Source organism: Kitasatospora sp. NBC_00240 (assembly GCF_026342405.1).
In the GTDB taxonomy this organism is placed as follows: Bacteria; Actinomycetota; Actinomycetes; order Streptomycetales; family Streptomycetaceae; genus Kitasatospora.
The window spans coordinates 1,375,489-1,431,309 of record NZ_JAPEMU010000001.1 but is presented as its reverse complement, the minus strand read 5'-3'; the positions used below and the strand labels follow the sequence as shown (position 1 = coordinate 1,431,309).

Annotated in this window: 49 protein-coding genes and 3 pseudogenes (1 of these 52 only partly in view); 25 read left to right on the top strand and 27 right to left on the bottom strand. The window is 74.2% G+C overall.

The window, feature by feature from the left end:
* Window positions 1–61: 61 nt before the first annotated feature.
* Both OG689_RS05945 and OG689_RS05940 read right to left on the bottom strand, forming a co-directional pair.
* A pseudogene (locus OG689_RS05945) lies at window positions 62–856 on the bottom strand (alkaline phosphatase family protein); the annotation flags it as partial.
* 490 nt (window positions 857–1,346) lie between these two features.
* Window positions 1,347–1,955: a TetR/AcrR family transcriptional regulator gene (locus OG689_RS05940; protein ID WP_266318375.1), complete on the bottom strand. Its 609-nt coding sequence runs from the start codon at window positions 1,953–1,955 to the stop codon at window positions 1,347–1,349.
* A gap of 110 nt (window positions 1,956–2,065) precedes the next feature.
* Between OG689_RS05940 and OG689_RS05935 the strand changes: the two genes are divergently transcribed.
* The 3 genes from OG689_RS05935 to OG689_RS05925 all read left to right on the top strand — a co-directional run bounded on the left by OG689_RS05935 (window position 2,066) and on the right by OG689_RS05925 (window position 7,339).
* Complete coding sequence (locus OG689_RS05935) at window positions 2,066–3,649, top strand: MFS transporter (protein ID WP_266318373.1); 1,584 nt, start codon at window positions 2,066–2,068, stop codon at window positions 3,647–3,649.
* A 248-nt stretch (window positions 3,650–3,897) separates the two neighbouring features.
* Complete coding sequence (locus OG689_RS05930; RefSeq protein WP_266318371.1) at window positions 3,898–4,863, top strand: formylglycine-generating enzyme family protein; 966 nt, start codon at window positions 3,898–3,900, stop codon at window positions 4,861–4,863.
* Between the two features lie 118 nt (window positions 4,864–4,981).
* Window positions 4,982–7,339 (top strand): arylsulfatase, encoded by a 2,358-nt coding sequence (locus tag OG689_RS05925; RefSeq protein ID WP_266318369.1) that lies wholly within the window; start codon window positions 4,982–4,984, stop codon window positions 7,337–7,339.
* A 149-nt stretch (window positions 7,340–7,488) separates the two neighbouring features.
* On the opposite strand, the gene OG689_RS05920 is transcribed toward OG689_RS05925, so the two are convergent.
* On the bottom strand, window positions 7,489–8,055 hold the full coding sequence (locus OG689_RS05920; protein ID WP_266318367.1) for a hypothetical protein: 567 nt from the start codon (window positions 8,053–8,055) through the stop codon (window positions 7,489–7,491).
* 515 nt (window positions 8,056–8,570) lie between these two features.
* Here OG689_RS05920 and OG689_RS05915 point away from each other — a divergent pair.
* The 5 genes from OG689_RS05915 (at window position 8,571) to OG689_RS05895 (ending at window position 12,199) form a co-directional block, all read left to right on the top strand.
* Window positions 8,571–10,064 (top strand): transferase, encoded by a 1,494-nt coding sequence (locus OG689_RS05915; RefSeq protein ID WP_266318365.1) that lies wholly within the window; start codon window positions 8,571–8,573, stop codon window positions 10,062–10,064.
* An 80-nt stretch (window positions 10,065–10,144) separates the two neighbouring features.
* On the top strand, window positions 10,145–10,855 hold the full coding sequence (locus OG689_RS05910) for a DUF4328 domain-containing protein (protein WP_266318363.1): 711 nt from the start codon (window positions 10,145–10,147) through the stop codon (window positions 10,853–10,855).
* Between the two features lie 152 nt (window positions 10,856–11,007).
* The gene (locus OG689_RS05905; protein WP_266318361.1) at window positions 11,008–11,415 is read left to right on the top strand and encodes a hypothetical protein; all 408 of its coding nucleotides are present in this window, start codon (window positions 11,008–11,010) and stop codon (window positions 11,413–11,415) included.
* Complete coding sequence (locus OG689_RS05900) at window positions 11,412–11,705, top strand: hypothetical protein (protein ID WP_266318359.1); 294 nt, start codon at window positions 11,412–11,414, stop codon at window positions 11,703–11,705. Before OG689_RS05905 ends, OG689_RS05900 begins: the two co-directional genes overlap by 4 nt.
* A 179-nt stretch (window positions 11,706–11,884) precedes the next feature.
* A complete protein-coding gene (locus OG689_RS05895; RefSeq protein ID WP_266318358.1) occupies window positions 11,885–12,199 on the top strand; it encodes a hypothetical protein in 315 nt (104 codons plus the stop codon).
* Window positions 12,200–12,484: 285 nt separating this feature from the next.
* On the opposite strand, the gene OG689_RS05890 is transcribed toward OG689_RS05895, so the two are convergent.
* Window positions 12,485–12,862 (bottom strand): helix-turn-helix domain-containing protein, encoded by a 378-nt coding sequence (locus tag OG689_RS05890; protein ID WP_266318356.1) that lies wholly within the window; start codon window positions 12,860–12,862, stop codon window positions 12,485–12,487.
* A gap of 106 nt (window positions 12,863–12,968) precedes the next feature.
* Between OG689_RS05890 and OG689_RS05885 the strand changes: the two genes are divergently transcribed.
* Window positions 12,969–13,334, top strand: coding sequence for a DoxX family protein (locus OG689_RS05885; RefSeq protein WP_266318354.1), 366 nt, complete (start codon window positions 12,969–12,971; stop codon window positions 13,332–13,334).
* An 84-nt stretch (window positions 13,335–13,418) separates the two neighbouring features.
* Window positions 13,419–14,036 (top strand): hypothetical protein, encoded by a 618-nt coding sequence (locus OG689_RS05880; RefSeq protein WP_266318352.1) that lies wholly within the window; start codon window positions 13,419–13,421, stop codon window positions 14,034–14,036.
* An 80-nt stretch (window positions 14,037–14,116) separates the two neighbouring features.
* Here the strand turns inward: OG689_RS05880 and OG689_RS05875 are convergent, their stop codons facing one another.
* A complete protein-coding gene (locus tag OG689_RS05875; protein ID WP_266318350.1) occupies window positions 14,117–15,031 on the bottom strand; it encodes a LysR family transcriptional regulator in 915 nt (304 codons plus the stop codon).
* A gap of 103 nt (window positions 15,032–15,134) precedes the next feature.
* Between OG689_RS05875 and OG689_RS05870 the strand changes: the two genes are divergently transcribed.
* Window positions 15,135–15,938: an SDR family oxidoreductase gene (locus OG689_RS05870; protein ID WP_266318349.1), complete on the top strand. Its 804-nt coding sequence runs from the start codon at window positions 15,135–15,137 to the stop codon at window positions 15,936–15,938.
* Window positions 15,939–16,086: 148 nt separating this feature from the next.
* On the opposite strand, the gene OG689_RS05865 is transcribed toward OG689_RS05870, so the two are convergent.
* Both OG689_RS05865 and OG689_RS05860 read right to left on the bottom strand, forming a co-directional pair.
* Window positions 16,087–16,944 (bottom strand): universal stress protein, encoded by an 858-nt coding sequence (locus OG689_RS05865; RefSeq protein WP_266318347.1) that lies wholly within the window; start codon window positions 16,942–16,944, stop codon window positions 16,087–16,089.
* Window positions 16,945–17,457: 513 nt separating this feature from the next.
* Window positions 17,458–18,450: a helix-turn-helix domain-containing protein gene (locus OG689_RS05860; protein WP_266318345.1), complete on the bottom strand. Its 993-nt coding sequence runs from the start codon at window positions 18,448–18,450 to the stop codon at window positions 17,458–17,460.
* Window positions 18,451–18,502: 52 nt separating this feature from the next.
* On the opposite strand from OG689_RS05860, the gene OG689_RS05855 reads away from it, so the two are divergent.
* Complete coding sequence (locus OG689_RS05855) at window positions 18,503–18,898, top strand: cupin domain-containing protein (protein WP_266318343.1); 396 nt, start codon at window positions 18,503–18,505, stop codon at window positions 18,896–18,898.
* Between the two features lie 147 nt (window positions 18,899–19,045).
* On the opposite strand, the gene OG689_RS05850 is transcribed toward OG689_RS05855, so the two are convergent.
* Window positions 19,046–19,732, bottom strand: a complete 687-nt coding sequence (locus tag OG689_RS05850; RefSeq protein ID WP_266318342.1) for a TetR/AcrR family transcriptional regulator C-terminal domain-containing protein — start codon at window positions 19,730–19,732, stop codon at window positions 19,046–19,048.
* Between the two features lie 106 nt (window positions 19,733–19,838).
* On the opposite strand from OG689_RS05850, the gene OG689_RS05845 reads away from it, so the two are divergent.
* Both OG689_RS05845 and OG689_RS05840 read left to right on the top strand, forming a co-directional pair.
* Window positions 19,839–21,215 carry a serine hydrolase domain-containing protein gene (locus OG689_RS05845; RefSeq protein WP_266318341.1) on the top strand — a complete coding sequence of 459 codons (1,377 nt, stop codon included), beginning with the start codon at window positions 19,839–19,841 and terminating at the stop codon, window positions 21,213–21,215.
* An 843-nt stretch (window positions 21,216–22,058) separates the two neighbouring features.
* Window positions 22,059–24,824 carry a LuxR family transcriptional regulator gene (locus tag OG689_RS05840; RefSeq protein ID WP_266318340.1) on the top strand — a complete coding sequence of 922 codons (2,766 nt, stop codon included), beginning with the start codon at window positions 22,059–22,061 and terminating at the stop codon, window positions 24,822–24,824.
* Window positions 24,825–24,951: 127 nt separating this feature from the next.
* On the opposite strand, the gene OG689_RS05835 is transcribed toward OG689_RS05840, so the two are convergent.
* Both OG689_RS05835 and OG689_RS05830 read right to left on the bottom strand, forming a co-directional pair.
* Entirely contained in the window at window positions 24,952–25,281 is a 330-nt protein-coding gene (locus OG689_RS05835) for a hypothetical protein (RefSeq protein WP_266318338.1), read from the bottom strand.
* A 424-nt stretch (window positions 25,282–25,705) separates the two neighbouring features.
* Window positions 25,706–26,626, bottom strand: a complete 921-nt coding sequence (locus OG689_RS05830) for a hypothetical protein (RefSeq protein ID WP_266318337.1) — start codon at window positions 26,624–26,626, stop codon at window positions 25,706–25,708.
* A 654-nt stretch (window positions 26,627–27,280) separates the two neighbouring features.
* Between OG689_RS05830 and OG689_RS05825 the strand changes: the two genes are divergently transcribed.
* Window positions 27,281–28,045 carry a DUF1775 domain-containing protein gene (locus tag OG689_RS05825; RefSeq protein WP_266318335.1) on the top strand — a complete coding sequence of 255 codons (765 nt, stop codon included), beginning with the start codon at window positions 27,281–27,283 and terminating at the stop codon, window positions 28,043–28,045.
* Window positions 28,046–28,120: 75 nt separating this feature from the next.
* Here OG689_RS05825 and OG689_RS05820 read toward each other — a convergent pair whose 3' ends face one another.
* Both OG689_RS05820 and OG689_RS05815 read right to left on the bottom strand, forming a co-directional pair.
* Window positions 28,121–28,579: a hypothetical protein gene (locus OG689_RS05820; RefSeq protein ID WP_266318333.1), complete on the bottom strand. Its 459-nt coding sequence runs from the start codon at window positions 28,577–28,579 to the stop codon at window positions 28,121–28,123.
* The gene (locus OG689_RS05815) at window positions 28,576–28,911 is read right to left on the bottom strand and encodes an SAV_915 family protein (RefSeq protein WP_266318331.1); all 336 of its coding nucleotides are present in this window, start codon (window positions 28,909–28,911) and stop codon (window positions 28,576–28,578) included. Before OG689_RS05815 ends, OG689_RS05820 begins: the two co-directional genes overlap by 4 nt.
* Before the next feature lie 327 nt (window positions 28,912–29,238).
* On the opposite strand from OG689_RS05815, the gene OG689_RS05810 reads away from it, so the two are divergent.
* Complete coding sequence (locus OG689_RS05810; RefSeq protein ID WP_266318330.1) at window positions 29,239–29,778, top strand: universal stress protein; 540 nt, start codon at window positions 29,239–29,241, stop codon at window positions 29,776–29,778.
* 14 nt (window positions 29,779–29,792) lie between these two features.
* Window positions 29,793–30,503, top strand: a complete 711-nt coding sequence (locus tag OG689_RS05805; protein ID WP_266318328.1) for a hypothetical protein — start codon at window positions 29,793–29,795, stop codon at window positions 30,501–30,503.
* Between the two features lie 180 nt (window positions 30,504–30,683).
* Here the strand turns inward: OG689_RS05805 and OG689_RS05800 are convergent, their stop codons facing one another.
* Window positions 30,684–31,475, bottom strand: coding sequence for a VOC family protein (locus tag OG689_RS05800; RefSeq protein ID WP_266318326.1), 792 nt, complete (start codon window positions 31,473–31,475; stop codon window positions 30,684–30,686).
* A gap of 650 nt (window positions 31,476–32,125) precedes the next feature.
* Here OG689_RS05800 and OG689_RS05795 point away from each other — a divergent pair.
* Window positions 32,126–34,231, top strand: a complete 2,106-nt coding sequence (locus OG689_RS05795) for a SpoIIE family protein phosphatase (protein ID WP_266318325.1) — start codon at window positions 32,126–32,128, stop codon at window positions 34,229–34,231.
* A 251-nt stretch (window positions 34,232–34,482) separates the two neighbouring features.
* Here OG689_RS05795 and OG689_RS05790 read toward each other — a convergent pair whose 3' ends face one another.
* The 3 genes from OG689_RS05790 to OG689_RS05780 are packed head-to-tail and all read right to left on the bottom strand — an operon-like array spanning window position 34,483 to window position 35,697.
* Entirely contained in the window at window positions 34,483–34,758 is a 276-nt protein-coding gene (locus OG689_RS05790; protein ID WP_266318323.1) for a hypothetical protein, read from the bottom strand.
* Window positions 34,759–34,799: 41 nt separating this feature from the next.
* The gene (locus tag OG689_RS05785; protein ID WP_266318322.1) at window positions 34,800–35,306 is read right to left on the bottom strand and encodes a hypothetical protein; all 507 of its coding nucleotides are present in this window, start codon (window positions 35,304–35,306) and stop codon (window positions 34,800–34,802) included.
* A 16-nt stretch (window positions 35,307–35,322) separates the two neighbouring features.
* Window positions 35,323–35,697: a DoxX family protein gene (locus tag OG689_RS05780; RefSeq protein WP_266318321.1), complete on the bottom strand. Its 375-nt coding sequence runs from the start codon at window positions 35,695–35,697 to the stop codon at window positions 35,323–35,325.
* 152 nt (window positions 35,698–35,849) lie between these two features.
* On the opposite strand from OG689_RS05780, the gene OG689_RS05775 reads away from it, so the two are divergent.
* Window positions 35,850–36,341, top strand: a complete 492-nt coding sequence (locus OG689_RS05775) for a MarR family winged helix-turn-helix transcriptional regulator (protein ID WP_266318319.1) — start codon at window positions 35,850–35,852, stop codon at window positions 36,339–36,341.
* Window positions 36,342–36,533: 192 nt separating this feature from the next.
* Here the strand turns inward: OG689_RS05775 and OG689_RS05770 are convergent, their stop codons facing one another.
* Complete coding sequence (locus OG689_RS05770) at window positions 36,534–37,472, bottom strand: hypothetical protein (RefSeq protein WP_266318317.1); 939 nt, start codon at window positions 37,470–37,472, stop codon at window positions 36,534–36,536.
* A gap of 341 nt (window positions 37,473–37,813) precedes the next feature.
* On the opposite strand from OG689_RS05770, the pseudogene OG689_RS44745 reads away from it, so the two are divergent.
* Window positions 37,814–38,227 (top strand): annotated as a pseudogene (locus tag OG689_RS44745) (hypothetical protein); the annotation flags it as partial.
* Window positions 38,228–38,547: 320 nt separating this feature from the next.
* On the opposite strand, the gene OG689_RS05760 reads toward OG689_RS44745, so the two are convergent.
* A complete protein-coding gene (locus OG689_RS05760; protein ID WP_323189252.1) occupies window positions 38,548–38,973 on the bottom strand; it encodes a BrxA/BrxB family bacilliredoxin in 426 nt (141 codons plus the stop codon).
* Window positions 38,974–39,382: 409 nt separating this feature from the next.
* On the opposite strand from OG689_RS05760, the gene OG689_RS05755 reads away from it, so the two are divergent.
* Together OG689_RS05755 and OG689_RS05750 are read left to right on the top strand one after the other, a co-directional pair.
* Complete coding sequence (locus tag OG689_RS05755; RefSeq protein ID WP_266318316.1) at window positions 39,383–39,538, top strand: hypothetical protein; 156 nt, start codon at window positions 39,383–39,385, stop codon at window positions 39,536–39,538.
* 378 nt (window positions 39,539–39,916) lie between these two features.
* Window positions 39,917–40,924 (top strand): hypothetical protein, encoded by a 1,008-nt coding sequence (locus OG689_RS05750; RefSeq protein WP_266318315.1) that lies wholly within the window; start codon window positions 39,917–39,919, stop codon window positions 40,922–40,924.
* 141 nt (window positions 40,925–41,065) lie between these two features.
* Here OG689_RS05750 and OG689_RS05745 read toward each other — a convergent pair whose 3' ends face one another.
* On the bottom strand, window positions 41,066–42,079 hold the full coding sequence (locus OG689_RS05745; RefSeq protein ID WP_266318313.1) for an NAD(P)/FAD-dependent oxidoreductase: 1,014 nt from the start codon (window positions 42,077–42,079) through the stop codon (window positions 41,066–41,068).
* A 156-nt stretch (window positions 42,080–42,235) separates the two neighbouring features.
* On the opposite strand from OG689_RS05745, the gene OG689_RS05740 reads away from it, so the two are divergent.
* Entirely contained in the window at window positions 42,236–42,829 is a 594-nt protein-coding gene (locus OG689_RS05740; RefSeq protein ID WP_266318312.1) for an XRE family transcriptional regulator, read from the top strand.
* A 97-nt stretch (window positions 42,830–42,926) separates the two neighbouring features.
* Window positions 42,927–43,901 (top strand): class I SAM-dependent methyltransferase, encoded by a 975-nt coding sequence (locus tag OG689_RS05735; RefSeq protein ID WP_266318310.1) that lies wholly within the window; start codon window positions 42,927–42,929, stop codon window positions 43,899–43,901.
* A gap of 101 nt (window positions 43,902–44,002) precedes the next feature.
* On the opposite strand, the gene OG689_RS05730 is transcribed toward OG689_RS05735, so the two are convergent.
* From OG689_RS05730 to OG689_RS05700, 7 genes and pseudogenes are all read right to left on the bottom strand, one after another.
* The gene (locus tag OG689_RS05730) at window positions 44,003–44,755 is read right to left on the bottom strand and encodes a hypothetical protein (protein WP_266318308.1); all 753 of its coding nucleotides are present in this window, start codon (window positions 44,753–44,755) and stop codon (window positions 44,003–44,005) included.
* 235 nt (window positions 44,756–44,990) lie between these two features.
* Window positions 44,991–45,551 (bottom strand): annotated as a pseudogene (locus OG689_RS05725) (acyl-CoA dehydrogenase family protein); the annotation flags it as partial.
* Between the two features lie 113 nt (window positions 45,552–45,664).
* Window positions 45,665–48,556 (bottom strand): LuxR family transcriptional regulator, encoded by a 2,892-nt coding sequence (locus tag OG689_RS05720; RefSeq protein WP_266318307.1) that lies wholly within the window; start codon window positions 48,554–48,556, stop codon window positions 45,665–45,667.
* Window positions 48,557–48,655: 99 nt separating this feature from the next.
* Entirely contained in the window at window positions 48,656–51,544 is a 2,889-nt protein-coding gene (locus tag OG689_RS05715) for a LuxR family transcriptional regulator (protein ID WP_266318305.1), read from the bottom strand.
* A 128-nt stretch (window positions 51,545–51,672) separates the two neighbouring features.
* On the bottom strand, window positions 51,673–52,053 hold the full coding sequence (locus OG689_RS05710; RefSeq protein ID WP_266318303.1) for a CBS domain-containing protein: 381 nt from the start codon (window positions 52,051–52,053) through the stop codon (window positions 51,673–51,675).
* Between the two features lie 176 nt (window positions 52,054–52,229).
* Window positions 52,230–53,783, bottom strand: a complete 1,554-nt coding sequence (locus OG689_RS05705) for a DEAD/DEAH box helicase (protein ID WP_266318302.1) — start codon at window positions 53,781–53,783, stop codon at window positions 52,230–52,232.
* A 368-nt stretch (window positions 53,784–54,151) separates the two neighbouring features.
* Window positions 54,152–54,355 carry a cold-shock protein gene (locus OG689_RS05700; protein ID WP_030918248.1) on the bottom strand — a complete coding sequence of 68 codons (204 nt, stop codon included), beginning with the start codon at window positions 54,353–54,355 and terminating at the stop codon, window positions 54,152–54,154.
* Window positions 54,356–54,789: 434 nt separating this feature from the next.
* Here OG689_RS05700 and OG689_RS05695 point away from each other — a divergent pair, with 434 nt between their 5' ends.
* The gene (locus OG689_RS05695) at window positions 54,790–55,011 is read left to right on the top strand and encodes a hypothetical protein (protein ID WP_266318299.1); all 222 of its coding nucleotides are present in this window, start codon (window positions 54,790–54,792) and stop codon (window positions 55,009–55,011) included.
* 151 nt (window positions 55,012–55,162) lie between these two features.
* Here the strand turns inward: OG689_RS05695 and OG689_RS05690 are convergent, their stop codons facing one another.
* Window positions 55,163–55,821 carry the final stretch of an alpha-galactosidase gene (locus OG689_RS05690; RefSeq protein ID WP_266318297.1) on the bottom strand. 1,069 nt of this gene lie beyond the right edge of the window, so the window shows 659 of its 1,728 coding nt (coding positions 1,070–1,728); its start codon lies beyond the right edge, outside the window; its stop codon occupies window positions 55,163–55,165.

The window sequence follows — 55,821 nt, the reverse complement described above, 5'->3', positions numbered from 1 at the left end:
CGGCCTGGGTGTCCGGCGGACGCCGGTTCGTACGGGGGTGGGTGAAGTCCCGGGCCGGGCCTCAGCGGGATCGGGTTGCCCGGCCCGGGACGGCTCGATCGGCCTGTGCCAGCCGGAGCAGCACGGCCTTGACGTCGACGGCGGCGAGCGGCGTGCTCAGTGCGCGTGGGTCGGAGCAGATCGCCAGCGGTCCGTCGTCGGGGTCGTCGGGCAGCCGGCCGTGACTGCCCCGCACACAGCCGGGATCGAGCGGCACCACGCTCATCCGGTAGCGCATGCCGATCTTCCTGCGGGCCAGCGCCGTGGCCGCGCGCAGCCGCACCAGCGGGCCGCCGAGGTCGAGGAAGAGTTCGGCGGGGTCGTAGCCGGGCTTGCGGTGGATGTCGACCAGCCGGGCGAAGTCGGGGGCCCGCGCGTCGTCCAGCCAGTAGCAGTAGGTGAACCAGGAGTCGGGCTCGGCGACGGCCACCAGCTCGCCGGCCCGCGAGTGGTCCAGCCCGCACGCCGCCTTGCCCCTGTCGTCGAGGACCTCGGCCACCCCGGGTACGGCCGCCAGCACCTCCCGGGCCCGGGGCAGGTCCTCCGGTCGGCGTACGTAGACATGGGCGAGCTGGTGGTCGGCGACGGCGAAGGCCCGGGAGGTCCAGGGGTCGAGGTACTCCATGCCCGCCTGGGCGTGGACCTCCAGCATTCCGGCGCGGCGCAGCGCGCGGTTGAGGTGGACGGGGCGGGAGACCGGGGTGATGCCGTACTCGGAGAGCATCAGGACGGTGGCGCCGGCGGCGGCGCAGTCGTCGAGCAGCGGCCCGAGCACCGCGTCGAGATCGGCGCGGACGGCTGCCGGCGTCGCCCGGGGCAAGGTCCTCGGTCGTCCACGGGAAAGGTCTCCGTCCGGGGGGATCGGATTCGGTACGGCGGGAGGTGGGGCGGCCCGGCGCAGACCTGTGACGGGTCGTCCGCCGGCCGGCGAAGGCGGTGGCGGTGCAGGTGGACGGCGATGCCGGGGCATGTCACCCCGTCGTTCGTAGGCACTGTTTCCTCCTGGCGGGAGCGTCGGTCCGCGGGCCGGGGCCGCAGTCCCTGCGGTTCCCCGCGGCCCTCCTCCGGCAAAGGGAATTCCGCGGTTCCGGGCGAGGGCGGAAGGGTGCCTTCTTCGGCAACGGATCAGGCTGCTGTGGGGGTTCTCTGGGTATCGGGGTGCGGGCCGGGGTCCGGCGACCAGGTAGTGCCCGGGTGGGGTTGCCGCCCGGGCGGGCCGGCAGGCCGACTCCCGGACGACCGCGAACCACCGGCCCGTACGCCCGGGTAGGTGGTCCGCCGGCCCGGCCGCGGGCCGGCGGCGGCCGTCACAGCCCCCGGGCGATCACCGAGAGGACGGTCGTCACCGCGAGGTGGATCTCCGCGTCGGGCAGGTCGCGCAGCGGCCCGTCCAGCAGGAGGGTCGACAGCCCGTGCACCGCGGACCAGGCCGCGTACTCGGCGCCGGGACGGCGATCCGCGGGGAGGGCGCCGACCTCGACCAGTTCGTCGAGGCGGGCGGCCAGCAGCAGGTAGGGATCGACGGCCGGGGTCGGCCCGGCCTGCTCCGGTGTGCGGTGCGCGCCGGCGCCGGAGAACGCGGTGCGGAACCAGCCGGGTTCGGTGCGGGCGAAGTCGACGTAGGCGCGGCCGATCGCCTCCAGCCTGGACCATGCGCGGGGCAGGGGTTCGCCGGCGGCCGCCGCGGCGGTGCGGGTGGCCATCAACTGCCCCAGTTGCTCGGTGCATCGGGCCGCGACGGCCGCCAGCAGATCCTGGTGGTCGGTGAAGTGGCGGTAGGCGGCGTTGTGCGAGACGCCGGCCTGGCGGCTGACGGACCGCAGCACGACGGCGGAGGGGCCCCCGGTGCGTGCGAGGGCGACGCCGGCGTCCACCAGGGCCGCGCGGAGATTTCCGTGGTGGTAGGACCGGGTCACGTCGATGGCTCCTGTATCGCCGACATGTTGACAGTGTCCACTTTGAGTGGAAATGTGGCAATAAGGCCATGTTGTCACCGTCAACATCAAGAAACGGGCCGGAGGACCTCATGCCTCATCTCTCCGTACACCGGCGGTACCTCGTCCTCGCGGCGGTCTGCCTGTCCGCGTTCGCGATCAACCTCGACACGACGATCGTCAACGTCGCACTGCCGGACCTGAGCCGCGAGCTGCACGCGACCACCCGCGACCTGCAGTGGATCGTCGACGGCTACAACCTGGCGTTCGCCGCGCTGGTACTCACCGCCGGCTCCCTCGGCGACCGCTTCGGACGCCGGCCCGCCCTGCTCCTCGGCCTGGCGGGCTTCGCCGTCACCAGCACGCTCGGCGGCGCGGCAGGATCCCCCGGGGTACTGATCGCCGTGCGCTTCGCCATGGGGGCCTGCGCGGCGGTCATCTTCCCGACCACCCTGTCGATCATCACCAACGCATTCCCCGAGCGACGCGAACGGGCGAAGGCGATCGGGCTCTGGGGCGCGGTCACCGGCCTCGGCGTGGCGGTCGGCCCGGTGGTCGGAGGCCTGCTGCTGACCCGCTTCGGCTGGCCCTCGGTCTTCCTCGCCCTGGTGCCCGTCGCCCTCGTCGCCCTGGCGGCGACCTGGGCCTGGGTGCCCGAGTCCAGCGCCCCGGCCGAGGCCCGCCTCGACCCGCCCGGCCTGCTCACCTCCTCGGGTGCCGTCGGTGTCCTGGTCTACACGGTCATCGAGGCCCCGACCCGTGGCTGGAGCGCCCCCGCCACCACGGCCGGCTTCGCCGCCGCGGGAGTCCTCACCGTCGCCTTCGTCCTGGTCGAACGGCGCCGCAGGCAGCCGATGATCGACCTCACCCTGTTCCGGACCCCCGCGTTCTCCGCGGCGAGCGGCTCGGTCACGGTGGCGTTCTTCGCCCTCTTCGGCTTCATCTTCCTGGTGACGCAGTACTTCCAGTTCATCCGCGGCTACGGCACGCTCGCCACGGGCGTGCGAATCCTTCCGGTAGCCCTGACCATCGCGCTCGGCTCGCTCGGCGGCGTCGCCCTGGTCGCCCGGGCCGGCACCCGTGCCGTGGTCACCACCGGGCTGCTCCTGCTCGGCACCTCGTTCGCCTGGATCGCCGTCTCGCCGGTCTTCACCTCCTACGGCCAGATCGTCGGCCAGATGGTGCTGCTCGGCCTCGGCCTCGGCCTCACCACGGCGCCTGCCACCGAGTCCATCCTCAGCGTGCTCCCGCCGGCCAAGGCCGGGGTCGGTTCGGCCGTGAACGACGCCACCCGAGAAGCCGGCGGCACCCTCGGCGTCGCCGTCCTCGGCAGCGTCTTCACCTCCCTCTACGCCACCCACCTGGCAGGGACGTCCTTCGCGGCCCTGCCCCCGCAGGCGGCCGGCGCCGCCCAGGGATCGGTCGCCGCCGCGCTCGGCACCGCCCGCACCACCCCGGGCCCGGCCGGGCAGGACCTGCTGAGCGCCGTGCAGGAGTCCTTCATGCACGGCTTCCACGTCGCCTGCCTCACCGCGGCCGGTATCTGCCTCCTGGGCGCCGCGGGAGCCCTCGCCCTGCCGGGCCGCACCCGGCACCCCGCGGCGCCGGCCGAGGCCACCCGGCCGGGGCTGCCGGCCTCGCCGGGCGCCAGGACCCGAACCCCCCAGCGCCGCTGACCGTCCGCCCGACACCCCGACCACAGGCGGGGGAGCCCTCACCCCCGCCGCCCCGCACGAGGCCCTCCCGGTCTGGCGGACGTCGGCCCCCACCCGGGGCCCCACCGGACGGGGAAGGCGCGCGCGGCCCCACCCCACCCGACCCGGCGTGGGCGCTGCGGCGGGTCGGTCGCCCCCGGTGGCAGCGGGAGCGGTCACCGGCGTGTCGGAGGGGCGGCCCGGGGTGCGGGCGGTGCACGGTCGGTGTCATGACGACGACTGAACAGCGCCCGTCCGCCGCGCCGGCCCGGGGGATGGTGCGGGTCCCGGGCGGTTCCTTCCTGATGGGCTCGGAGAGCTTCTACCCGGAGGAGCGGCCGGTGCACCCGGTGGCGGTGGACGGCTTCTGGATGGACGAGCACCCGGTCACGGTGGCCGCGTTCCGCCGGTTCGTGAAGGCGACCGGCTACGTCACCCTGGCGGAGCGTCCGCTCGATCCGGCCGACTACCCGGGCGCGGATCCGGCCGACCTCGTCCCCGGGGCGCTGGTCTTCCGGACGACCCCCGGCCCCGTCGACCTGGACGACTGGCGCCGTTGGTGGAGCTACCTCCCGGGGGCGTCCTGGCACCACCCGCACGGCACGGGCAGCACCCTGAACGGGCGCGAACGCCATCCGGTCACCCAGATCGCCCACGAGGACGCCCGCGCCTACGCGCACTGGGCCGGCAAGGACCTGCCGACCGAGGCGGAGTGGGAGTTCGCCGCCCGGGGCGGTCTCGCCGCCGCCGTCTTCCCCTGGGGCGACGAATTCACGCCCCGGGGCCGCCGGATGGCGAACACCTGGCACGGCCGCTTCCCGTGGGAGTACCTGCCCGCGGGGAAGACCGCCCCCGCCGCCGGCACCACGCCGGTCGGCTGCTACCCGCCCAACGGCTACGGCCTGTACGACATGGCCGGCAACGTCTGGGAATGGACCACCGACCACTACACCACCCGCCATCCCGACCCCGCGCCCGCCGCCTGCTGCGCGCCGCGCAACCCCCGGGTCGACGCACCACCCGCGGAAGGCACCGACGGCAGCGCGTCCGCCGAGCGGTTCCCGCGGCGGGTGATCAAGGGCGGTTCGCACCTGTGCGCGCCGAACTACTGCCTGCGCTACCGGCCCGCGGCCCGGCAGGGACAGAGCGAGGACACCGCGACCTGCCACCTCGGGTTCCGCTGTGTGATCCGCTGACGCCCGCTCACCCGAACGGCCCGCCCGGACGGCATCGGGCCGGCCGCACCGTGAGCATGGGGGGTTGGTGGCCTGGCCCGTCCCGGTGGCACGGGCCCGTTGTGGAGGGCGGTGTGCGGTGGCAGGTGTGTTTCGCGGTGTGGTGAACCTGGACGTGCGGGACTCGGTGCCGGACTGGTCGGCCTACGAGCAGCCGAAGGCACCCGAGGGGGCGCCGAACGTGGTGTACGTCGTGCTGGACGACGTCGGCTTCGGCGCGATGAGCTGCTACGGCGGCCCGATCGAGACCCCCAACATCGACCGGCTGGCCGCGGAGGGCCTGCGCTACTCGCAGTGGCACACCACCGCGCTGTGCTCCCCGACCCGCTCCGCGCTGCTGACCGGCCGCAACCACACCACCAACGGCATGGCGTGCATCAGCGAGGCCGCGATCGGCTTCCCGAACGCCAACAGCCACATCCCGCCCGAGTGCGCGACCCTCGCCGAGGTCCTGGTCGAGCGCGGCTGGAGCACCGCGATCACCGGTAAGTGGCACCTCTGCCCGGAGGACGAGATGAACCTCGCCTCCACCCGTCGCGACTGGCCGCTCGGCCGGGGGTTCGAACGGTTCTACGGCTTCCTCGGCGCCGAGACCAGCCAGTGGTACCCGGACCTGGTCCACGACAACCACCCCGTCGAGCAGTCCGCCACTCCCGCGGAGGGCTACCACTTCGGCGTCGACATCACCGACAAGGCGATCCAGTACTTCGACGACGTCAAGGCCGTCGCCCCGGAGCGGCCGGTCTTCCTCTACTACGCACCCGGCTGCGCGCACGCCCCGCACCAGGCACCGAAGGAGTGGATCGACCGGTACCGCGGTCGCTTCGACGCGGGCTACGAGGCGATGCGCGAGGAGATCCTGGCCCGGCAGAAGGAGATCGGCCTGGTCCCGGCGAACACGCAGCTGCCACCGCTGAACCCGATCGGCACCCCGGACACCCGCACCGGGCCGGGCGGGGAGCCCTTCCCCGCACTGGACTTCACCCGCCCCTGGGCGGAGCTGAGCGCGGACGAGCGCCGCCTGTTCGCCCGGATGGCCGAGGCCTACGCCGGATTCCTCTCGCACTGCGACGACCAGGTCGGCCGGCTGATGGCCTACCTGGAGGACATCGGCCAGCTCCACAACACGATCTTCGTGGTGGTGTCCGACAACGGGGCGTCCGGCGAGGGCGGCCCGAACGGCTCGGTCAACGAGAACAAGTTCTTCAACAACGTCGCCGACGACATCGACGACAACATGGCCATGATCGACAAGATCGGCGGCACCGAGACGTACGGCCACTACCCCAACGGCTGGGCGATGGCCTTCAACACCCCGTTCAAGATGTGGAAGCGGTACTCCTTCAACGGCGGCACCTGCGACCCGTGCATCGTCTCCTGGCCGGCCGGCATCGCCTCCCGGGGCGAGGTCCGCACCCAGTACCACCACGCCGTCGACATCGTCCCCACCGTCCTGGACTGCATCGGCGTCGAGATGCCCGAGGCCGTCCGCGGGCACGTCCAGACCCCCTTGCAGGGCGTCAGCATGCGCTACTCCTTCGACGCGCCGACCGTGCCGTCCGCGCGCTCGACGCAGTTCTACTCGATGCTCGGCACCCGCGGCATCTGGCACCAGGGCTGGAAGGCCGTCACCACCCACCCGGCGATCAGCGGTTGGGGTCACTACAGCCAGGACACCTGGGAGCTGTACCACACCGACGAGGACCGTTCCGAGCTCCATGACCTCGCCGGGCAGGAACCGCAGCGCCTCACCGAACTGATCGGCCTGTGGTTCTACGAGGCCGGCGTCAACCAGGCGCTGCCGCTGGACGACCGCTCCGCGCTGGAGATCCTGTCCACCCCCCGCCCGCAGCTCACCCCGCCCCGCAACCGCTACACCTACCGGCCCGGCGGCTCCGAAGTCCCCGAGGCGGTCGCGGTCAACATCCGCAACCGCTCCTACACCGTGGGCGCCCTCGTGGACATCCCCGGCCCCGGTGCCTCGGGCGTGCTGTTCGCCCACGGCGGCCGCTTCGGCGGACACGCCCTGTTCGTCCGCGACAACCGCCTGCACTACGTTTACAACTTCCTCGGCATCGACCACCAGCTGATCACCGCCACCGAGGAGCTCCCGACCGGCGAGAAGCTCATCCTCGCCGCGAGCTTCGAGAAGGACGGCGAGACCTCGCCCGGCGTCGCCACCGGCATCCTCAGCCTCTACCACGGCGACCACAAGGTCGGCGAGGACCGCATCAAGACCCAGCCCGGCCGATTCACCCTCGCCGGCGAAGGCCTCGTCGTCGGCCGCGACTCCGGCGAAGCCGTCACCGACCATTACCCCGGTACGGCCCCCTGGGCATTCACCGGCGCCACCCTCCACCGCGTCGCCGTCGATGTCAGCGGCGACCCGTACATCGACCTCGAAACCGAGGCGCAGGCCATGCTCGCCCGGGAATGACCCCCTCCCGAGCGGGCCGCCGGCCCCGGCGGTGAGCCCCGAGGGAACGCGGGACCTCGACGATCGAGTGTTCCCTCAGGGCCGCCGTCACGAACGGCTTCGCCGGCCCGGCGCCGGCGCCGTTGCGGACCGTGGTGCGGTCGGAACGGTTACCGGCATTGCCGGAAGCGGGGGTCGTCGTCCTTGACGCCGGTGGTCGCGCCGAGGGTCAGCGTGTCGGTGGCCGGGGCGCCGTCGCGCAGGACTTCGGCGGTCAGGGTGCCGGAGACCGACCAGGGGGTTACCACCGTGTAGAACGTCCGGGTCCCGGTGGAGGTGCGCAGGGTGCCCGCCTCGGTCAGGGTGAGGGCCGAGCCGTTGCAGGTGAGTGTGCCGACCTTCTGCTGGTCCGCGAGGAACACCGTCGCCCATTGCCCGCCGGTGACGATCCCCGGGCCGAGTACGGGGCTGAGAGTCGGGGCGCTGCCCGTCGGCAGGGTGGCCTGCGCGTAGCAGCTGCGGGAGAGGGCCAGCGACATGTGCCGTCCCCAGCAGAGCGCGCCGTCGCTCTTCGGCCACACGAACCAGTAGTCCTCCTCGTCCGGGTCCTGGAACACCGGGATCAGCCGCTCGACGGCGGGGATGTCGCCGCCCTGCTCGGCCAGCTCCCGGATCTGCTGCTCCGCCTGCTCCCGTGTCACGGGCGGGTGGGCGGCCCGGGAGGGCCAGATCGTCATGGTGGGGATCGCGGTCGGTCCGGGCGTGCCCGACCGGCCGGCACTCGTCGCCGCGGGCGCCGGGGGCGTGGACGACAGGGCCGGCGCCGGGACGGGCACCACGTCCGACGACTCCTCGGGTACTTCCGTGCATCCCGTGGCCAGCAGAATCGCTGTGCCCAGCATGGCAAGACTGATGTGACGGACCTGGCCCATATCTCCCCCTGGATCGACCTGGGTCGAGCCTATTAGCCGGTGCTGTCCGTGACGACCCGATGGTTCTCATGACGGCAGCGAGCGACGCGTGCGAGGGCCGGTCCTCCGCTGCCGCGCCCTCGCCGGGCCCGCCGCGCCCTCGCCGGAGCGTCCCGATGAGCGGGGGCACTCCGCGGTCGCTCGGTCGAACGCCCGCGGCAGTTCAGCACGGTTCTGTCAAGGGTTGCCCGTCACTGCCGGGATCTGGCCGCGCACTGTCAACCGGCGTGGTAGTACTGATGGGCCGCACCGGGGGGTGTTCCGGCACTGGGGGTGTTGAAGTGTCGTCCAGTTCAAGGGCGTTGGCCCGGCTGATCACGGTGACGGCGGTGGTCGCCGCCTACATCGCCCTGCACCTGGCGATCACCGCCGGCCAGGACCTGCAGGCCCGGGATCGTTTCCGGGACGGCCCGGCCCGGGCCGCCGCCTTCACCGCCGTCCTGGACCGCTACGCGAACGGTGACGAATCCGCACGTACCGAGATCGCCGCCGCGAAGCGGTGGTTCGAGGAGAACGCACCGGCCGGACGGGCCCGCACCTCGGTCGCCGCCACGGCCGGCCTCGTGGAGAAGGGCGAGGCATCCGCCGCTCGGGAGCGCGCACGGACCCTGGTGGTGGAGGCCGGACAGGACCGTACCGCGCTCGACCGGGACCTCGGTTCGTGGGGCCGGGCCGCCCTGTGGTTCACGGCGGCGGCCGGGGCGCTCGCCGTACCGGCCCTGTGGCTGCGCCGCCGGCGCAGGGCGGCTTCGGCCGAGGTCGTGCAGGCGATCGGCCGCTTCGCCGCACGGCGGCCGAGGTGGCGTCGCCCGCTCTTCCTGGCCGCCGGCAGCGTCGGCTACACCCTGTTCATCGGTGGGTTCATGGCCGTCTCCATGGTCCAACGCAACGGCCGTGAGCTCCCGCCGGCCACCCAGATTCTGATGCTGCCGTTGGGCTTGGCCGCGCTCGGTGCGGGTTTCCTGATCCTGCGGTACACGCGTCCCCGCTCGACGCGCGGCGCGGCCCGGGCCCTGCAGGCCGACGGCCGCCGGCCCGTGCTGTACCTGCGCAGCTTCGCCGACGACCACACCGCCGCCCAGGTCGACGACGGGACAGCTCTCAACATCCACTCGCGGGAGGAACAACTCGCCGCCGCGCTGGGGGCCTTCGGGCCCGTGATCGCGGTGGGCCGGCCGGGGGAGCCGCTGCCGCTCCTGGGCGCGGCACGGTTCTACCTGCCGCTGGACGACTGGAAGCCGACCATCCTGCGGCTGATGGAACTGTCCCAGCTGATCGTGCTGCGCGTGGGGTCGGGCGCGGGACTGCGGTGGGAGATCGAGCAGGCCGTCGCCACCCAGCCCGGCCGCAAGCTGCTCCTGCTGACGCCGGGCCGAGTGGCGGACGCGGTCGAGGGCCTGGACGGGCAGCTGCCGAAGCCGCTCCACCTGGAAGAGGTGGCGGCGGACACCACCTGGATCTCGGCCGCCGTCGCCTTCGGCGCCGACTGGACACCGCACGTGCGGGCGGTGGAGCCCGCTCCCGGCACCGCCGCCCCGCGCGGCGGGCCCGTGCGCCGCTCCTACCAAGCCGTCAAGGCCGTCTTCTGGGAGCCCTCGCCCGCGCGCCGTACGGTCGGCGCGATGAAGGCCGCACTGGCGTCCGTGGGGGTCCGCCGCCGGATGGTCGTGCTGCGGAGCGACAGCAACATGCTCAGCACCTTGGGCAAGGGCTACCTGGCGATCGCGGCCTTGGCCCTGCCCTACCGATTGCTCGAACTCGTCGGCGTTCGGTAGCGCCGTCGCCCGGTGACGCCGTCGGCGGGCCGCGGGCCCCGGTACGAGCTCTGAGACCCGGACTTCAACGGAGGGGAACCATGGACAGCACACAGCAGAGCAACCCCGACAAGGCAACCGGTGCGGGTGCGGGGGTGGGTCGACGCAGGCCGGTCACCGGCTGGGCCGCCGCGGTCACGCTGCTCGTCTCGCTCGCAATCGTCCGGGAGGTGGTGGTCTCGGCGGGCAACTGGCGCAACTACCAGCTCGTCCACGACTACCTCAACGGGGCAGCCACCGACGCGGACCTCGTGGCCGCCGACGGTGACGCCCTCACGGCGCTGACAACGTCCTCGCTGCTGTCCTTCCTGGTCTGGGGCGCGGCCGGAGTGGCGTTCATCGTCTGGCTGTGGCGGGTGCGGACCAACGCCGAGTCGGTCAGCGGCCGCGACGCGCACCGCCGCTCCCGGATCTGGGTGATCGGGTCATGGATCACCCCCGTGGTCAGTTTCTGGTACCCCTACCAGATCGTCGCGGACATCTGGCGGGTCAGCACACCCCGGCGGCCCGTCTCGCACGCCCTGGTCAAAGCCTGGTGGGCGTTCTTCCTGCTCGCCGAATTCGTCAAGCCGATCCAGTGGCGGGCGGCCGAGGCGGAGTGGGAGACCGAGGGGGACCTGCTGACCAACGCGAACATGTCCGTCCTGCTCACGCTGCTGTTCCTGGTGGCCGGGGTGCTGCTGATACTGATCGTCAGGCGAGTGACCGCATGGCAGAACCAGGCGTGGGACCTCGCCGGCGGTGCTCGGTGACCACAGCACCCGTACCGGCACCCGTACCTGCGCCCGCACCGGCTCCCGCGCCCGCGCCCGAGCCCGCACCTGCACCGGCTCCCGCGCCCGCACCTGCACCAGCTCCCGAGCCTGTCCGGCCGTCCGAACTGCTGGAGCTGTACACGCTCGCCGTGGAGATGGCCGACCGGGTTTCCGCGCGCCGCGGCACGGCCAACGCCTTCTTCCTCTCGGTGCAGACCGCACTGGTCACCGTGGTCGGCTTCGGGATCCCGAGGCTGGAGGAGTCCGCCTGGTGGGCGGCGCCCGCCGTCACCATGGCCGGTCTCACCCTGTCGGTGGCCTGGTGGCTCCAGCTGCGCAGTTACCGGGACCTCAACACCGCGAAGTTCAAAGTCATCAACGAGCTGGAGAACCGCCTGCCCGTCAAGATCTTCGCCGACGAGTGGAACTACCTCAAGGAGAACCCGATCCCGGCGGGACGCAAGCGCTACGCCGAACTCGGGTCCTCCGAACGCCTCGTTCCCTGGGTCTTCGCGGGGGTCTATCTGCTCATCCTCGCGGGCACACTGGTCAGGTGACCTACCTCGACCACCTCGCGGACCTGATCCGCTCCTGCCTGCCGTCGACCGCCACACCGCCGGCCGACTCCGACGACCTGTTCCGCATCTACGCGGTCCTGTTGCGGGCGAAGGGGGAGCACGTCACCGACGAAGACGTCCACGACGCCTGGTCCGCGTGGATGCTGTCGGTGGACGCCACCCACCGCGCACTGGTCCCCTTCCAGGAGCTCTCCGCCGAGATCCGCGCCTACGACACCCCGTACGCGGAGGCGATCCGCACAGCGGCCCGCAAGGCGGACAGCGCCTGAGACCGTCCGGCGGGCGGCACCTCAAGTGACGGGTACCTTCGCCGAGTTCCTGCGCCGCGGGTGTGGGCGAGGCCACGGCGGCGGCCGGGTTCGACCGGGCCGCCAGGGGTACGTTCCGAGCCGGAGCGTACGGGGGTGCGCCGGCTCGGCGGCCCCCTGGGGGAGGGGGTGTACCGGTCATGGGCGTGGTGATCCTGCTGGTTCTGCTCGGCGCCGGCGCGGGTCTGATCCTGACCGGCGTCGGCAAGCTGCAGACCGAGGTGCCCACCTGCTACGGCCGGCCGATGGCGCCGGGCGACACCTGCGTGGCGCACTCGACCGGACCGGTCACCGACGGCATGCCCACGCCCCAGGACGCCACCTACCAGGAGCAGTTGGACAGCCTCACCAGCGGCGGCTGGACCTCGATCGGCCTCGGCCTGGTACTGCTGGCCCTCTGTGTGGTGATCGGTCTCACCTGGGCGACCGGGGCCGGCCGCGACCGGCCGCGCTGAACCGGCCCGGGCGCTCCGGCCCGGGCGCGCCGACGCGCACCGGACGGCCTCGTCCGGCTCCGCCGGTGACGCGGAGTGGTCCAGGAGGACGCCGACGGTCCATGTGTCGGCCCAGGCACACACGGGTACGTCCAGCGGCCGGTCCGTGGTGCGCGGGGTCAGCGCGGCGCCGCGCAGGACGGTCCGGGATCGTCGGAGGGGGTCGGTCCCGGGTGCGGAGGCTGTGGGGCGTCCGGGTTCAGGATGAGCACAACAGCGGGCGACCGGCCTGCCCCGACGTCGGCTTCATTCGGCCTGCGGGCCGTACGTGGCCCGGCTGGCCTGGATCCCCGCATTGTGTTCGACGGCCCAGCTCGCGAGCGCCAGCGCGGGCGGGATCAGGCTCTTCCCCCTGGGCGTGAGCGCGTACTCGACCCTTGGCGGCACCTCCGCGTAGGCGGTCCTGGAGACCAGCCCGTCCCGCTGGAGGTTGCGCAGAGTGAGTGTCAGCATCCGCTGCGAGATCCCGGGGACGTGCCGGTGCAGCTCGGTGAAGCGCATCCGTCCCTCGTCGAGGGTGGCCACGACGAGGAGCGTCCACTTGTCGCAGATCCGGTCCAGGACGGCGCGGATCGTCCGGCCGCCGTCCCCGCGGATCATGCAGGTGTGCTCGTACTGCGACATGACAGCTCCTTGTGCCTTGCGCACATCCGTGTGCCTTTTGTACGCGATCGGACAGTGACCCATCATGAGGCCACTCACGCTCCGTCATTCGCACGAGGGGTCTTTCATGCAGGTCGCATACTGGATCGTCGCCGGTCTCCTTGCCCTGTTCTACGTCTACGCGGGAGGCAAGAAGCTGCTCCAGGACCAGGAGCGGCTCCGGCCGATGATGGGCTGGGTCGATCGCGTGCCGATGCCGCTGGTCAGGCTCATAGGCGGCCTTGAGCTCCTCGGCGCGCTCGGCCTCGTCCTCCCGCCCCTGACCGGGACGGTCCCCGGGCTCGCCGTCGCGGCGGCGATCGGCCTGGCGCTGGTGCAGGTCGGTGGCACCGCCCTGCACCTCTCCCGGGGGGAGGTGCGGGAGATCGGCCTCAACATCACCCTTCTGCTGGCCGCCGTCGCGGTGGCCTGGCTGGGGGCCGGCCTGTTCTGACCGGGCCACCAGGTCTCTGCTCAGCTTGCCGCTCGGTCGGGCGTCACGGTGGGCGTGAGGTCGGGCGGCGTCAGGGCGGAGGGCGTGGCGTTCCTCTGGGACGACTGGCTGCGCGGACAGGGCATCGCCCTGCCCGGCTCGTACGACCCGGCCGACCCGGCGTCCTACCTGGCGGCGGTCCGGACGGCCTCGCAGGCCATGTCCGCCGTGCCCGGCGACACGGTGATCGCCGACGGGCGGACCGCGGACCAGCTGGGCCGGCTGCCCCCGTGGAACGCCGGGAAGAAGCCCACCGGCGGCGAGTTCGGCAAGCTGAGCGCCCCGATCACGGACGCCAAGCCCGGCAAGATCGCCTACGCCCTGGACTTCCGCGCCGAGGTCCCGACCGGACCGGCCTGCACGACCACCGTGACCGGCCGTCACACCGGCCCGCTGGTGGTCGCCACCGGCACCACCTGCCTGACCGCCGCCCGGCAGACCGGCCCGATCGTGGTCCGCGCCGGCGCGAGCCTGGTGGTCCGCGGCTCGGACCTCACCGGCCCGGTGCAGGCGGTCGGCGCGGGCACCGTCCAGCTCTGCGGCACCGTCCTCAACGGCCCGCTGAGCGTGGTCAACACCCGCGACCACCTGACCCTGACCGGCCCGGGCTGCACCCCGAAGACCCTGAACGGCCCGCTCCAGCTGGTCGGCAACCCGTCCTGAGCCCGCCGTCACACCTGCCCGACGGCCGCCTCCGCACGGGGGCGGCCGTCAGGTGTTCCCGGCCCGGCCCGTGGCCCGGTTCAGGAGTCGACGGTCAGGCGTCCGCGCAGCCGGTCGGTGAGCTCCTCCACCAGGGCCTGGACGAGGGCGGGCCGGGGGCCCGGGCGGGTGGCGCAGTACCAGGTCCTGGTCATCGGCTCGGCGCCGATCCGGACCAGGGCCAGGCCGTGCGAGGTGACGTACGGGGCGGCGACCCAGCCGGGCAGGACGGTGGCGCCCTGGCCGCCGGCCACCATCTCGATCACCAGGTCGGTGATGACCGGCATGGTGGTGATCCGGCCGGGCCGGGCGCCGTGCGGGAGGGGGAGCGGGGTGGCGGGGACCCGGCTCTGGTCGTAGAGGTCGTAGAGGATCAGCCGGGAGTCGTCGAAGTCCCGTGCGGTGAGGTGGGAGAGGGCCGCCCAGGGGTGGGCGGCCGGCACCACGGCGACCATCTCGTCCTCGAACAGCCGGACCAGGTCGATCCGGTCCATGTCGGGGTCCGCCTTGGTGATCAGGGCGACGTCGAGCCGGTCCTCCAGCAGGGCGGTGATCAGGGTGTCGCCGGGCAGCGTCTCGATCCGGACCTCGGCGTCGGGGCACCGGTCGCGGAAGCCGTGGATGACGGGCGGCAGCCACTGGAAGGTGGTGCTGCACTGGACGGCGAGCCGGACCCGGCGGTCCCGGCCGTCGCGCATCTCCCGTACGTCGCGGGTGGCCGAGGCCAGCTCGGCGATGACCTGACGGGCCGCCAGCAGCATCCGCCGGCCGGCCGCGTTGGGTACCAGCCGGCGTCCCTGGCGGTCGAAGAGCTGGACGCCGAGCCGCTCCTCCATCCTGGTCAGCCGCTGGCTCAGGGCGGGCTGGCTGACGTAGAGGCGTTCGGCGGCGGCGGTGAGCGAGCCGGTGTCGGCCACCGTGTCGAGCAGTTCGAGGTCGCGCAGATCGACATCCATAATGCCAGGTTATCTCAGGCTCCATTATGCGACGTGGTCTTATGAGTCGGCCGAGCCTACGGTTTCACCAACACCCCACGTACGTATCGACGGAGGCTCCACCATGACCATGTCCGCACCCGCCACCAGCACCACGGCCAGCACCACTGCCGCCACCCCCGCCGGCGCCTCGAAGGCCACGCCCACCGTCATCGTCACCGGCTCGTCCAGCGGCATCGGCCTGGACATCGCCCGCGGATTCCTGGAGCAGGGCGCCAACGTGGTGCTCAACGGCCGCGACCCCGAGCGGCTCGCCAAGGCCGCCGCCCTGCTCGGGCAGCCGGACCGGGTCGCCCAGGTCACCGGCGGCATCGGCGCCGCGGCGACCGGCGAGGCCCTGGTCCGTACGGCGGTCGAGCGGTTCGGCCGGGTCGACGTGCTGGTCAACAACGCCGGCACCTTCGCCGCCAAGCCGTTCACCGACGTCACCGAGGAGGAGCTGGACGGGTTCCTGAACGGCAACCTCAAGGGCACCTACCTGACCACCCAGGCCGTGGTGCGCCGGCTGCGCAGCCAGGGCGAGGGCGGCAGCATCGTCAACATCGGCACCGTCCTGGTGGAGCACGCGGTCGGCGGATTCCCGGCCTCGGCGCCGGTGGTCAGCAAGGGCGGCGTGCACGCCCTGACGGTCAGTCTCGCCGCCGAGCTCGCCGCCGACGGCATCCGGGTCAACCTGGTGGCACCGGGCATCGTCCGGACCCCGCTGCACACGGGCGCCGATGTGGACGCCTACGGGGGCCTCGCGCTGCTCGACCGGGTCGGCGAGGTCTCCGAGGTCACCGACGCGGTGCTGTACCTGGCGGGCGCGGCCTTCACCACCGGGCACGTGCTGCGGGCTGACGGCGGATACGTCACCGGCCGGCCGTGATCCGGCGCTGTACCGCCGGATGAGGTTCCGGACGACCTGATCCGGCGTACCGGCGGGGTTCCCGACGCCACCGGTCGGGCCGTCGGCGTGGCATTCGGCTTCCGCCCGTGGCGCGCCCGGTGTGACGGGGCGACCGGACCCCGCCGCTTCAGTCGGCCGGCACCACGGCCACCGGGCACTCGGCGTGCTGGACGACGGCCTGGCTGGTGGACCCGAGGCGGCCCAGCGGGCCACGCGGCTCGCCCCGGCGCCCCACCACGACCAGCTGGTGCTCCCGCGACGCCGACACCAGCTCCTTGGCCGGGGTGGCCCGCAGCGAGGTGGTGCTGACCACGGTGTCGGGGAAGCGCTCGCGCCAGTCGGCCAGCACCTCGGCCAGCAGGCGGTCGTGGTCCGCCTCGATGTGCCCCTCCTCGTACACCAGGGGCAGCTCGTGGCCCGGGCCGCTGACCAGGGGGTAGGTCCAGGTGTGCAGGGCCAGCAACGGGAGGTCGCGCCGCTGCGCCGCCTCGAACGCGAAGGTCAGCGCCGGGTCGTCGTGGCCGTTGCCCTGGATCCCCACCACCACCCCGCCCTTGCCGGGGCCTTGTGCCGGCGGGTGGACCACGACCACCGGGCAGGTGGCGTAGGCGGTCGCGTGCAGCGTGGTGGAGCCCAGCAGGAGCCGGGCGAAACCGCCGGACCCCCGGGCGCCGACCGCCAGGAGTGCGGCCCGCTTCGAGGCCGCCGCGAGGGCCTCGCGGGCGTGGTCGTCGACCAGCTCGGTCGTCACGCTCAGGCCGGGACGACGCCCGAGGGCCTGCTCGCGCGCCGAGACGAGCAGCCGTTCGCCGTCCTGCTGGGCGACCCGCAGCTCCTGCCCGGCCGGCACCCGCGAGGTCTCGCCGAACCAGGCGTGCATCACGTGCAGGGGCCGGGACCGCAGCCAGGCCTCGTCGGCGGCCCAGTCGAGCGCGTGCCGGCTCGATTCCGACGCGTCCACGCCTACGACCACGGGGTCATTCATCGCGGCTCCTCCGGATCCCGGGGACGGTGCGGTGCTGCCGGCCGCCCCGGTCGCGGCCGTGGATCCAGGCTAAGCCGGGGCCCGCTCCCGGGCAGCGCGTAGCCCGTCCACCGGGGCGTGGACGGCCCGGCGGGGGTGCCGTGGCGGCCTGCGGCTCCCCGACGGATCCTGGAGTCGGACGGTCGGACGGTGACGGCATGGACGCCGGCCTGAGCAATCCGGCCTGAACCGTCGACAGCTGCCTTGTACGGACTGGATCGGCCCACCCGATGCGACCTGCGGAGGGGCCGCTCCGGCCGGTCAGCAGCCCACGCGCCTCCGGTGACCACAAGTGCCGTCACGTCATGGGCTCATGCTGTCCAGCACCGCCCTCGCCCAAAACCGCTCTTCGCCGGCCGCCTGCTCGGCGTGGCTGAGCGGGCGCTGGAGCCTCGACGACCGGGGCCGGGCCTGCGCAGGTGGCCCGGGCTCGGGAATCCTGCCGTCTTCCCTGGTCCGACGGCATGGTTGTCGTCAGGTTGCCTCGGGCCCGAACCGTCGCTTGTACGCCGTCGGGGTGATGCCCGTCTCGCGACGCATCAGCGCGCGCAGATTGGTTGCGGTGCCCAGCCCGCTCAGCCGGGCGACCACCTCGAAGCGTGACTCGCCTCGCTCGATCAGTCGGCAGGCCAGGGTGAGCCGTTCCCCCGTGAGCCACATCAGCGGGGTCGTTCCCAGCTGCGTCCGGAAGCGGCGGTGCAGAGTCGCCGGACTGACCGCCGCCCGCGCGGCGAGGTCCGCGATCGTGAGCGGCGAGTCGAGCCGTTCCTGCGCCCAGGCCAGGACCGGTGCCAGGGACTCGTCGGGGAGGTCGGGCATGGGACGCTCGACGAACTGCCTCTGCCCGCCGTCGCGGTGCGCCGCGAAGACCAGTCTCCGGCTGACGGCGTTGGCGACCTCGGCGCCGTGGTCGCGACGGACCACATGCAGCCCGAGGTCGAGTGCGGCCGCGCTTCCCGCGGCGGTGAGGATGTCACCGTCGTCCACGAACAGCACGTCCGATTCGAGGTGGACGGCGGGGAACCGGGAGCGGAAGGAGTCCGCCCACTGCCAGTGGGCCGTGGCCCGGCGCCCGTCGAGGACGCCGGCCTCGGCCAGGGTGAAGGCGCCACTGCAGAACCCGATCAGGCGAGCGCCGCCCGCGTGCGCCCGTCGGACGGCGTCCAACACGGCGGGCCGGCGTGGAACCTCGACATCGGGGCGATTGGGGACGATCAAGGTGTCTGCCGCATCGACCGCCTCCAAGCCTGCGACCCCGGTGAGGGTGAAGAATCCGTCTCGCATCACGATGGAGGGATCGGGGGAGCAGAGCCGGAAGTCGTAGAGCTCGCGGCCGATCTCCGGCCTGCGCAGACCGAAGATCTCGGTGGCGCAGCCGAGCTCGAACGGGTTCGAGTTCTCGTCCACGATCACGACCACCCGGTGTGCGCCCGCCGCTCGAGCCTGGTGCGAGGATTCTTTCGCCATATGCAATTCCTAGCACTCACCCTGCCGGTGCGAGACAGCCGAGGATGAGGCCATGAGCAACCAGCCGATCTCCCTTCCCCAGGCCCTGGCCTCCTTCGACGCGCTGTGGAGTCCGCGCATCGTCACGCGCGTCAACGACTACGACGTCCGGGTCGCCAAAGTCGAGGGCGAACACGTCTGGCACACCCACGACGACACCGACGAGTTCTTCCTGGTGCTCGAGGGGGAACTGCACATCTCCCTGCGCGAGTCTGAGGGTGAGCGCACGGTCCTGCTGTCGCAGGGGGCGGTCTTCACCGTTCCCGCAGGTACGGAGCACAAGCCGGCCGCGCCGTCCGGTGCCGCGATCCTCATGTTCGAGCCGACCGGGACGCCGACCGTGGGCGACCGCCACGAGGAGATCCCCGCCCACGTGGACTCGACGACCGGACACATCCTCAACGCCTGAGCAACAGGACGAGGCGGGAACCACCAGCTGGTGATCCTGCCGCAAGCGAGGCACGGAGGAGGGGCCTCCTGTGTGAGGACGCCGGCCGCGAACCGGAGCCGACCGCCGCCGGCGGATCACCGTCGTCCGTCGCCACCGCGGCCGGGTTCAGCCGGCCGGGTGCACCGCGGCCAACCGGGCCTCGAAGCCGTCGAGGATCGCCTGGAGGCCGAATTCGAAACTGTTCCCGGGTGTCGCGGCGTAGTCGACGGCGGCGTCCGTGCCGAGGCGTTCGCGCAGCCGGGGGAACTCGCGGGCGATCTCGATGCTGCGGGCCACGGTGTCGGCCAGTTGTCGTTCGGCGTCCCCGCTGCGGCCCAGCCGTCGGGTCAGTGAGACCTGGGCGGCCGGTGCGAGGGCGCTGCCGAGCACGAAGACGAGCACCGTGGTGGCGGCCCGGTCCGCGTCGGCGGGGGCGAAGCCGGCGGTCTCGTAGACGGCGAGGCTGTGGTCGTCGTGGCGGGCCTTGCCGGGGCCGTAGAGCAGGTGGCTGCCGAAGGCCTGCCCGAGCCAGGGGTGCCGGGTCAGCATGGCGTGGATGCCGGTGGCCTGGGCGGTGGCGGCCGTGCGCCAGTCGGTGGCCTCGAGATCGGAGATCTCCACCTCCTGCCAGATCGCGTCCCCGGCCAGCCTGACCAGGTCGTCCTTGGTCTTGACGTGCCAGTAGATCGCGGTGGCCGCCGAGCCGAGGCGGGCGCCGAGGCTGCGCATGTTGAGGCCGTCAAGTCCCTCCTCGTCCAGGAGTTCGATGGCGGCTCGGATGATCCGGTCTGCGGTCAGGGTCTCTCGCGGCATGCCGGGCAGCCTACTTGAACTAAGTTCATCCAGGTACTTGTACTTTGTTCAACCGGCGCCCTACGCTCTGTCCTGTACTTAGTTCAAGTCAACGGAGGGGATCCCGATGTCACAGCAGAGGCTGGCCGAGTTCGTCGCGGCGCAGGCCGAGAGGTTCGGCATCCCCGGCGTCGCCGTCGGGGTGCTGACGGGTGGCCGGGAGATCTACGCCTCGCACGGGGTGACCAGCCTCGGCCACCCGCTGCCGGTCGACGAGAAAACCTTGTTCCCGGTGGCATCGGTGACCAAGACCTTCACCGCGACCGCGCTGATGCGTCTGGTCGCGGACGGAAGGGTGGACCTCGACGCCCCGGTCCGTCGCTACGTTCCCGAGCTCCGGCTCGCCGACGAGCAGGCAGCCGAGCAGGTCACCGTGCTGAACCTGCTCAACCACACCGCGGGCCTCGACTGGAACCTCATCGACACCGACCAGGGGGACGGCTCGCTGGCCGCCTTCGTGGCGAAGCTGGACGGGCTGGCGATGATCGCGCCCCCCGGTGCCCGCGCCTCGTACAGCCAGGCCGGGTTCAACCTGGCCGGCCGGATCGTCGAGAAGGTCACGGGCCTGCCCTTCGAGCAGGCCATGGCCGCACTGGTGCTGGAGCCCGTGGGGCTGTCGGACACCGTCTTCGGGCTGGACGAGGTGATGATCCGCAAGTTCGCCGTCGGGTACAACCGTGGCGAGGACGGGGACCTGCGGGCCGCCCGGCCGTGGAAGGCCTTCAGGGAGGGCGCGCGCGGCGACAACCCCGGCGGGGGCGCCGTCTCCTCGGCGAGCGACCTGCTGCGCTGGGCCCGGTTCCACCTCGGTGACGGCGGCGCCGTGCTGCCCGCCGAGGCGCTGCACCGGATGAAGGACGCCACGGTCGAGCTGCGCGCCAGCACGCTCGGCGACGCCTTCGGCATCTGCTGGTTCCTGCGCGACGTGGACGGCGTCCGGACGATCGGGCACGGCGGCTCGGGCAACGGCCAGTTCGCCGAGCTGCTCATCGTCCCCGAGCACGACTTCGCGGTCGTCTCGCTGGCCAACGCCGGCCCGGACGGCTACTCCTTCAACCAGTCCCTCGTGCGGTGGGCCCTGGAACACCACCTCGGGGTGGTCGAGCGGGCCCCGGAGCCCGTCCCGTACGCCGAGGAGCGGGCGCGGGAGGCCGCCGGCCGCTACGAGATCGACGCCATGAACCTCGACATCGCCACCGACGGGGCCCGGCTCACCCTCGCGGTCGGGATCAAGCCGGCGATCCGCGCGGCCTCGGACGCCGACATGCCCCCGGACTACGCGCCGGCCGCCATGGGCTTCCTGCCGGGCGACGGCGACGAGTACATCATCATCGAGGGCGGTCTGGCCGGGCAGCGCGGGTACTTCACCCGCGACGACGACGGCGCGATCGTGGGCGTCGACCTGGCAGGCCGGCTCTTCCGACGGCTGCCGGAAGCACCCTGACCGGGCGTCCGGGGACGGCCCGGATCGAGAGCCGGACCAGGGGGTCGAACCTGAGGGGGATGGCCCGGCCGGGCCCGTGGAGGTGAGAGCCGGCCTACGGCGCAGAGGGAGGGCGGACACGCCGGCGCCGTTGCGCGGGCGGTCCGGCTCCCCGGCGCCACCGCGTCTGTACGCAGGTCAGCAGTTCTCCGGGAGGTGGATTAATGGCGTATCCGGGTCTCCGCCCCTACGGATGGTCCAGGCCGGCTCCGGCACCGTAGATTCCGGCTGTCGGCCGACCGGACGTGCAGGAGCAACCAGGGGATCCCTGACCGCCGCCGCGGTCGGCCGACATCGTGCACGGGCATGCGGACCGAGCTGCGCCACCGACTTCCGGCCCACCCGGCCGACCGGCAGGCACACTGCGTTTCGGCAGCCGTTCGCAGCTGCTCAAGCGGCACGCGCGACACGGAGGCTCCTCCGCATGCCCGGGCACCCCGCGGCCCCCGACCTCGAGCAGGAGGGGGAGCGGGTTCGCCGGAACCGGTGTTCCGCGACCGACCGGACCCGGCCGGTGGCCCCGGTGCCACGCGTGGCAGCCGTGCGGACGGCGGACCACAGCCGTGCGGACGGCGGAAGCCGGAAGTCGGCATTCTCCGTCACGACCGGAGGAAACGCATCCCGGCGGGATCCGCGCGCTGCCGCGGGCGTACCGACGCCTACCGGCGGCGGGGAACCTGTGGCGATACTGGGTGGTTCGGTAGGCCGTACGTCGGAAGGAACCTGCTGCCTGCCAGGAAGCCCTCCGAAGGCGCGGACGGTGTGCGCGGCGGAGGACCGGAGACCGGGAGCGAGGGCGGTGGCATGACGGCGGCGCACGGATTCGGCTGGGAGCCGGTGCTGCGGCGCGCCCTCGCCGCCGACGGCGGCGAGCCCGTTCTGGTGTGGGTGGAGGGCACCGCCGGTGCGGGCAAGAGTCACCTTCTCCGCGAACTGGGCGCCCTGCCGGGGGCGGCGGCCGCGACCCGGCTGGAATGGCGGTGCGGCGTCCCCGGCGGCCAACCGCAGGAAGGGCCGCGGGAGGGTCCGGTCCTGCTGCTGGTGGATGACGTGCACCGGGCCGACGAGGACGAACGGGAGCGGCTGCGCCGCGTGCTGGAGGCGTCCTGGCCCGGTCTGGCGGCCGTGGTCACCTACCGCCCCGAGGAGCTGCGCACCCCCGGGCTGCCGCTCGGCACGCCGACGCCGAGGTATCCGTCCGGGTTGACGGTGCTGCGGAACCGGCTGACGGCCTGGGACGAGGAGCGCGTGCGTCGGGCCGCGACGGAGACGCTGGGTGACCGTTGTACGGCCGAGGTGGTCGGCCGGCTGCTGGAGCGTTCCGGCGGAGTGCCGCAGGTGGTCGTCGACCTGCTGGCGGTGGTGCGCGGGCGGCCGGCGGAGGAGTGCACGGCCGGCGACGTGGACGCGGCCGGGGTGCCGGTCCGACTGGCCGAGCTGGTCCTGGGCCGGATGTCCGCCCTGCCCGCGGCCGACCGGCCGATCATCTGGGCGGCCGCCGTGCTGGGTGAGCCCGCGGGCCGGGACGAACTGATCGGCGTCTCGGGGCTCGGACCGGCGCGGGGCGGGAGCGCTCTGCTGGCGGCCTTGACCGGGGCGGCGCTGGCGGAGCTGGACGAAGGCTCCTACGGGTTTCCCGCCCCGCTCGCCGCGTCCGCCGTGCACGGAGCCGTGCCCGGGCCGCTCCGCCAGGAGCTGCACGAGCGGGCGGCGGACGTGTTGACCCGCCGGCAGCCGGTGCCGTGGACCGCCGTGGCCCGGCACCGCAGGGCCGCCGGCCAGGTCCGGGGCTGGCTGCGGGCGGTGGAGAGGGCGGCCCGGGCCGCCGCGGAGGCGGGCCGCCACCAGCACGCGATCGGGCTGCTGGAGCAGGCCCTCGCCTCCTCCCTCGTCCCGCCGCAGACCCGCGCCCGGCTGGCACCGCTGCTGGCCCGCAGCGCCGTGGTCGCCCTGCGGTCGGACCAGACCGTCGAGGTGCTGACGCAGATCGTGCGCGACCCGACCCTGCCTGCGACCGTCCGCGGTGAACTGCGGCTCGATCTGGGACTCATGCTGTGCAATCAGGTCGGCAGGTTCGCCGCCGGGTGGCAGGAGCTGGAAACGGCCGCCGCCGAACTCCGCGACGTCCGGCCCGACCTCGCGGCCCGGGCGATGTCCGCGCTGGCCATGCCCTACTGGCCGGGCTCGGCGATCGACGTCCACCGGAAGTGGCTGCGCAAGGCCCTGGCGGCCACCGCCGCGAGCGGGGACGAGGCCACGCTCGCCACGGCCGCCGTCGCCCGCGCCTCGCTGGCCATGAGCTGCGGCGACCGGGAGGCCTGGGAGCTGGTGGCGGCGCTGCCCACCGGCAGCCCGGACCCGGTCTGCCGCCGGCACGCCGCGCGCGGCCTGTGCAACGCCGCCGACGCCGCGGTCTGGCTCGGCTGCTACCAGCGGGCCGAGGCCCTGCTGACCGAGGGCCTCGACCTCTCCGCCGCCAGCGGCGCCCCGTACACCGAGCACACCGCGCTGGGGACGCGCCTGCTGCTGGAGTGGTGGACGGGCCGGTGGGCCGGCCTCGCCGAGCGGTGCGAGAGGTTCGTCGCGACCACCGCCGACATGCCGTTCATCGCCTCCGACGCCCGCGTGGTGCGGGGCCTGCTGGCCTTCGCCGAGGGCGACTGGGGGGCAGCGCTCTCCTGGCTGTCCGGGCAGGGGGCGATCACGCCGGAGAACATGCCCACGGCGCTGGCCGCGACCGCGTCGGGCGCCCTGGTGCGCCTGGCACTGGCGCGACAGGATCCGGCCGGCGCCGCCGAGCAGGCCCGCAGGGCGTGGTCGGGCGTGGTCGGCAAGGGGGTGTGGGTGTGGGCCGCCGAGCTCGCCCCGTGGGCCGTGGAGGCGACCGCCCGCGCGGGCGACCTGCCTGCGGCGCGGGCCATGGTGCGGGACTTCGCCCAAGGCGTCGAGGAGCGCGAAGCGCCCGCCGCCCGGGCCTCGCTCAGCTGGAGCCGGGCCGTGCTGGCGGAGGTGGAGGGCGAGCAGCAGCAGGCCGCGGACCTGTACGCGCAGGCCGAGGCGGCCTACGGGACGCTCCGCCGGCCGTACGCCCGTGCCCTGACCGCGGAGGGAGCGGCGCGCTGCCTGCTGGCGGTACGGTCGCCTGGTCCGGGCGGCGCAGACGGGGAGGCAGCGCCCCCTGGCACCCCGTCCGGGCGGTCACCCGGCGCACCGGAGGCGGAGGGTCCCGGCGACGGGGCGGCCGACGCGACGGCGCAGCTGGTCGCCGCACTGGACTCCTGCACGCAGCAGTTCGGCGACCTCGGCGCGACCTGGGACGCTGCCCGGGTCCGAGCCCTGCTGCGTACGCAGCAGCCGGCCAGGAAGGGCCGTCCACCGGGCCGGCCCTCGCACGCGGACGAGCTGTCGCCCCGGGAGAGCGAAGTGGCGCAGCTCGCGGCGAGCGGGCTGACGAACCGGGAGATCGCGGCGACCCTGCACCTCTCCTCCCGGACCGTGGAACAGCACGTGGCCCGTGCCATGCGGAAGACGGGTGCGTTCTCCCGCCACGACCTGGCCCGTCACACGTAGCGGCGAGGGGGCGGAGTCGCCCGTCCCCGCAGGAGCCCGCCCGGTCGGGCCGGTCCGCCCGGAACGCCCGGTACGCCCGGCCGGTCCGGTACGCCAGGTGGCTCGGCGGGGCTGTGCCCCGGCCCGGTCAGCGGGCGATCGCCTGGTCCGGGTGGAGGCGGTCCCGCACGTCGTACGCGGCGAGGAAGCTGTCGCACTCCCAGGACGCCACCGTGGCGTCCGCCCAGTCGAACGCCCAGCCGGGGCGTACTCCGCGGGCTCCCCAGCCGTCCGGCCGTCTGCGGGGGATCGCCACCCCCGCCGCCTGGGCGGCGAGCGCCGCGTCGCAGGTCCGGCGGGCGATCCGGACGGCGTCCGCCCCGGTCTCGGCCGGTCCGGTGAAGACGTGCAGGCCACGTTGCTCGGGTCGGCCGAGGTTCCTGGTGGGGACGCTGACCTGGAAGTAGAACGGGGTCATGACGCCATCTCCCTGTGTCGCGCGGGTGCCCGGTGCCGGCGGCAGCCCCGGAGGCGCCTCGCGCGGCGGGCCGGGGCCGCACGGGCGGGCCGGTCATCCGGTCGGCCGGCGGACCTTCAACCTAGGGCGCGGCCGACGGGGTGAATATGCGGGGCCCGGACATCGGTATACCTGATTAATCCCCGGACGCCCGTGGCGCGGTACTCGGCGGCGCCGAGGCCGTCCGCCCGCACCGGGGTACCGCGGTGCCGGGGCCGCAACGGGATCCGCGCCCCGGCCCGCGCCCGGGGACGACCGGCCCGGCCCAGCGCCCGGCCCCGGGTGCCCGTCGGCCGGCCGCCGCCCCGCACCACCGGGTCGGCCCCTCCGGCGGGCGGGCGGCGGCGGGCGACTGCGGCGCGACCACGGAAGGGCTACCGGCGCGTCAGGCCACGTGCAGGGTGAGTTCGGCGGTGTGCACCTGCCCGGCCGTCCGGAACTGCAGGAAGACCCGCCAGTTCCCGGGCCTGCCGAGCAGGGCGTAGAAGGTCAGGGACGGTCCGCCGTGGTCCCCGGCCACGGGAGTGATCGGGTGGAGGTGGGCGAGTGCCTGGTCCCCCTGGTGGAAGGCGCTGAGGTGGGCGTAGCTGTCGAGGTACGGCTGGAGATCGGTGACCGGCCGGCCGTCCCGGCTGATGCTGACGGTGAGCGGGCCCGCCTTGCCCGCCGTCAGGTCGCCCTGGACGGTGGCGGTCCAGCCGTCGACGGTGGCACTGTCGCCGGCGGCGGGGAGCGGTACCGCGGTGGCCGTGCCGGGCACGGTCAGGGTGCGGCCGAGGACGAACTCCTTGCCCTTCCGGGGGCCGGTGTTCGGGGTGAAGGAGGCGTACAGCCGCCAGGTGCCCGGGTCGAGGGCGGCCGGATCCGCGGTCCAGGTGCCGTCGGCGGCCATCGTCGGGTGCAGGTGCTGATAGCCGGTGAGGTCCGCGCGGATCGCGTAGAAGTGCAGCTTCTCGGTCTGTACCTCGGCGAAGTCGGTGATCGGCCGGCCGTCCGGCCCGGTGATGGTGAACGGGTAGCTCACCGGCCGGCCGGCGGGGAGCTCGGTGGCAGGGGAGTCCAGACGGTAGCCGTCCCGCTCGGCCGCGAGGCCCTCGTCGGTGGTCATGCCCGCCATGCCGGGCATCCCCGAGGGCGGCGAGCCGGGCGTGGCCGTCCCGGTGTGGTCCATGCCCGGCATGGCGGAGTGCGCGGAGTGGTCCGGGCGCGGGGACGAACCGCAGGCGGCGAGCGCGAGCAGGGCGACGGCGCCGGCCGCCAGGGTGAGTGAGCAGAGGTGCAGGAGACGGTGTCCGGCCGGAGTCACGGGCAGCCCTCCGCCGAGGCACCCGGTGTCGCGCAGCCACGGGGCGTGGCGGCGAGGGCCCCGGGGGCCGTCCCCGGTCCGGTCCTCGCCGGTTCTTCGTGCTCGGTACGCGTGTTCACTCTGCCCGCCCTGGTGTGCCCGTCGTGCGTCCGGCCGTTCGGGCCGCCTTCCTCAGGAGACCCGGGCGGCCGGCCCCGATAACGGAAAAGTGCGTGCGCGGGCAGGTCCGCCCGCAGATCGGACGCGGTTTCACATCCCCCCGCGACTCCGTGTCCTGGCCCGGGCAGGGGTGGGTGGCCGGTTTTCGGGAGTTGCCGGACGGCCGGGGCGGGCGGATACGACTGCCGCGAGCCCCCCGGGGGCCGCGGCGGTGCTTCGCCGCGCGACGGGCCGGTCACCCCTGCGTCCGCGCCCGGACGGTGCGTACGTCGCAGGGGCCGGGCCCTCGGCATCCCCCTGAGCAGTGATTCCGGTGGTCCCGACGCCCGCGCAGTCCAGGTAGTCGCTCCGGTCGCGGACCGAGTTCCCGGGGGCGGCGGAATTCTTTGCATCGGCCGGGTTCGGGCCCGCCGCCGGGCCAGGTCGTGCATGATGGGCGCCGTCGTCAGCCCGTCGCCGACCGGTCCCGGCCGGCGGAGAAGCAGGGAGCCCGAAGTGCCCAACCGGCAGAGCCGCCGCGCCGCCCGCACCGCCACCGTCCTGGCGCTCACCGCCGGGGCCGTCGCCCTGGCCGGAACGGCGGCGTTCGCGCACGTCGAGGTCGAGTCCGAGACCGCGCAGGCCCTCGCCACCAACGCCACGGTGGCCTTCACGGCCGAGGCCGAGTCCGCCACCGCGGGCCTGGCGAAGTTCCAGGTCGTCCTCCCCGAGGGCATCGCCCCGACGGACGTCACCCTCGCCGACGCCCCGGCCGGGTGGACTCTCGCGGCCACTCCGGACGGCTACACCGTCGGCGGCACCGCCCTGGCCCCGGGCAAGGACGCGGCCTACAAGATCACCGTCCGGCAGCTTCCCGACGCGAAGGAGCTGGTCTTCAAGACCCTGGAGACGTACAGCGACGGCCACATCGAACGCTGGATCGAACTCCCCAAGGCCGGCGCCGAGCCCGAGCACCCCGCACCCGTCCTCAAGCTGTCGCCCGCCGCGCCCGGCGCCACCCCGATCGCCCCGGCCGCGCCCGGCCCGACCGCCGCCGCCCCCAGTCCCAGCGCCTCCGCCTCCGCCTCCGCCTCCGCCAGCGCGTCCGGCCCGGCCGCCACGCCGAGCGCCGCGGCCGCCACCGCCCCCGCGCCGGCCACCAGCAGCGGGGACTCCTCGTCCCCGGTGGTTCCCATCGTCATCGCCGTGGCGGCCACCGCCGTGGTGGCCGTCGCCGGCACCTGGTGGTGGCGACGCCGGAACCGCGGCACGGGGAGCTGAGCGACCGCGCCCGAGCCACCCGGCCGGCCGTACCCGCCGGGACGGCTGCCGGGCCGGGGGCGGCAAGTGCGGTGGTCATGGGGTGCTGCTCCTCACGACGGCGGGAACGGGGGCGGCGGGAACGGGGACGGCGGGAACGGGGACGGCGGGCCCGTCCGCGGGAACGAGGGTGGCGGGGGTGCGGGTGAGGGTACGCAGGACGAGTTCCACCCGGACCTGGGCGGCGCCGGCGCGCAGCAGTTCGGCGGTGATGCCGCGCAACTCCTGCGGTCCGGTGCAGGCGAGCTGGAGTTCCAGGTCGGCGTCGCCGGCCAGTGACAGGCCGCTCTGTACGGCGGGGAGGCGGGCGGCGAGCCGGTCGAAGTCCAGCGGGACGGGGCCGGACCTGACCCGGGCCAGGGCCCGCAGTGGCCGTTCCTCGACAGGCGTCGCGGGGCCCGGCCGCGCGCCCGTGACCAGGTGCAGTGCCCGGGCCGGTGCGCCTGGCCGGCCGGGGTGGCCTTCGGCTGCGGACGGGTACGGCGGTGCCGTCACGACTGGTGCTGGAGCTGGGCGAGGGTGAGGGCCACGGGGGCGGCGGGCGGCGCGGTGACCGGCGGCGCCACCAACTGCGGCTCCAGCACGAGGGTGTGGACGCCCAGCGGGGCGGCCAGCTCGCGCAGGGCCGACTCGGTGAGGACGACCGACGCGTGTCCGGGGCCGAGCAGCGCGGCGAGCGCCCCGGCGGAGCCGAAACCGACGGCGCAGCGGACGCCGTCCCGCCGACGGAAGAAGCGCAGGACGACGACGGACCCGGCGGCGCGCACCGGGACGTGCCGGACGGTACGACCGGCAGGCTCCGAAGTGGCGGTGTCGGTGCGGACCATGGTGGTGCTCCTGGGTGGTGGAGTGGGTCAGCCGGGTCCTCGTCGACCCGTACGGGAACCAGGCCGACGCTAGCCGGGCCGGCTCCGCCGGGACGGCGCTCTGACGCTCCCTTGACTGCCTCCGGCCCGGTCCTGACGGGTCGTTGACACCGGCCTCACCCGGACGGCCGAGCGGCCGCACCCCGGCCTTCGCCCCGGGCCGGGCCGGGCGTCAGGGTGGCGTTCGGATCACCGCCCGCCGCGTCAGGGGCGCGTCAGGACCGGCCGGCCGACGGCGTCCGGCGGGGTTTGCTGGCGGTCCGCAGAAGCTCGGGAGAAGGGCCGGAGATGGACGGGAGCCAGCAGGGCGCCGGTGCGCCGCAGCGGGTCGTGGTCGGGGTCAGCGGGTTGCTGGGCAGCCTGGCGGCCCTGCACCGGGCGGTCGCCGAGGCCGGCCGCCGGGACACCGAGGTGCTGGCCGTGCTGGCCTGGGAGCCGCCCGGCGGCGAGTTCGGGTACCGCCGGGCGCCCTGCCCGCCGCTGCTTGCCGCCGGCCGGGACGCGGCCGCCGCCAGGCTCCGCGAGGCGCTCGACGCGGCCCTAGGTCCGGCCGGCCCCGGCGTGCCGATCGGCGCCCGGGTGATCCGGGGCGACGCCGGGCATGCCCTGGTGGGGACGGCCGACCGGCCGGGGGACCTGCTGGTGGTCGGTACCGGCACCGGCAGTTGGCTGCGGCGCGGCCTGCGCCCCTCGGTGACGGCGTACTGCGTCTGGCACGCCGCCTGTCCGGTGCTCGCCGTGCCGAGACCGGCCCTCCAGCGTGAGCTGGAGACCCTGCACCGCCGCAACTTCTGGCACCTGCCGACCGAACCGGCGCCGGTCCGTTGAGGAGTGACACCGTCATGCGGATGTATTGCGCCCGCCCGGGCGGCCACCCCTACCGACCGGTGGTCGACCGCCTGCCGATCGCGATGTCCGGGGCCGTGGCCCTGACGGCCGCCGCCGCGCTGGACTGCGCCCTGGCCGTGGTCGGCGAGTCGCACGCAGGCTGGTTCGCGTTCGCCGCCTTCGGGTGGCTCTGCGCCGCGCTGGGCCGCTGCTCCCGTCCGTCGGCCGCACCGCTGATCGGCGGCTCGGCCTGGCTGTTCCCCAACGGGTTCGCCGAGCACCGCCACGGGGAACCCGGCTGGTCCGGTACGGGTACCGAAGCCGCGCATCTCGGCGTCCTCACCGCCGCCGCCACCTGGACGAAGTCCTGCCCCGCGCCCTCGACTCCCTGTCCGACCCCGACGCCCCTGTACAGCCGCTCCACCTGGCGGACGCCCCGGCGGTGCTCGCCGACCCGCCGCTGCTGGAGCGGGTCCTCGCCAACGTCATCACCAACGCCCTGCGGTACAACGCCCCCGGCGCCCCGGTCCTGCCCTCTGGGCGAGGGGCTCAAGAAGGCGCTCAAGAAGGCGCTCAAGAAGGCGGTCAAGAAGGCGGTCAAGGGCGCTCAAGCCGTTGTCGACGGCGGCGCGTTCCGCTTCGGTGGGCGGAACCCTCACCAGCATGTTGCCGGAAGTCGGGCTTGGAATCGACGAGTTGGGCCTTCGTCGATTCCGTGCGGATGAAACCGCAGCGGGCGCGGGCCATGCGATGCCGGCTGTTCGAAGAACACGTAGGCGCACGGCCCGTGACCGAGATCGTAGTACCGCCCTCGGTTTCCGGCGGCCGCGGCCCTGGAGGTGGGGCCCGGGGAAGGTTCGCCGGCCCGGACGAGGCATCCGGGCCGGCGAACCTTCCTCGTCACGTCACATCTGAGGGTCCGGCTTGAGCAGCGCGAACACCGCGCCGAAGGGGTCCGCGAGCCAGGAGATCCGGCCGACGTCCGGCACGTCGGCGGCCGGCATCAGTACGGAGCCGCCGTTCGCCCGGGCGGCGTCGACGGTGGCGTCGACGTCCGGTGCGTGGAAGTACGGCACCCAGCGGGGCTGTTCGACCCCGCCGCCCGCACCGTCGCCGAGCGGAGCGACCCCGCCGAAGGAGGCCGCCCGCTGGTCGCCGTCCCGGACGCTGAGTACCCGGTACGTCATGCCGGGCACCTGCATCTCCTCGCTGCGCCAGCCGAAGAGGCCCTGGTAGAAGGTGATGTCGGCGAGCGGGTCGGGCACGTGCAGTTCGGCCCAGAGCATGGTGCTCGGGGCCGAGGTCAGCCCGAGCCCGGGGGTCCTGCCGGGCTGCCAGAGCGCGAACTCGGCGCCCTGCGGGTCGGTGGCCTGTGCCAGCCAGCCCTCGCCCATCACATCCATGGGCTCCATCCGGACGGTCCCGCCGCCGGCCCTGACGGCCGAGACGGTGGCCTGGGCGTCCTCGGTCTTGAAGTGCACCATCCAGGCGGACTTCGCCCCTTCCTCGGTGAGCGGTCCGAGTGCGGCGACGGTCTTCCCGTCGACCTGGAAGAAGCCGTACCCGCCCGCTTCCGGGCCGGCCGAGGCGAACTCCCAGCCGAAGACCGCACGGTAGAACGCGGTGGCGGCGTCGGTGTCGGGGCTGCCGAGATCGAGCCAGTTGGGCGATCCGGTACTGAAGTCGGTGCCGAGCATGGAGGGTCCTCCGGGAGGGGTGGCGATCGGGTCAGAGTCACGATGCCAACCGCGGCCGGAGCTGTCCGCGTCCGAGGAGCGGGCGGACACCGGGTTCACCCGGACGAACCAGCGCCGCGCCGAGCCCGTCCGGCGGACCGGCCCGGCGCACGGGCGCACCCTCGGCCCGGGCCCGACCGGTGGCCCGGCGGTGGGCTCGACCACCCCTGTCGCGTCGTGATCGTCGCCACCGGGGGAACCCGCCGGGCCGGGCATTCCGGGCGCCGGCGCATCCGTGCCGGCGGGGGCAGAGCGGCAGCGGACGTCCGCCCCCGCCAACGCCCGGGCACGCTCCGCAGGACGAGCCGGAGGCGCGCCGGCGCAGGCCGCCGGCGGGCTCGCCGGGCGCGGGTCCGCGCCGAGGGGGACCATGAGAGGGCGGATGCCGGGCGCCGGGCTGCCCGCCACCGGCTCGGACCGCGCATCCCCCCGACGGCGGCCGGGCCGGCGTGCCCCGCACGGCGAGGCCGGCGGCGTCCCCGGTCGGCGGGCCGGTCGGGCAAGGCGGGTGTGCAGCGGTCAGGAGGTGGCGGACCGGACGGTGAGCGGCGGGCTGGACCACCACATCACCCGCAGGCCGGTGCGGGACTGCGGGAAAAGGCGGGTGAGGGATGACTGCGGACGATGCGTCCGGGAGCGGCCCCCGCCCGGCCAGGGTCTCCCCGTCCCCTCCCGGTGGCCTGTTGGACGTGCTGGGCGTCGCCGCGGTGGTGCTGGACGCGCAGGGGCGGATCGCGTTGTGGAGCCCGCAGGCCGAGGAACTGTTCGGCTGGAGCGCCGAGGAGGCGCTCGGCCGATTCGCCGCGCGGCTGATGGTCGCCGAGGAGAACGTCGACCTGGTCATCGAGTTGTTCGCCCGGGTGCTGAGCGGCGGCGACAGCTGGGCCGGGGTCTTCCCGATCCGGCACAAGGACGGCGGCAGCAGGGCGGTGGAGTTCCGCAACATGCGCCTGCTGGACGAGCACGGCGACCGCTTCGCGCTGGGGATCGCCGCCGACCAGGCCGTCCTGGGCAACGTCGAACGGAACCTCGCGCTGTCGACCCGGCTGGTCTCGCAGTCCCCGATCGGGTTCGCCGTGGTCGACACCGACCTGCGGTACGTGCTGGTCAACCCGGCTCTGGAGCGGATCAACGGCCTGCCCGCCGCGCAGGTGATCGGGCTGGGCGTGCGCGACGCCCTGCCCTTCCTGGACGCCGAGGCCATCGAGTCCGCGATGCGCCGGGTGTTGGTCACCGGCGAGCCGATGCTGAACGTGAACACCGTCGGCCGGACCCCGGCCGACCCCGGGACGGACCACGCCTGGTCGGGCTCGTTCTACCGGCTGGAGGACGGCGCCGGACGGGTGATCGGCGTGGCGGTCACGGTCGTGGACGTCACCGACCGGTTCCGGGCGGCCGACGAGGCAGCCCGGGCGCGGCGCAGGCTCGCCGTGATCGCGGACGCCTCCGTCCGGATCGGCACCACCCTCGGCCTGGAGCGGACCGCGCGCGAGCTCGCGGACCTGGTGGTGCCCGAGCTGGCCGACATCGCCGCGGTGGACGTCCTGGACGCGGCCCTGGGCGGCCGGCCCAGCACGGAGGCTCCGACCGGACCGGCGACCTTCCGCGCGCTGGCCGTCACGGCGGACCGGCCCAGCGAGGCGCTCCGCGCCGCCGACCCGGTCGGGGAGCCGGCCAGGTACGAGGCCGACCGCCTGGTCACCCGGTGCGTGACCACCGGCCGGCCGATCCTCGTCCCCCGGGTCGGGCCCCGGGACCTGAGCCGGATCGCCCGCGACCCGGACGCCGCCGCCCAGCTCGCCGACGCCAGCCTGCACTCCTACCTGGCGGTGCCGCTGATCGCCCGCGGCGAGGTGCTCGGCGCACTGGACCTCAAGCGCACCACCAACCCGCTGCCCTTCGACGAGGACGACCTCGCGCTGGCCGTCGAGCTCGCCGGCCGCGCCGCGGTGTCCATCGACAACGCCCGCTGGTACCAGAGCGAACGCGGCGCGGCCCTCGCCCTCCAGCGTCACCTGCTCCCGCAGGACCCGCCCCGCCTGACCGGGCTGGAGATCGCCTACCGCTACCAGCCGGCCCAGGCCACCCAGGAGGTGGGCGGCGACTGGTTCGACGCCATCCCCGGGGAGGGGGACACGTCCGTCCTGGTGATCGGGGACGTGATGGGCAGCGGGATCAACGCCGCGGCCGCCATGGGGCAGCTGAGGACGGCCGCCCGGACCCTCGCCGACCTCGATCTGGACCCGAGCCAGGTGATCCGGCACCTGGACCGCATCACCGCCGGTCTGGGCGAAGCCATGGCCACCTGCGTCTACGCGGTGCACGACCTGCGCCGCGCCCGGTGCCGTCTGTGCAACGCCGGCCACCTGCCGCCCGTCCTGGTGCCCCGCCACGGCCGTCCCCGCCTGATCGACCTGCCCACGGGGGCGCCGCTCGGCGTCGGCGGCGTCGAGTTCGAGGCCAGGGACGTCGACCTCGACGCCGGTGACCTGCTCGTCCTGTACACCGACGGTCTGGTCGAAACCCGGGACCAGTCCATCGACGCCCGGCTCGACCTGCTGCTGAGCCTGCTCGACGGCCCGCGGCGCTCCCTGGACGACACCTGTGACCACCTCCTCGGCGCCCTCCGGCACCCGGACGACCACGACGACGTCGCCCTCCTGATGGCCCGCGTGCGGTCCGACCCGGGTGACGCGCCGGGGCCCCTGCCGCCCTGATCGTCCGCCGGCCTGATCATCCGTCGAGCGGGCGGGCCGGTGCTCCGGTTCGGGCCGCGGGGCCGTGACGATCGGTGGTGTGCGGGCCGGGGCGGGTGTCTCGCGACGTCGGCATGAGTGGCCCGCCGCTTCCGCGGGTGAGCGGTGAGCGGTACTGGGTGCTCGGTGCTCGGTTCTCGGTGCGCGAACAGCGGCGACCCCGGCACCGCTCGGGTGCCGGGGCCGCCGCGTCGGCGTGGTCGCCGGAAAGGTCAGGCCTCGTCGTCCTCGAACGAGCCCGCGTCGCCGCCTACTGCCAGAGCGATACCGCCGGTGGCGGCCGCGTTGCCGCCTACCGCGAGCGCCCAGCCGTCCTCGGCGGAGGCGTCGCCGCCGACCGCCAGGGCGCCGGCCGGCCACTCGGCCTCGTCGGCCTGGACAGCGTTGCGCGGGGGGTTGTGGTGCGCCGAGGCGGCGGTGGCGGTGCCGAACAGGGCGAGGCCGGCGACCGCGGCGACGGCGGCGGCCTTGGCGAGGGTGGAACGCATGGAAATCCTCCAGGAGCGGGGAATGGGACGGCACTCATGCTTCAGCACCCATCCCTTTCCGCGTACGAACCGCTCCGTGGCCTCACCCGTTCGGACCGCCCGTCCGCGCGAACGGCCCAGCCCGCGCGGCAGGAGGGGCCCCGGTCGACCTGCCGCCACAGTCGCGCGTCGTCCAGCGACAGGTTGAGGAAGCCCGGACCCGACAGGGTGGACGCCACCGCGGCGCCGTCCAACTCCCGCTGGAGCGCGAGTGCCAGGTCCCGGGGAGGGAGCCCGGCGGCCTTCGCCACGGAGACCGCGACGTTCGACTGGAAGTCGGCGTGCTCGGAGGGCCGGACCAGAGGTCCCGCCCGGACAGCTCGGGCGGCAGGACGCGGGCCATGGCTCCCGATACCGCGTCCTCCGCCAGGCTCTTCGCTGCACGTACCTCGGTCGCGGGGCTCCCTCTCCGGCGCGGACGCACAGTCCGCGGTGAACGTGTCCGGATGGTACGTGCGCCGACGGGTCGCGGGCACGGCGACATCGGTCCCTCCACCGTCGGGGAGCATCGTCGGAGCGGGTGGGTCAGAAGGCGTGCGAGCCGAAGCGGCCCCAGGCGACGACGGCGGTCAGGACCAGCAGGACCAGGCTCGCCGGGACGGCTTTGGCCTCACCCCGGCGCAGGTGCACGGCGGCCGCGCCGACCATGGTGACGGCAAGTCCGGTGGCCGCCCAGGGGACCAGCGCCGGGGCGATGTCCAGCGCGGCCGGGAGGATCAGGCCGACGGCGCCGAGGGCCTCGACGGCGCCGATCGCCTTGACCTGGCCGGCGGAGAAGTCCATGGCCCAGGTCATACCCGAGGCGGCCAGCTTCTCGCGGGGCTGCGTGGCCTTCATCAGGCCGGCGGCCAGGAAGGCCGCCGCGAGCAGCCCGGAAATGATCCACAAGGCGATGTTCATCAGATGGTTCTCCGCTCAAGGACTTGAATCTTCAACCGGAAGCTACGGGCGATTGAGTTGAAGTGTCAAGTAAAATGGAGGTTCTCCACCTTGAATCCTCAAGTGATGGAAGGTCAGCTGCGGGTCGGAACGGTCACGCTAAAGTGGTGGGTATGAGTACCGAAGAGCCCAGCTGGCTGGACATCGAGGAGCAGGAGACCTGGCTGGCCATGGCCGGCATGCTCGTACGGTTCCCCGCCGCCCTCGACGCCCAGCTGCAGCGCGACGCCGGTATCTCCCACTTCGAGTACCAGGTCCTCGCCGGACTCTCGATGACCTCGGAGCGCACCCTGCGGATGAGCGACCTGGCGGAGTTCGCCGCCTGCTCCCTCTCCCGGCTGTCCCACACCGCCAAGCGGTTGGAGGCCAAGGGATGGCTCACCCGCACCCCCGACCCGTCCGACGGTCGCTACACCCTCGCCGTGCTGACCGACGCCGGGTGGGACAAGGTGACCGCCACCGCTCCCGGGCACGTCGCCGAAGTCCGCCGCCTGCTCATCGACCCCCTGACGAAGGCCCAGTACAAGCAACTGCGGGAGATCGGCCGCCGGGTCAACGACGCCATCGGGCCGACCGGCGTCTGCCCGTCGGCCCGGACGGCCTGACGGTACCGTCGGCGCTGCCCGGTCGGCCTCCCTGGCGGCCGCTCCGACCGTCGGCGTCGCCGCCGGGTCCACGGGCGATCCGGCAGCGACGGCAGGGTGCCCCCGCTCCGCCGGTTCGCCGACCGACGGGACCGGACCTGCGTGCTCGTCCTGGCCCGGGCCGCCCGCCTGGGCGGTGCGGGGCAGGGACGGCTACCGTCCGCCCCGGCTCGTGATCTTCGTCCGGACCGCCTCCAGCTGCCGGGTCAGCTCCTCGGCGCGGCCCGCGGCCTCCCGCGCGAAGGTCGCGGCCTTGGCCGCCTCCGCCCGCCGGGCCCGGGCGGCCCCGGAGGTCGTGTCGAACGCGGCCTGGGCCTGCTCCAGGGCGGCACGGGACCGCTGCACCGCTTCGTCGCTGTCCTCCGCGGCGTACTGGGCCCGATCGGCCTCGCCCTGGGCGGCGGCAGCGCGCTTCTCCGACTGCTTCGCTTCCTTCCTGGCCTGCTTCAGCCGGCCGGCGAGCTCGGCCGCCTCGGCTTCGAGCCGGTCGGCTTCGTGTTGGTCCCCTTCGGCGCCGGACGGGCACTCGTCGGTGACGGAGCCGCCGCGGGTGCGGCCGGCGCCGGGCCGGGGCGCGGTCGCGCGGCCCGCTGCGGGTACCGGGCCGGTGGCCGGGGGCAGGGTGATCTCGGCGCCTGGGCGCAGCGCGGCGCCGAGGCGTCCGGCGGCGAACTCGGCTGCGGCCGCCGGGTCGGTCAGCGCGGCCTGCAGGGTCTGCGCCAACTCCTCCGCCGGTCCGTCGCCGACCTGCTGGCCGGCCTTGCGAGCTTCGTCGCGGGCCTGGGCGACGAGGGCGAGGACGACCTGGTGGCGCTGGGCGAGGAGGTCGCGGAGTTCGGCGCCGGCGAGGTGGTCCTGGGCGGCGCGCAGGGCCTGGCCGAGGTCCAGCAGCGCCGCGGTCTCGGCGGGGTGGGTACGGGTGAGGAGGTTGGCGAGCCAGGCCGCGGTGGTGGGCCTGCGCAGTGCGCGGATCCGCTTGGCGAGGGGGCGGTCGCCGTCCCGGCGTGCGCGGTCGGCAGCCTGGTCGCGAGCCTCGGTGAACTCCGCCGGGGTCAGCCCGTACAGTTCGTCGGCCACCTGGTCGAGGTCCATGCTCCGATTCCTTCCTGCGTACGTCCGGCCGGCGGCCCGGTGCGCGAGGCGCGTACCGGGTGCCAGGGCCGGTTCTTCCTAACGCTCCCGGGCCGGTCCGGGGAAGCGGGGCGGGCGCCCGTTCACCCGGGCGGGGAACAAGTCGTACCGGCGGCCGCTCCGGCCTTCCGGCGTTTCGGGCCGGGGCCCGGTCGGCGGAGCGGGCCCGGGTTCACGCCGGCGCGGCCGCGGCCGCGAACCCACCGACGGCCGCAAGGTTCGATCCGGGGCGCTGATGGGGCCGGGCCGGCTCTGTCGCCATCACCTTCCGGCCCGACGCCCACATTCTTCGGGGAGGCGGAGTGTTCCTTCGACGGGTTGGCGGATCGGTTCAGGGAACTGGCCTTCCTGAACCGGGGCTTGGACATCTCGCTGGCCACCGCCGATCGGACGAGCCCTGGTCGGTGCGCCTGCGATTCCCCGGCGGGGCACGGGACTTCGTCGTCCACCTCGACGAGCGGGCCGCGGCAGCCGTGCAGGGGGCGGTCATCGGCTTCGAGCGGGAGGACCCGCGGATGGCGGGGACGCTGGAGGTGGCCCTGCGGTGGCGCGGCAGCGGCAGGGAGCGGGTCCGCAGCTTCGCCGACAGCCGATCCACCCGAGGGGGCGGCTCGCACCAGACGGGATTCCGCGAGGGGCTGGCGGCCGCGGTGAACGCGTACGCGCGCGGGCAGCGGCTGCTGACGGAGGCGGACCCCGACCTCGACCCCGGCCTCGACGCCGACCGGATCGGCGAGGGCCTGACGGGGGTCGTGTCGGTCAAGCTGGACGACCCCGGTACGAGGGCTCCTCCCGCCCGGCAGATCCGGGCCGGAGGCGAAACCGGTCGGCCGGCCTCGGGTGTGCCCGGTCGGTCGCCCCCCCGGTGCCGGTCGGCATCGAGGGGCCGACGGGTGCCGGCCGCCCTGTCCGGGGGCGTCCGACTTCCTGCCCTGCCGGGGTGCTCGTCTCGACGGATCCGCCGGATTGGGCCCCGGCACGTGCGGTGCGGACCGCTCGGCCACTCCGAGGAGTGGCCGGGCGGGCGCAGGCTCCGTCAGTCGGCGAACTCCTCGAACGCGGCGGTGAGGTCGGCCGCGACCGACCGGGCGTCCCGGCCCTCGATGCGGTGGCGCGGGATGAACGCGACGAGCTCGCCGTCCTTGAAGAGGGCGAAGGAGGGGTGGGACGGCGGGATGTCGGCGAAGTAGGACCGCATCCGGGCGGTGGCCTCGATGTCCTGCTCGTCGAAGACCGACAGCAGCTGGTCGGGCCGCTTCGCGGCCTCCTCCAAGGCGATCCGTACCCCGGGCCGGGCCATGCCGGCGGCTGCGCCGGTGACGGAGTTCACCGCGATGAGGGTCAGGCCCTTCTTCGCCTTCTCCATGGCGGCGTCCACGGCGGCGGGGTCGAGCAGCTCGGTGAACCCGGCCTCGGTCAGTTCGTCGCGCATCGGCTTGACCAGCATCGGTGAGTACGGCACGCCAGGACTCCTCACTCCAGGAAACAATTCGACTACCCAATGTAAGGACTCGGAGTGGGTGGAGACGGTAACCCGCCCCGACACGCCCGGGGCCGGAGGCGGGCGTGTCGCCGGTGCGAGCCCCAGCAGAACCGTCGTGGGAACCGCCGGCCGGCCGGGGCCCCAGGCCTGCGGACGTGGGGTGTCGGCGGACGCTCCGCACCGTGGGTGGAGGACTCCGGAGAGGCTTGCGCGGCGTGGCCGCTCGCGACCGGGGAGGGATGCTCGCACACTGACCTCGCGGCCCCGGCGCGAGGAACCGGTCCGTCCTCGCGTGCGGCGAACGGCTGCCGACGACCCTGTCGGCGCGGACCGCCCTCGTAGGACGACGGGACCGCGGACGGCCCACCGAAGCGAAGGAGAACCCGGCATGTCGGAGGAAGCAGCTGGTGTCGTCACATCCGGCGGGCACGCGCCCGCGCGGATCGGTGAGGACAGTCCCGTCCCGTCGGTCCCGGTGCCGCTGCTCGCCGGCGTCGAGGCCGAGGACGACACCGAGCCGCACATCTGGCGGGGCATCGACTGAGCTGCTGCCACCTGGTGGGACGAGCGAGGGACGGCGCCGGGTGCCGGCCGTGGTGACGGACTGCGCGAGGGCGCGGTCGGTCGTCGGGGCGGTCGGCACGGTCGCCTGCTCGTCGACGGGGGGACCTGCCGGATGCCGAGCGGCACTCGTCGCAGGGACCTGGGCCGGGTCGCGGACGTGAACGGGTGGGGCCGTAGGGCCTGCCCGGTAGGGTCTCCGGACCCTCGACGCTCCCCTGCGCCGCGGCTCATGCTGGAGGGAGAAAACCCAGGTCGACGCCGGGTCCGTGCTGGCCCACCGACACCTCGGGTGCCGCCCCAGGCCGCGGTCGGCCCGCCCTCGCCGTGTCGACGGGCCTCCGGGCAAGGAGGATCCACGATGACCCCGTCGGCGCTCACCTCGGACGACTTCCACCTGCTGGCCGCCGCCGCCGGCGCGGCGCCGTCCCTGCACAACAGTCAGCCGTGGCTGTTCCGGCCGACCCCGGACCTGCGCGGTCTGGCCGTGCGGCTCGACCTGACCAGGGCCGTACCGACGACCGACCCGGACGGTCGGGCGCTGCACGTGTCGGTCGGAGCGGCGATCCTCAACCTCCGGGTCGCCGCCGGACGCATCGGCAGGCAGGCGACGGTTCGGCTGCTGCCGGACCCGGACGATCCGAACCTGGCCGCGGAGATCGACCTCTCCAGGCCCGCCTGGGGCCCGCCGGCGTTCGGCCGGGACCTCTACCCGGCGGTCACGCTGCGGCACTCCGGTCGCCGGCCGTTCACCGATCGCCCCGTGCCCCAGGTCGTCGTCGGCGAGCTGAAGGCGGCGGCCGAGGCGGAAGGCGTGTCGTTGGCGATGCCGGAGGAGGCCGGCGTGCGCCGGATCCTGGAGCTGACGGCCGAGGCCGAGCGGCGCACGGCCGCCGACCTGGCCCGCCTGCGCGAGACCCGGAGCTGGCTGAGGGCCGAGGCCCCGGCCGCCGACGGGATCCCGCTGAGCGTCCTCGGCCCGCTGGACCACGACGCCCGGGTGCCCGTCCGCAGCTTCACCGGCAGCCCGCCCGGGCCCGCCGTCCACACCGAGCGGTTCGAGGAACTGCCGCAGGTCGCCACCCTCAGCACCCGCACCGACCGGCCCCCGGACTGGCTCCGGGCGGGGCAGGCGATGGAGAGGGTGTGGCTGCTGGCCACCGATCACGGGTTGTGCGCCTCGGTGCTCCACCAGGCCGTCGAGTGGCCCGACACCCGCTGGCGGCTGCGCGACGCCTCCGAAGGCCCGGGGCACGTCCAGCTGGTGCTGCGCCTCGGCTACGGGTCGCCGGGGACGGCCACGCCGCGCCGCCCGATCTCCGAGATCCTGACCACGCCCGACGGCCGACCGGCGGGCGACGAACGCTGATCCGCCGTCGGGGCGTCGCGGACATGTGCCGACCCGCGAGCGCGTCCAGGTCATGGCCCCTGGGTGGGCCTTGCCGGAACTCCGGGGCTACGGAGCGGCCTCCTCGGCCGGTCAGGAGTGGCCGGGGCAACCGTGGACGGGTCAGCTGTGGACGGTGTCGCGCCGGCTGGCGGCGAGGGCCGCGTCGGTGTCGGCGGTGACCAGTTCGGCGTTCAGGTGGGCACCGGCCAGGGCCCCGGCCGCCGCCGAGGCGCCGACCTGGGCGGCCGGATCGGTGGCGTTGCCGGCCACCCGTACGCCCGCGACCTCGGTGGCGCCGGCCGGGCCGGTGACGAAGTGCCGTCCCATCCCGTCCGGCAGGTCCCGCATCGGCAGCCCGAGGGTCTCCAGGCCCTCGTCGCGCGCCCGCATCGAGGTCGCGACGGCGAGGACCCGCCGGGGGACGAGCCGGCCGTCCGTCAGGCGTACGCCCGCGATCCCGCCGTCCTCGGTGGCCACCACGTGGTCGACGGTGGTGTCGACGATCCGGATGCCGCGGGCGGCGAAGCGGGCCCGGGTGTCCTCGTCGAGCGCGGTGCCCCGGGTGAAGTAGACCAGGTCCTCGGTCAACTGGCGGAACAGCAGGGCGTGGTGGACCGAGGCCGGGCCCACGGCGAGTACGCCGAGCGGCTCGTCGCGGACCTCCCAGCCGTGGCAGTAGGGGCAGTGCACCACGCTGTGGCCCCAGTGCCCGGCCAACCCGGGGACGTCCGGCAGCACGTCCCGCAGGCCGGTGGCGATCAGCAGGCGGCGTGCGTGCAGGACGCCGCCGTCGGCCAGGGTGACGGTGAAGCGCGGATCACCGTCGGCGGAGGGTTCGGACGCGGCGGCCCGGACCACCTCGCCGGTCCGTACCGTGCCGCCGTAACGGCGGACTTCAGCGCGGCCCCGGGCCAGCAGTTCGGCGGGGGGAGTGCCGTCCAGGGCGAGCAGTCCGTGCACACCGGCGGCGGGCGCGTTGCGCGGGCTGCCGCTGTCGATCACCACCACCGAGCGGCGGGACCGGGCGAGCATCAGCGCCCCGTTCAGCCCGGCGGCCCCGCCGCCGATCACCACGGCGTCCACGGTCCCGCCCGGCAGTCGGTCGGCCGTACGTGCGGCATTCGTCCCGGTCATGTCGTCGTCCCCTTGTCGCTCTGGAGCCGTAGCTCTGTAGCTCTGTAGCTTTGTCGGTCTGTCGCTTGTCGTCGCTGTGCCGTCGCGGCCCGTGGTGCGGGGCCGGACACGATCGACGTTAAGCGCTCCTTGCCGGGCAGGCATACGATGTTGCCTATGACGCAAGAGAGTGGCGAGCTGGACAGCCTGGTACGCAAGAGGATCCGCGCCCTGCGGGTGGCCCAGGGCTGGTCCCTGGAGGAATTGGCCACCCGTGCCAAGGTCAGCCAGTCCACGCTGAGCCGGATCGAGAACGGCCAGCGCCGCCTGGCACTGGATCAACTCGTCACCCTCGCGCGCGCCCTGGACACCTCGCTCGACCAGCTCGTCGAGACCGCCACCGACGACGTCGTCTCCAACCCGATGATCGACGCGGCCCACGGCCAGATGCGCTGGCCCCTGAAGGCGGATCCCGGCATGACCGTCATCCGCCAGCGGATGACCGACCCGCCGCCCGACAACCCCGCCCGGATGCGCGCCCACCCGGGCCGCGAATGGCTGGTCGTCCTCTCCGGCACCGCGATCCTGCTCCTGGGCAACCGGCGCCTGCGGATCGAGACCAACCAGGCGGCGGAGTTCCCCACGATGCTCCCGCACGCCATCGGCGCCGAGGGCGGACCCTGCGAGATCCTGGGCATCTTCGACCGCGACGCCCGCCGCGGCCACCAGCGCGGCGAGGACGCCGAGAAGGTGACCCGGCCGGCGCCCTGACCGTCCGCGTTGCGTCTCCCGCAGCCCGGTCGGCCATCTTCTTGCGCATTCCGGGACACGTCGGGCCTCAGGCGCACGGCCCGCTTAGCGTGGGCCCATGAGCCACCCCACGCCGCACACCCGGCACGACGTCCACCAGCACGACGGTCACCAGCACCAGAGCCGCCAGCACGGCGGTCACCAGCACGGCGGTCACCAGAACCACGGTCACCAGAACCACGGTCACCAGAACCACGGTCATCAGAGCCAGGGTCCGGAGGGTGACGCCCACGACCAGACGGAGCTGCTCGACCTGGACGCGGAGGTGCTCGCCGAGCACACCGCGTCCGTCATCGCCTGGCTGCCCGTCGGGCCCGGCCCCCGCCGGATCGTGGACCTGGGCTGCGGCACCGGAGCCGGCACCCTCGCGCTGGCCGAGCGCTTTCCCGCCGCCGAGCTGACGGCCGTCGACTCCTCGGCCGCCCACCTGGACCGGCTGCGGGAGAAGGCGGCGGCGGCCGGCGCGGCCGATCGCGTGCGCCTGGTCGAGGCCGACCTGGACGCGCCGGCCTGGCCCGACCTCGGCGCGCCGGAGCTGGTCTGGGCCTCGGCCTCCATGCACCACATGGCCGACCCCGACCGCACCCTGCGGCAGGTCCACGAGCTGCTGGCGCCCGGCGGGCTGTTCGCCGTCGTCGAGCTGGCCGGCTTCCCCCGGTTCCTGCCCGCGGACGCCCCGGAGGACGCTCCCGGCCTGGAGGAGCGCTGCCACGCCGCGCTCGACCGCCACCATGCCGAGCAGTTGCCCCACCGGGGCGCCGACTGGGGGACCTTGCTGAGGAAGGCGGGCTTCACCGTGGAGGGCGAACGCACCATCACCGTCGACATCGCCTCACCCCGCACCGACGCGGTCGGCCGTTACGCCCTCAGCGGCCTGCGCCGGATGCGCGACGGCATCGAATCCGTCCTTTCGCCGGCGGACCTCGCCGCGCTGGACGGACTGCTCGACACCGACGGCCCGCACAGCATCCTGCGGCGCGACGACCTGAGCGTGCGGACCGAGCGCACGGTGTGGGCCGCCCGCCGCGCCTGACCATCAGCAGTCGTGCCGCGCTCCCGGCCCGCTCCGCCGGCTCCCGCAGCGGTGCCGCCGTCCGACGGGCGGGGGCCCTGCGCCGCTGCCTGGCCCGGGCCTCAGCCGACCGTCGTGCGGACCTTCGCCATCTGACCGGCCAGAACCTCCTGGGGTACCTTCGCCGTCGTGCCTCCGGACCCGGCGCCGGGCGAGAACACGGCAACGACGCTGCCCTGCCGGACGACGGTCAGTTCCTGCGTCTTCCCGTCCGAGGTGAGGGAGTAGGAGAGCGCCTCCTCGCCGAGCTTCGGCGCCGGCAGCGCCGCCACCGTGCCCGGCTTGGGGATGCTGCCCTCGTAGCGGGTGCAGGTGGTGAGCGCGGTCCGCAGATCGGCCAGCACCTGCTGCGCGCCACCACCGTCGAAGCTCGCCAGCATGATCTGGGTGAGGGCCGTGGGTGAACCCCCGCCGTCGGGGCCGACGGTGGTGAAGGCATAGGCCGCCGATTCGGGCTTGATCTTCCCGGTGCGGATGTTGTCGATCGGCTGGCAGTCGGCCGGCCGCGTGCTGAGCTGCGTCTTCCCGATCTCGATGGGCATCTCCATGCCGGTCCAGCCCTTGATGTCGCCGGGGCCGACCAGGGCGGTCCGCAGCTCCGCCTTGCCGAGCACCCGGGTGGATCCGGCCGGGGCCGGCGGCCGGGCGGCGGGGGAGGTGGCCTCGGCCGGGCCGCCGGCTGCCGGTACGCTCGCCCCCACCGCCGGCGTGCCCGAACCCGTCGGTCCGGCTGCCGTGCCGCCGCTGCCGCAGGCCGTGACCGCCAGGGCGGCCGACAGCCCGAGCGCCACCAGCACAGCGTTACTGCCTCGCATGACCGTCTCTCCGTTCAGGGCGCGGAGCTGCCGCCGACTGCCCGGGATCGGCAGTGGTCGTGGCCCGCGTCCGGCTGACATGCTGGCACAGCGGCGCGCCGGCGATCAGCTGGTCACGGTAACTCGTCACCGATATGACGATCCGTCACGATCTGGGGTAGCCTCCTCCGCGAGCCCCGGCTGGAGCCGTGCGGGGCGGCCGCCGGCAGGACGACGCCGCCCCGGGCGAGCGTCGGACGAAGGCGCCGATCCCGGTCACGGCCCGGCCGACGATCAACGTGTTGATCTCGCGGGTGCCCTCGTACGAGTAGAGCGCCTCGGCGTCTGCGACGAAGCGCCCGATGCTGTGGTCCAGCACGATCCCGTTGCCGGCCGGCAGCTCCCGGCCCCAGCCGACGGTCTCCCGTATCCGGGTCGTGCAGTAGGCCTTGGCCAGCGCCGAGTGCTCGTCCCGGAAGGTGCCGGCGTCCTCCAGCTGGGCCAGCCGGGTGACCATGCCCAGGCACGAGGTGGCGTTGCCGAGCATCCTGACCAGGAGGTCCTGGACGAGCTGGAACCGGGCGATCGGGCCGCCGAACTGCTGGCGCTCCAGGGTGTGGTCCAGAGCGATCCGGTACGCGCCGAGCATGACGCCGATGGCCTCCCAGGCCACCCCGCTGCGGGTGCGGCGCAGCACGTCGGCGGTGTCCCGGAAGCCGTTCGCCAGCTGGAGCCGGTCACGCTCCGGGACCCGGCAGTCGGTCAGCACGACGTCGGCGTTCTCGACCGTACGCAGGGCGATCTTGTTCTCGATCCGGGTGGCCGCGAAGCCCTCGTTGCGGCCTACCCGGAGCCGTGCCGGCCCCGCCGCCGGGGGCGTGCGGACGCCGAGTCCGGCCGCGCGCCCGCCGCTCCCGGGCCGTCGCCCGGTCAGGTGCCGTCGCTGTGCTCGAACGCGCCCCGGACCTGGTCGCGCCGCAGGCCCAGCTTCTTGAGGGTGTTGGCGACGTGGTGCTCGGCGGTGCGGGTGGACAGTCCCAGGACGCGGGCGATCGCCTGGTTGCCGGCGCCGGTGGCCAGCAGTTCGGCGACCTGCCGTTCCCGCGGTGACAGTTCGGGGCCGTAGCTGTGGCGGCGGCCCGGATCGGGGCGCCGCTGTCCGGTCTCGCGCAGCGCCTGCCGGCACCGCGCCGCGTCGGCGGTGGCGCCGAGCCGGGTGAAGACGTCGAGGGCGTGCTGGATGTGGCGGCCGGCTTCGCCGGGGTTGTGGCGGAGCTGGAGGCAGCCGGCCTGCTCCGCGACGCGGGCGGCGGTGTGGACCCGGCCCAGCGCCTCGTACCGGGCCTGGGCCAGCGCCAGGTGGGCGAGGGCGGCCGCGGGGTCGGTCGCGGCGGTGGTCATGCCGCGGCACCAGAGCACCTCCGCGGCGGCCGCCGGGGCATCGCGGCCCTCGATCCCGGTGGCCGCCTCGTCGGTCAGCCGCTCTGCCTCCGCCGGCAGGCCGCAGGCCAGGGCCGCCTGCACGGCGGTCGGCGTCAGGTCGTGGGCCCGGACCCAGACGCCCTTGTGCCGGCGGGCCGCCAGCGGCCGCCGCAGCCGCTCCCAGGCCGCCTCCGGGTCGCCCTCCAGCAGGTCGATCCGGCCCAGCAGGGTGACTCCCGCCTGGCCGACGTCCCAGCTGGCGTTCTCCTCGTCGGTCGTGGTGAACGTCGCCAGGTGCTGCCGGGCGGCGGCCCAGTACCCGCGGGCCACCTCCAGGGCCGCCCGGACCATCAGCGCGGCGATCCTGAACTTGGTGCCGTCGGCCGTCTCCGGCAGGACGGCCGCGAGCCCGTCGTCCAGGCCGGCCCACTGCCCTTCGGCGAGGTCGAGACGGAGCCGGATCACCGCGCAGCCCTGTTCGATGATCTGGTAGCCGGTGCGGCGGGCCGCCTCCTCGGCCTCGTCGTGCAGGGCCCGGGCCCGGTCGTTGCCACGCAGCATCGCCCCGTACGCGGCGTTGTAGAGCGCCCGGGCGCACTCGCGCTGGACGGCGCGGTCGGGGCTGCTGCGCGGCAGCTCCGCCAGGAGTTCGCCGGCCTTTGCGTCACCGGTCATGCCCATCAGGGTGATCCGGTTGGTCAGGACGGTCGCCCGGGCCAGCGGGTCGTCGCTCCGGGCGACGGTGCGCACGGCCTCGGCCATCAGGGCCTGGTCCTCCCCGGTGGTGCTGATCCGCGAGCCCCGGCCGGAGACCATGCTGAGCGCCGACATGGCGACGGCGGCCAGTCCGGGCCGGTCCGCCAGCTCGGTGATCGCCTGCTGCATCTGCGCGACGCTGTGGCTCCGGTCGGCGCTGCTGTCCACCAGGGCGCGGCTGAGGTTGAAGCGGATCTCGCCGCGGACCACGCTGGGCAGGGCCGGGTCGGCGATGATCCGGCCCAGGATCGCCGAACTGGTCGAGGAATCGGCGCGGTACATGGCGATCCGGCTGAGTTCGAGGGCGGTGCGGGCCCGCTCCTCGGACGGCAGCGCGGCCTCGGCGAGGAGTTGCTGCAGGAGTTCGGCGGCGACGCCGTCGTCACCCACCGCGGCCGCGTGGTCGGCGGCGGCCCGGGCGGTGGGCAGCCAGGCGGTGACGTCCCCGAGCCGGCGGGTGTGGTGGGCTATCTGGACCAGTGCGGGCGTCTGCCGGCCGGTAAGCGCCTCGATGGCGCGGACGTGCAGCCGGCGGCGGCGCGGGCCCGGTATCCGCTCGTACACGGCCTGACGGGCCAGTACGTGGCGGAACCCGTAGCGGCCGGGGCCGCGTTCGACCAGGACGTCGGCCAGCAGGGCCGCGGTCAGCGCCTCTTCCGCCTGCTCGTCCGCCAGCCCGGCCAGCAGCGCGAGTTGCTCCTCGCTGGTCGGCACCGCCAGCACCGCGGCGGCCTCGACCACCGCGACCGCACCCGGGCCGAGCACCGCCACCCGGCTGTTCACCGCCTCCTGCAGGGCGCGCGGCACCCCGGCCTCCTCCAGCAGCGAGGAGGCGCCGGTGCAGGCGCCGTCCTCCACCCGGTCGGCGAGCACCAGCAGGTCCTCCTCGGCGGCCAGCGGGAGCCCGCCGCTGCGTTCGAAGAGCTTGCGGCCGAGCCGGGCGGCGGCGGCCGGGCCGATCGCCGAGGCGGCGAGTTCGCGTACGTGCTCCTCGGTCAGCGGGGCCAGGGTGATCTCGGTGCCGCCGACCCCGACCGGCCGCCGGTAGGGCACACCGAGCACGTTGCGGGCGCCCGACAGGTCGTGCGCCCGGTAGGAGAGCACCAGGCGCAGGCCCTTGGGCGGGTTCCGGGCGAGCAGCAGGAGCAGGTCCCTGGTCGCGTCGTCCGCCCAGTGCAGGTCCTCCACCATCAGCACCACCGGGCCCAGCGCGCCCAGCAGGTCCTGCACCGCCCGCATCAGCTGCTGCTGCGGCCCCGCCCCGGGTTCATCCGTCTCCTCGGGCAGCCGCCCGGCGAGCTCCGGCAGGTAGGGGTGGAGTGCCGCGGTCGCCGGGCTGAGGTGCGTCCCGGGGCCGAACAGGGCGTGTGCGTCGCGCAGCGCGTCGACGACCGGGCCGAACGGCAGCGGTTCGCGCAGCGGATGGCACCAGCCCCGCAGGACCACCAGTCCTTCGTCCTTCAGCCGCGCGGCGGCCTCCCGCAGCAGCCGGGACTTGCCCAGTCCGGCCTCGCCCTCGACGAAGACCACGGCCGGCCCCTCACGCAGAGTCGCAGTGAGCGCACGCAGCTCGCCGCCGCGTCCGACGAACGCGAAACCCGCGCGGCGGCCCGACCCCGGCCCGCCGACCCACTCACCTGGCACGTCTCACCCTCTTGACCTGATCGACCGGCGGAACCGACCCTTCCACGCTACTCTGCGCCGCGGCTTTCCCGGTCACTCCACGTAGGCCTCGCGGCGAGCTCAGAGGCCGGTGTCACCGTCGGCGCGGATCGCCTCGCCGACCCGTGCGCGGGTCACGCCGAGCTTCTTGAGGGTGTTGGCGACGTGGTGCTCGACGGTGCGCGGGGAGAGGCCGAGGGCGCGGGCGATCGCCTGGTTGCCGGCGCCGGTGGCGAGCAGGGCGGCGACCTGCCGTTCCCGGGGGGAGAGGTCCGCGCCGTAGGTGCGGCGGCCGCGCGGTTCGGGACGCAGTTGCCCACCGGCGCGCAGGGCCTGGCGGCAGCGGGCCGCGTCGGCGGTGGCGTTGAGCCGGGTGAAGACGTCGAGGGCGTGCTGGAGGCCGCGGGCGCCCTGGCCGGGATTGCGGGTGAGCTGGAGGCGTCCGCCCTGTTCGGCGACGAGGGCCGCGGTGTACACCCGGCCGATGGCCTCGTAGCGCACCCGTGCCTGCTCCAGCAGGGCGGCGGCGGCCTCGGGGTCGGAGCCGGCGGCCAGCAGGCCCTTGCACCAGAGGATCTCGGCCTCGGCCCCGGGGCTGTCCCGGCCCTCGATCCCGGCGGCGGCCTCGGCGGTCAGCCGTGCGGCCTTCTCGGGCAGGCCGCAGGCCAGCGCGGCCTGCACCGCGGTCGGCACCAGCTCGGTCGCCCACCCCCAGCCGCCCTTGTGGCGCCTGACCGCGAGCGCCCCCTGCACCCGCTGCCAGGCCCGGCGGGGCTCGTCCTCCAGCAGGTCGATGCGGGCGAGGACGGCGACGCCCTCCTGCCCGAGCTGCCAGTAGCTGTGCTCCTCGTCGCCGGTGTCGAACGGTGCGAGGTCCTCCCGGGCCCGGGCCCACCGGCCGCGCGCCACGTTCAGCATGGCCCGCACCATCACCGTCTCGGTCTGGAACCCGCTGCCGTCGGACGTCTCGGGGATCATCGACTCGATCCGCTCGTCCAGGCCCTCCCAGCGCCCCGCGCCGAAGTCCAGCCTGAGCCGGGCCACGTCGCAGCCGTGCGCCATCAGCTTGTAGCCGGTGTACCGGGTCAGCTCCTGGGCCTCGTGCAGCGGGGTGCGGGCCCGGTCGTCCTGGCCGAACAGGAAGGCGGCGTAGGAGAGGTTGTGCAGGGCCCGGGCCACCTGGCGCAGGACGTCGCGGTCCGGGCTGTCGCGGGGGAGGTCCGCCAGGAGGTCCCAGGCCAGCGGGTCGCCGGCCATCCCCAGCAGGCTGATCCGCAGGGCCAGCACGGTCGCGTGGGCCAGCGGGTCGTCGCTGCGGGCGACGATCCGTACGGCCCGGTCCATCATCTCGCGGTCCTGCGTGAGGGTGGTGTCGGCGCGGTGGCCCATGCTGAGGGCGGCCATCGCGCCGGCGGCCAGGCCGGGCCTGCTCTCCAGCTCGGTGATAGCGCGTTCCAGCTCCTCCATCTGCCGGACCCGGTCGGTGCTGGTGTTCATCAGGGTGCGGGCGAGGTTGAGGCGGATCTCGCCGCGGACGGGAGTGGGCAGGGCCGGGTCGGCGATGATGCGGCTCAGGATCGCCGTGCTGGCCACCGAGTCGGCGCTCCAGAACGCGACATTGCTCAGGGTGAGGGCGGTCCGGGCGCGGTCCTCCGGGGGAAGCGCGGGTTCGGCGAGGAGTTGCTGCAGGAGTTCGGCGGCGACGCCGTCGTCGCCGACGGCGACCGCGTGGTCGGCCGCGGCCAGCGCTCTGGGCAGCCAGGCGGTGACGTCGCCGAGCTGGCGGGCGTGGTGGGCGATCTGCACCAGCGCCGGGGTGTCCTGCCCGGAGAGTGCCTCGATGGCGCGTACGTGCAGTCGTCGGCGCCGCGGGCCGAGAATCCGCTCGTACACGGCCCGGCGGGCCAGCACGTGGCGGAACCCGTACCGGCCGGGGCCGCGTTCGACCAGCACGTCGGCCACCAGGGCCGCCGTCAGTGCCTGCTCGGCCTGCTCCTCCTCCAGCCCGGTCAGCAGCGCCAGTTGCTCCTCACTGGCGGGCACGGCCAGGACGGCGGCGGCCTGCACCACCGCGACCGCCCCAGGGTCGAGCACCGCGACCCGGCTGTTCACCGCCTCCTGCAGCGCGCGCGGCACCGCCGCGTCCTTCAACGCCGAACCCTTGCCACCGCCGAGGGCGACCTGGTCCGCGAGCACCAGCAGGTCCTCCTCGGCGGCGAGCGGCAGCCCGCCGCTGCGCTCGAACAGCTCCCGGCCGAGCCGGGCGGCGGCGGCCGGGCCGATCGCCGAGGCGGCGAGTTCGCGCACGTGCTCCTCGGCCAGCGGGAGCAGGGCGATCTCGGTGCCGCCGACCCCCACCGGCCGCCGGTACGGTGAGCCCAGCACGTTGCGGGCGCCCGGAAGGTCCTCGCGGCGGTAGGTCAGCGCCATCCGCAGCTGCTGGGGCGGGTTCCGGGCGAGCAGCAGGAGCAGGTCCCTGGTCGCCTCGTCCGCCCAGTGCAGGTCCTCCACCATCAGCACCACCGGGCCCAGGGCGCCCAGCAGGTCGTGCACCGCCCGCATCAACTGCTGCTGCCGTGCCTGGGTGCCGATCTCCGGGCCGGGCGCGGGCAGCCGTCCGGCGAGTTCCGGGATGTGCGGTGCGAGGAGGGCCGTCGCGGGGCTGAAGCGCGTCCCGGGGCCGAACAGGGCGTGCGCCTCGCGGAGCGCGTCGACGACCGGTCCGAACGGCAGCGGTTCGCGCAGCGGATGGCACCAGCCGCGCAGGACGGCCAGCCCCTGCTCCTCCAGGCGCGCGGCGGCCTCCCGCAGCAGCCGGGACTTGCCCAGCCCGGCCTCGCCCTCGACGAAGACCACGGCCGGACCCTCACGCAGGCCGTCCACCAGCGAGCGCAGCTCGGGCTCGCGGCCTACGAACGCGAAGCCCGCGCGGCGACCGGAACCGGTCCCGCCGACCGACAGATCTGCCATGGCAACCTTGGGGACGAATGGGGACGGATCAGCATCCGGCGAAACGGATCTCCATGCTATCCCGCCCACCGGCCGGGCCCGGGCCCGGCCGGCCCCGCGGGGTGCTGGCCGGTGCGTCGGTGGCCGTGTCAGAGGCTGAGCAGGCCGACGACGTGGCCGTCGTGGTCCACCACCGGCCACAGCTCCAGGCCGCGGGAACGCATGGCGGCGGCCGCCTCGCCGGCGGGCATCTCGGGGGTGGCGAACGGGGCGCGGTCGAGGACGACGTCGCGGATCGGGGTGCGCTCGGTGTACCAGGACCTGGCCTGGAACGGCGCGAGGTGCAGGCGGGTCAGCAGCCCGGCGCAGTGGCCGTCCTCGTCGCGGACCAGCAGGTGGTCCGCTCCGGAGCTCTGCAGGATGTCCATCGCGGTGTCGACCATCATGTCGTCGCTGATCTGCAGCTCGGGGCGGGTCATCCGGTCGCCGACCGTGGCCGCGGTCATGGGGGGTTCGAGGGTGAGGGTCATGGGCGGACTCCTTCGCGTGTCTTCCGCCGGGGCCGGCGGTGGTCGTGGCCTGGCGGTGGTGCGTCCGGCGGTGGTGCGTCCGGCGGTGTCCGCCGGGGCGGGCCGTCGCCGCGGCCGCCCACCGCGGTGGGTCGCGTGGGCCCGGACCGCGGCGGTCCGGGCCCACGCACCGTCCGCTACGCGGCGAGCGCGACGCGCCTGGGCGCCCGGCCGCGGGAGCCGGCGGTGGCCCGGGTCTCGCCTGTGGCGCCGGCGGGGCGGCCGCGGCGGCCGCGGCCGGTGGACGGGCTGCGGCGGGGCCGCTCGACGACGGGGTGGGCGATCACGGTGGGGATGCCGGTGGGCACCCGGGCGCCGGTGATGCGGGCGAGCTCCTCGTCGCCGGCGGTGACCCGGGTGGTGACGGGGGTGATGGCTGCCGTGGTCATCATGCGGGCCATCTCGCGGCGCTGGTTGGGCAGCACCAGGGTGACGACGGTGCCGGACTCGCCGGCCCGGGCGGTGCGCCCGCCCCGGTGGAGGTAGTCCTTGTGGTCGTTCGGCGGGTCCAGGTTGACGACCAGGTCGAGCCCGTCGACGTGGATGCCCCGGGCGGCGACGTTGGTCGCGATCAGCGCGGTGACCTGGCCGGTGCGGAACTGCTCCAGGGTCCGGGTGCGCTGCGGCTGGGACTTGCCGCCGTGCAGGGCCGCGGCCTTCACCCCGTTCGCCAGCAGGTCCTCCACCAGGCGGTCCGCGCCGTGCTTGGTGTCGATGAACATGATCACCCCGCCGTCCCGGGACGCGATGTGGGCGATGGTGGCGTTCTTGTCGAAGTTCTGCACGTGCAGCACGTGGTGCTCCATGGTGCTGACCGCCCCCGCGGACGGGTCCACCGAGTGCGTGACCGGGTCCTTGAGGAAGCGCCGCACCAGGCGGTCGACGTTGCGGTCCAGGGTGGCGGAGAAGAGCATCGTCTGCCCGTCCTGCTCGACCTGCTCCAGCAGCTCGGTGACCTGCGGCAGGAAGCCCATGTCGGCCATCTGGTCGGCCTCGTCCAGCACCGTGACGCCGACCCCGTCCAGCTGGCAGTCGCCGCGCTGGATCAGGTCCTTGAGCCGGCCGGGGGTGGCGACCACGACCTCCGCCCCGCGGTTCAGCGCCTGGGCCTGGCGGCCGATCGACATCCCGCCCACCACCGTCGCCATCCGCAGGCGGACCGCGTGGGCGTAGGGGGTGAGGGCCTCGGTGACCTGCTGCGCCAGCTCGCGGGTGGGGACCAGCACCAGCGCCAGCGGGCGGCGCGGCTCGGCCTTGCGCCCGGCGGTGCGGGCCAGCACGGCGAGGCCGAACGCGATGGTCTTGCCGGAGCCGGTCCGGCCGCGTCCGAGGACGTCACGGCCGGCCAGCGAGTTCGGCAGCGTCGCGGCCTGGATCGGGAACGGCGCGGTGACGCCCTGGCGGGTCAGCGTCGAGAGCAGCGCCTTCGGCATGTCCAGCTCGTCGAAGGACTCGACGGCCGGCAGCGCCGGGGTGGTGCTCACCGGCATCGCGAACTCCCCCTGCGGGGCCGATCCCTGACGGCCACCGCGGCCCCCGGAGTACCGGCCGCCGGCCGGCCGGTCGCCGTAGAAGGAGCCGCCACCGGAGCGGGAGCCGGAGCCCGTGCCTCCCCCGGAGCGGGAGCCGTGGGTGTTGGCACCGGAGCGGGAGTTGGCGTTCTGGTACGAGGAGCGACTGGAGCGATTCATGCGGGAAGCCTTCCTCAGGGCGGCACGTCACGAGGAAGGCTCCGCGGCGCGGGGCGCCGGGCGGAGACCGCAAGGGAACGGGCCGGAAGTACGACGGGCGGAGCGTGGACGGTGGAACCGTGCGGCTCACCTTCGGGCCGGCGCTCACCGCGCAGAGCGGGAGCGGAGAACCTCGAACCGTGCGATGTCACGGCAGGGCGCCGATCCGAACGCGGCGCTGTGCGTCTCGCGTGGGGACGGCCGCCGGTGGCGGAGCCAGGGGGCCTCGACGGCCGGGGGATGCGTCGTTGCGCAAAGCCGAGGGGCCCGCACCGGGCATGTACGCGGTGCGGGCCCCTCGCTACCAGGCGGGTGCCTTGGCAGAAAAACTACAGCGGACGAATGTTCTCGGCCTGCGGGCCCTTCTGGCCCTGCGTGACGTCGAACTCGACCTTCTGGCCCTCGAGCAGCTCACGGAAGCCGTTGGCGTTGATGTTCGAGTAGTGGGCGAACACGTCAGGACCGCCACCCTCCTGCTCGATGAAGCCGAAGCCCTTTTCCGCGTTGAACCACTTCACGGTGCCATTAGCCATAAAAAAATCTCCTTCAAGGGGCTGTCCGAAGCCCGCACCACGCGGCCTTCGAGTCGCCGCGATGAGCACCCACCCAGGGAAAACCGGGAAACAAAAATGCGCCTGCGATACATCAGCAGGCGCACACAAGTTCATGGGAACCACTACTGCAACTTGTGAAGACTCTAGCAGTCTCGGGCCCACCGTGGTGAAGAATTTCACCCCCGGTTCGGCGGGAGCCTCCCGCTGGGCCCCGCCCGCGGCCATCGTGATTCTCAAGTCACCTTGGGAGTCGGCATGTTGATGGCCTAGCCGTACGCTCCGTAGGTGCCGGCTGCCCCGGGGAGGGCGGCACCATGAAGGGGTCGGCGCCCGTGGCTCCCGGTCCCGCCCGAATTCTATGGTGATGCGACTGAAGCGGCCACGCTCGTGCTTTCTGGCGCATACTGGCGAGGATGACGAAATCCGCAGCACTCCGCCGCCCCCTGCCTACGAGCCCCTTCAAGGCCCGGATCGAAGCTCCGCGCAAGTACTTCGCCGTCGGCGACCGCGTCACCCACGACAGGTACGGCCTCGGCACGGCCATCGGGGTCGAGGAGGACATCGCGGTACTCGTCGACTTCGGATCCCGCCAGGAACGCATCCTCCAGCCGTACACCGCGATGTTCAAACTCTGACCCGGGCGTCCGGGTGTCCCGGCCGTCCGCAAGGTGAGCCGGACCGTCCTCGACCGGTCCGGCCACTTCGGCGCGCGCGTCTGCGCACCGCGCCACCACGCCGGAGGCAGCCCGGCCCCGTCGAAGGACGGGGCCGGGCTGCCCGACGAGGTCAGTTGGTCCGGACGAGGGTCCAGGCCTGCCCGGTGGCGACGGGCTGCTGGGTGAGGACGGAGCCCTTGACGCTGCCGCTCGGGGTGACGGCGAGGCCGCTGCTCCGGGCGACGAGCTGGTACCCGTTGTTGCCGGCCGGCGTGAGGGCGAACTTCTGGTTGGGCTTGGCCGAGTCGCAGGAGTACTGGATGACGGCCGCGCCGGCGTCCGGGGAGCCGCCGCGGATGTCCAGGCACTTGCCGGAGACCTTGTTCTTCACGGCGTAGCTGCCGTCGGCGTTGGCGGTGAGGATCCAGCGCTGGTTGTTGCCGTTCTTGCGGTCCCAGGTGATCAGCTGGGTGTTGTTGCTGGTGGAGTTGTTGGGGTCGTCGATCACCTGTCCGGGAGTGGTGGCGGAGTCGATCTCGTAGGTGGCGTTTGCGGGGGGTGCCTGGGTGGTGCTGATCGTGCCGTCGGGGGTGATGCGGTACATGGCGCTCTCGTGGGGGGCCAGGGCGGCGGAGAGGGCGCCGGTCGTGCTGCTGGAGGCCCCGGTCCACAGGTTCTTGACGGTGTAGGAGGGGGCCCCGGCGATGCCGAGCTCGGCGACGGTGGTGGACACCGTGGCGGCGCTCTCGCCGGAGTTGGTGAGGGTCACCGACCGGTCGCCGTTCGCCA

Excerpts from the sequence above, each read along its gene's own strand:
- OG689_RS05935 (WP_266318373.1), top strand. The coding sequence starts at position 2,066 with ATGCCTCATCTCTCCGTACACCGGCGGTACCTCGTCCTCGCGGCGGTC.
- OG689_RS05930 (WP_266318371.1), top strand. The coding sequence starts at position 3,898 with ATGACGACGACTGAACAGCGCCCGTCCGCCGCGCCGGCCCGGGGGATG.
- OG689_RS05920 (WP_266318367.1), bottom strand. The coding sequence starts at position 8,055 with ATGACGATCTGGCCCTCCCGGGCCGCCCACCCGCCCGTGACACGGGAG.
- OG689_RS05910 (WP_266318363.1), top strand. The coding sequence starts at position 10,145 with ATGGACAGCACACAGCAGAGCAACCCCGACAAGGCAACCGGTGCGGGT.
- OG689_RS05895 (WP_266318358.1), top strand. The coding sequence starts at position 11,885 with ATGGGCGTGGTGATCCTGCTGGTTCTGCTCGGCGCCGGCGCGGGTCTG.
- OG689_RS05890 (WP_266318356.1), bottom strand. The coding sequence starts at position 12,862 with ATGTCGCAGTACGAGCACACCTGCATGATCCGCGGGGACGGCGGCCGG.
- OG689_RS05885 (WP_266318354.1), top strand. The coding sequence starts at position 12,969 with ATGCAGGTCGCATACTGGATCGTCGCCGGTCTCCTTGCCCTGTTCTAC.
- OG689_RS05875 (WP_266318350.1), bottom strand. The coding sequence starts at position 15,031 with ATGGATGTCGATCTGCGCGACCTCGAACTGCTCGACACGGTGGCCGAC.
- OG689_RS05870 (WP_266318349.1), top strand. The coding sequence starts at position 15,135 with ATGACCATGTCCGCACCCGCCACCAGCACCACGGCCAGCACCACTGCC.
- OG689_RS05865 (WP_266318347.1), bottom strand. The coding sequence starts at position 16,944 with ATGAATGACCCCGTGGTCGTAGGCGTGGACGCGTCGGAATCGAGCCGG.
- OG689_RS05860 (WP_266318345.1), bottom strand. The coding sequence starts at position 18,450 with ATGGCGAAAGAATCCTCGCACCAGGCTCGAGCGGCGGGCGCACACCGG.
- OG689_RS05855 (WP_266318343.1), top strand. The coding sequence starts at position 18,503 with ATGAGCAACCAGCCGATCTCCCTTCCCCAGGCCCTGGCCTCCTTCGAC.
- OG689_RS05850 (WP_266318342.1), bottom strand. The coding sequence starts at position 19,732 with ATGCCGCGAGAGACCCTGACCGCAGACCGGATCATCCGAGCCGCCATC.
- OG689_RS05845 (WP_266318341.1), top strand. The coding sequence starts at position 19,839 with ATGTCACAGCAGAGGCTGGCCGAGTTCGTCGCGGCGCAGGCCGAGAGG.
- OG689_RS05840 (WP_266318340.1), top strand. The coding sequence starts at position 22,059 with ATGACGGCGGCGCACGGATTCGGCTGGGAGCCGGTGCTGCGGCGCGCC.
- OG689_RS05835 (WP_266318338.1), bottom strand. The coding sequence starts at position 25,281 with ATGACCCCGTTCTACTTCCAGGTCAGCGTCCCCACCAGGAACCTCGGC.
- OG689_RS05815 (WP_266318331.1), bottom strand. The coding sequence starts at position 28,911 with ATGGTCCGCACCGACACCGCCACTTCGGAGCCTGCCGGTCGTACCGTC.
- OG689_RS05810 (WP_266318330.1), top strand. The coding sequence starts at position 29,239 with ATGGACGGGAGCCAGCAGGGCGCCGGTGCGCCGCAGCGGGTCGTGGTC.
- OG689_RS05805 (WP_266318328.1), top strand. The coding sequence starts at position 29,793 with ATGCGGATGTATTGCGCCCGCCCGGGCGGCCACCCCTACCGACCGGTG.
- OG689_RS05800 (WP_266318326.1), bottom strand. The coding sequence starts at position 31,475 with ATGCTCGGCACCGACTTCAGTACCGGATCGCCCAACTGGCTCGATCTC.
- OG689_RS05795 (WP_266318325.1), top strand. The coding sequence starts at position 32,126 with ATGACTGCGGACGATGCGTCCGGGAGCGGCCCCCGCCCGGCCAGGGTC.
- OG689_RS05790 (WP_266318323.1), bottom strand. The coding sequence starts at position 34,758 with ATGCGTTCCACCCTCGCCAAGGCCGCCGCCGTCGCCGCGGTCGCCGGC.
- OG689_RS05785 (WP_266318322.1), bottom strand. The coding sequence starts at position 35,306 with ATGCTCCCCGACGGTGGAGGGACCGATGTCGCCGTGCCCGCGACCCGT.
- OG689_RS05780 (WP_266318321.1), bottom strand. The coding sequence starts at position 35,697 with ATGAACATCGCCTTGTGGATCATTTCCGGGCTGCTCGCGGCGGCCTTC.
- OG689_RS05775 (WP_266318319.1), top strand. The coding sequence starts at position 35,850 with ATGAGTACCGAAGAGCCCAGCTGGCTGGACATCGAGGAGCAGGAGACC.
- OG689_RS05770 (WP_266318317.1), bottom strand. The coding sequence starts at position 37,472 with ATGGACCTCGACCAGGTGGCCGACGAACTGTACGGGCTGACCCCGGCG.
- OG689_RS05755 (WP_266318316.1), top strand. The coding sequence starts at position 39,383 with ATGTCGGAGGAAGCAGCTGGTGTCGTCACATCCGGCGGGCACGCGCCC.
- OG689_RS05750 (WP_266318315.1), top strand. The coding sequence starts at position 39,917 with ATGACCCCGTCGGCGCTCACCTCGGACGACTTCCACCTGCTGGCCGCC.
- OG689_RS05745 (WP_266318313.1), bottom strand. The coding sequence starts at position 42,079 with ATGACCGGGACGAATGCCGCACGTACGGCCGACCGACTGCCGGGCGGG.
- OG689_RS05740 (WP_266318312.1), top strand. The coding sequence starts at position 42,236 with ATGACGCAAGAGAGTGGCGAGCTGGACAGCCTGGTACGCAAGAGGATC.
- OG689_RS05735 (WP_266318310.1), top strand. The coding sequence starts at position 42,927 with ATGAGCCACCCCACGCCGCACACCCGGCACGACGTCCACCAGCACGAC.
- OG689_RS05730 (WP_266318308.1), bottom strand. The coding sequence starts at position 44,755 with ATGCGAGGCAGTAACGCTGTGCTGGTGGCGCTCGGGCTGTCGGCCGCC.
- OG689_RS05715 (WP_266318305.1), bottom strand. The coding sequence starts at position 51,544 with ATGGCAGATCTGTCGGTCGGCGGGACCGGTTCCGGTCGCCGCGCGGGC.
- OG689_RS05710 (WP_266318303.1), bottom strand. The coding sequence starts at position 52,053 with ATGACCCTCACCCTCGAACCCCCCATGACCGCGGCCACGGTCGGCGAC.
- OG689_RS05705 (WP_266318302.1), bottom strand. The coding sequence starts at position 53,783 with ATGAATCGCTCCAGTCGCTCCTCGTACCAGAACGCCAACTCCCGCTCC.
- OG689_RS05700 (WP_030918248.1), bottom strand. The coding sequence starts at position 54,355 with ATGGCTAATGGCACCGTGAAGTGGTTCAACGCGGAAAAGGGCTTCGGC.
- OG689_RS05695 (WP_266318299.1), top strand. The coding sequence starts at position 54,790 with ATGACGAAATCCGCAGCACTCCGCCGCCCCCTGCCTACGAGCCCCTTC.